Here is a 56493-nt window from a genome sequence, read left to right as displayed (position 1 = left end):
CTCCGGCCCCAAGGCTCCGGGGTCGAGCGGCTCGCTGTGCCGGGCGAGCGAGGCGCCCGCGAAGTCCATCGCCACCAGATGCAGATGGCCGATGCCGAGATCGACGCCGACGAAGGTCCCGTAGCCGCCGTTCAGAGCGAGGCGGGTGCCAGGGCGTCCGATGCGCGCCGCCTCCCCTCCGTCCGGGGAGGCCGCCTCTCGCAGCATTCCCGCCTCGATTAGGCCCGCCGCGATGCTGCTCGCGGTGGATCGGGTGAGGCCGAGCTGGCGCGCGAGATCGGCCCGGCTGAGGGCGCCTTCACGCGCCAGCGCGGCCAGCGCGCGCTTCTCGTTGATGTGCCGAACGGCCTTGGGCATCGACATGGGCAAAGTTTCCGGAAGGCGCACCGAGCACCCTTGAGACGGCTTGACAGCTAACCCGCTTCGCTGTTTGTTTTCAATCCAAACAAAGTCGCGCGTCGAAGGGACAAGGCCGGGGAGGGGCCGTCTCGTTCGGCCGCGCACGGCTCAGCCGCCGGCTTGCGCCGGGCCGACGCGGCGCTTGTCTTCGTTTTCCGTTTCGCTTTCCCGTCAGGACCCATTCCATGCCCCAGAAGGAAGACAGGCGTCTTCGCGTCGGCGTTCTCGGCGCCGGCCAGATCGCGCAGGCCGCCCATTTCGAAAGCTGCACCAAGGCCGCGAACGCCGATCTCTTCGCCATCTGCGACGTGGCGGACGACCTGCGCGAGCGCATGGTGGTGACGCACGACGCGGCCAAGTCCTTCGCCGACTACGACGGCATGCTGGCCGACCCGGAGGTGGAGGCCGTCATCATCGCCACCGCCGACGCCTTTCACGTGCCGGCTTCGATCCGCGCGCTGGAAGCGGGCAAGCATGTCCTGTGCGAGAAGCCCGTGGGTCTGACGGTGGAGGAGGCCGAGCATCTGCAGGCCGCTGTCGCCGCGTCCGGCCGCGTGTTTCAGGTCGGCCACATGAAGCGCTACGACGCCGGGCTTCAGGCGGCCAAGCGCTTCATCACCGAGGAGATGGGCGAGCTCGTCGCGCTCAAGGCCTGGTATTGCGACTCGACCCATCGCTATCCCATGACCGACGCCGTGCAGCCGCTGGTGGTCACCAGCGCGCGGGCGCGAAAGCCGGCCGAGAACCCCAAGGCCGATCTGCGGCGCTACTACATGCTCGCGCATGGCTGCCATCTCATCGACACCGCGCGCTATTTCGCCGGCGACATCGTGGCCGTCGAGGCGCGCCTGTCGGAGCGCGGCGGGATGTGGTGCTGGTTCGTGGACGTGGAGTTCGCTAGCGGCACGCTCGGCCATCTCGATCTCACCGTCGCGGTGCGGATGGACTGGCACGAGGGCTTCCAGATCTACGGCCGGAACGGCAGCGTCGTCGGCAAGACCTTCAACCCCTGGTACTACAAGTCGAGCGAGGTCGACATCTTTCGCGAGGCGGACGGCGCGACGCACCGGGTGCTTGGCGCCGACGGGCATTTCTATCGCCGTCAGTTGGAAGGATTCGCGCGCACCGTTCTGGACGGCGCCGAGATGACCGGCGCCAGCGTGGCGGACGGGCTGGCCTCGGTGCGCGGCATGGTGGCGATCGCCCGGTCGGTCGAGAGCGGCGGGCGGCGCGTGGCGCTGGCCGACGTGTCGGGAGGCGTGTGATGCGCCTCGGCATCTTCGCCAAGACCTTTTCCGGCACCGATCCGCACGCGGTTCTGGCCAGCGTGCGGGAAGCCGGCTTCTCGGCCGCGCAATACAACATGGCCTGTTCCGGCCTGCCCGCCATGCCGGACGCCGTTTCCCCGGCTGAGGCGGAGCGGGTGGCGAGGGCCGCGCGGGCCTCAGGCGTCGGGCTCGTGGCGCTGTCGGGCACCTACAACATGATCCATCCCGACCCCGCCCGGCGCGAGGAAGGGCATCGTCGCCTGGAGGCGCTGGCCGCCGCCGCGCCCGCCCTCGGCACGCGGCTCGTCACGCTCTGCACGGGCACGCGCGACCCCGACGACCAGTGGCGCGGCCACGCCGACAACGGCTCGCCCGAGGCCTGGCGCGATCTTCTGCGCTCCATGGAAACGGCGCTCGCCATCGCGGAGCGTCACGAGATCGACCTGGGCATCGAGCCCGAACTCGCCAATGTCGTGGACGGCGCGGCCAAGGCGCGCCGGCTGATCGACGAGCTGGGCAGCCCGCGCCTTCGCATCGTTCTCGATCCCGCCAATCTCTTCGAGATCGCGAGCGGGGAGGGGCAGCGCCGCCTCGTGTCCGAAGCCGTCGATCTCCTGGGCGACCGGATCGCGATGGGCCACGCCAAGGACCGCGCGCCGGACGGCGCCTTCGTCGCGGCCGGAAAGGGCGTGCTCGACTACCCGCATTATCTCCGCTGCCTCGGCGCGATCGGTTTTCGCGGCGCTCTGGTGACGCATGGGCTGGAGGCGGCGGAGGCGCCCGCTGTGGCGCGTTTCCTGCGCGCGCAACTCGCTGACGCCGGACTGGTGGAGCAGAACGCGTGACGGTGGAAAGCTTCCAGACGGCGGACGGCGTTCGGCTGCATCTCGACGATGCCGGCGGGGCCGGCGCGCCGGTCTTCTTCCAGCACGGGCTCTGCGGCGATGCCGGGCAGACGCGCGAGGGGTTTCCGCCGGAGGCCGGGCTGCGCCGGCTGACGCTGGAAATGCGCGGCCATGGGCGCTCGGAGCCCGGCGCCCTGTCGCGCCTGTCGATCGCGACCTTCACCGACGATCTGATCGCGGCGATCGAGCGGCTGGGCGCCGGCCCGGTCGCGCTCGGCGGCATTTCCATGGGCGCGGCCATCGCGCTGCGCCTTGCCGTGCTGCGGCCCGATCTCGTGCGCGGTCTGGCGCTGGTGCGCCCCGCCTGGGTGCTGGAGCGCGCGCCGCGCAACATGCGGCCCAATGCCGAGGTCGGCGAGCTCATCGCTGCCCATAGTGGCGAGGAGGCGCGCGGATTGTTCGAGGCGGGCGGCACCGCCCGGCGGCTGGCGCTGGAGGCGCCGGACAATCTCGCTTCCTTGCGCGGCTTCTTCGCGCGCGAGCCGCTTTCCGTCACATCCGCCCTGTTGCGCGCGATCTCGGTGGACGGGCCCGGCGTCGCGGCCGAGGCGGTCGCCCGGCTGCGTGTCCCGACACTCGTCGTCGGCCATGAGCGGGACGTGGTTCATCCGCTGGCCCATGCCAAGGCCCTCGCGGCGCTCGTTCCCGGCGCCGCAATGGTCGAGATCACGCCCAAGGCGGTGGATCGCGCGCGCTATGTCGCCGATCTTCACGCCGCCCTTTCCCGCTTTCTTCTGGAGTTGCCCCGATGAGCTCGAACCTTCGCGACGGCGGCTGGATCGACCAGCTGCCCACCGACCGCCTGATCGCGGAATATTCCGTCTGGTCGGCCGATCTCGTGCGCCTCGCCGACGAGATGGCCCGCATCGATCCGCATGCCGACATTCTGCATGTCGACGTCGCGGATGGGCATTTCGCGCCGGCGCTCCTGTTCTTTCCCGATCTCGTGGCGGCGCTTCGCAAAGCATCGCAAAAGCCGATCCATGTGCATCTCATGGTGGCCGATGCCGTGGTCCTGTCGCAGATCGAGCAGTTTGCCGAGGCGGGCGCCGATCTCGTCAGCCTGCATGTCGAGAACGCCGCGATGGCCGATGCGGCGCTGGACCGGCTTGAGGCGCTGGGCCTTGCCGCCGGCATGGTGCTGCGGGTGGAAACGCCGGTCGGCGATGTCGCTCGCTTTCTGCCGCGCCTGCGCTTCCTGACGCTGCTCGGCACCGCGATCGGCGTGAAGGGCCAGAGCCTGAACGAGGCGGCGGGCGAGCGGCTGCGCGAAGCCAAGGCACTGATCGACGCCACGAATGCGCCGCATCGCATCGTGCTCGCCGCCGATGGCGGCATTCGCGAAAACACCGTTCCGCTCCTGCGCGAGGCGGGGGCCGAGACCGTTGTGCTGGGCTCGCTCGCCTTCAACGCGCCGGACCTCGCCGCCCGCACGGCCTGGCTGCATGGGCTCTGACATCGGCCCATCCCCGCGCCTTGCCGTCGGCATCGATCTCGGCGGGACGCAAATTCGCGGCGCGCTGATCGACGAGACGGGCGCCGTGCTGCATCGCGCGGTGATGGCGACGGCGGCCACGGAGGGCGCCGAGGCCGTGGTGGCGCAGATCGCCGATCTGGCAGGGGTGATGTCCCGCGAGGCGCCGAGTCCGGTCCTCGGCATCGGCCTGTCCGCGCCGGGGCCGCTGGACGCTGCCAACGGCATCGCGCTGGCGACGCCGACGATCGCTGGCTTCACCGACTTCCCGCTCGCCCGCGCCGTGGAAGCGCGGAGCGGCCTGCCGGTCCTTCTGGAAAACGACGGCATTGCCGCCGCGATCGGCGAATGGCGCTTCGGCGCCGGGCAGGGCGCCGATCACATGGTCTACGCCACGGTCAGCACGGGCATCGGCGGCGGCATCGTCTCCGACGGGCGGGTCCTGCGCGGGCGCATGGGCATGGCCGGCCATATCGGCCACATGACGATCGTCCGGGACGGCGCGCTTTGCGCCTGCGGCCATCGCGGCTGCTTCGAGGCCCATGCCTCCGGCACGGCCTTCCTGCGCCGGGCGCGCGAGGCGGCGGCGGGCGATCCACCCTCCCGCCTCCAGGCGAGCGAGGGCGCGCTGTCGGCGGCGTCGGTCTTCGAGGCGGCAGAGGCCGGCGACGCGCTGGCCGGGCGACTGGTCGAGGAGGAGGCGGAGCTTCTCGGCCTCGGCTTCGCCAGCCTTCTCCATCTCTACAGCCCGCAGATCCTGGTCATGGGCGGGGGCATGTCGCGGCAGTTCGCGCGTCTCGGCCCGCTGGTGGAAGCGGCCATGCGCCGTGCGGCGCTCGCGCCCTTTCGCGCCGTGCCGCTGGTGGCCGCTCGCCTCGGCGACAATGCAGGCTTGGTCGGCGCGGCGAGCCTCCTGTTCGAGGCGGATCGTTTCTCACGCGGGGCGTGACGGGCGACGAGCCGCCGGCGCCTCAAGATTTCGAAAGGCCCAAGCGTCGCGCAGGCCGCCAGCGGCAGCCTGCGCGATCGATGCGATCCGAGGTTCAGGCCTCAGGCCCTCAAGCGGCGCTCCACGGCCACGCCCTGCATGACGCCGCGAATTTCGGCGAGACCGCGCAGGCGACCGATCAGGGAATAACCGGGGTTGATGCGGTCCTTGGCGAGATCGTCGGCCATGAGATGGCCGTGGTCCGGGCGGAACGGGATCTGCCAGTCGGCCCGCCCTTCCGCCTCCCGCCGCGCCTGCTCCTCCAGGAGCGCCACGATCACCGCCGGCATGTCGGCCGTGCCGCCGAGATGGTCGGACTCGTGGAAGGAGCCGTCCGGCTCCAGCGTCACGTTGCGAAGATGGGCGAAGTGGATGCGCGGCCCGAACTCGCGCACCATGGCGGGCAGGTCGTTGTCGGCGCGCGTGCCGTAGGAGCCCGTGCAGAAGGTGAGCCCGTTCGCCGGGCTGTCGGCCGCCGCTAGGATGCGCCGGGCGTCGTCCGAGGTCGAGACGATCCGCTGCAGGCCGAAGAGCGGGAAGGCGGGATCGTCGGGATGGATGCAGAGACGCAAGCCCAGCTCCTCCGCCACCGGAACGATGGCGCGCAGGAAATAGGCGAGATTGTCGTGCAGCTCGTCGCGGCCGAGGCCGGCATAGTCGCCGAGCGCCTGGAGGAACAGCTTGCGGTCGTATTGCCGCTCGCTGGCGGGCAGGCCGGCGATCAGATTGTGCTCGATGAGGGCGGCCTTCTCCTCGCTCATCTCGGCCTTGCGGGCCTTGGCAAGCGCGATCGTCTGCTCGCTGTAGTCGCCCTCGGCATGGGGCCGCTGGATGACGAAAAGGTCGTAGGCCGCGAAATCCACCGCGTCGAAGCGCAGGGCCAGCGCGCCGGAGGGCATGGGGTGGCGAAGTTCGGTGCGCGTCCAGTCGAGAACGGGCATGAAATTGTAGCAGATCGTCTGGATGCCGCAGGCCGCCAGCGCCTTCAGCGTGTCCTTGTACCAGCCGATATAGCGGTCGCGCTCGCCCGAGCCGAGCTTGATGGAATTGTGGACCGGGATGCTCTCGACCACCGCCCATTCCAGCCCGCCGGCCTCGATCAGGCTTTTGCGCTCGCGGATGGCCTGTTCGGGCCAGGCCGTGCCGTCGTAGATCTGATGCAGCGCCGTGACGATGCCGGTGGCGCCCGCCTGGCGGATGTGGGCGAGCGGAACCGGATCGTTCGGCCCGTACCAGCGGAAGCATTCCTTCATCGGGTTCATGGGCAGGCACCCTTTCGTGCACGTTTTGGTTGGACCAGATGCGTGGAGATTGCCGCCGATCGACTTCGGAATCAATCCATCCGGACTGGAATGATTGAATTTGGTCCAACCAACGGCTAGTCTTCTCCGCATGAAAGAGGTCGCGAATCCGAAAGCACAGACGGAGGCCGGGTCCGGGTCGGTGGTGAACCGGCTGGTGGACGAGATCCGCGAGCTGTTGGCGGTGCGCGGCCTTCGCGCGGGCGATCCGTTCCCCACCGAGCGCGAACTCTGCGAGATCCTGGGCGCCTCGCGCAACACGGTTCGCGAGGCGCTGGTAATCCTTCGCGCCTTCGGCCTGATCGAGACCCGGCCCAAAAGCGGCGCGATCGTCTCCGATGGGCACGCGGCGGCGGTAGAGCGGCTGTTCTCCTTCCACCAAGGCGTCTCGGCCGAAGGGTTTCGCGACGTTCAGGGCTTTCGCCGCATTCTGGAGACCGGCGTCGGCGACCACATCATCCTCCACGCTTCGGAGGCCGATCTCGACCATCTCCAGGCCGTGAACGACCAAATCCTCGGCGCTGGCGGCGTCGCGGAACTGGCGCGGGCGGACTACGAGTTCCACGAGGCGCTGATCGCGCTGTCGGGCAACGGCACCGCACGCGCCACGTTTCGAATGCTGAGGCCGGCGATCGAAAACCTCATGCGCGTCGGCAAGGAGGCGCGCATCGTGGAGGTCGACACGCATGCGGCGCATCTCGAAATCGTGGCGGCCCTGCGCGAGCGCGACCGGGTCGCCTATGCCTATCTGATCGGGCGCCATCTCAGCTACGGCTTGCGCTTCATCGCCGCGAGCGAGCAGACGCAAACGCAAACGAACTGAACGAGGACAGTCATGGATTTCGCCGGCAAGGTCGCGCTCGTCACGGGAAGCTCGGGCATCGGAGCGGCAGCGGCGGTGAGGCTCGCCTCGGGCGGGGCGAGCGTCCTCGTCTGCGGCATCGACCCCGCCGCCAACGCGGCGCTCGACCGGCTGGCGAGCGAGCGGGGGCTCGCGCTGCGCACCCGCCTGACCGACGTGTCGGACGAGGCGGAGGTCGAGGCGGCAGTGGCCGAATGCGCCGAGCTTGGGGGTGGAATCGACATCGTCGTGAACTCCGCCGCCGTCCATCCCTATGGCACGGTGGTGACGACGGCGGCCGCCGACTGGGCGCGCTGCATGGCGGTGAATGTCGGCTCGATCTATCTCACCGGGCGCTTCGCCATTCCGCACATGATCCGGCGCGGCGGCGGCGCGATCGTCAACGTCTCCTCCGTGCAGGGCCACAACTGCCAGCCCAACGTCGCGGCCTATGTCGCGACCAAGGGCGCGATCCACGCGTTGACGCGGGCCATGGCGCTGGACCATGCGGGCGATAAGGTGCGCGTCAATTCGGTCTCGCCCGGCTCGGTGCGCACGCCGATCCTCTCGCTCGCCGCCCGCACCTATGGCGGCGAGGGCGTTTCGGAAGAGGAGGCCTTCGCCCGCTTCGGCGCGGCCCATCCGCTGGGACGCATCGGCGAGCCGGAGGAGGTCGCCGAGATGATCGCCTATCTCGCCTCCGACAAGGCGGGCTTCGTCACGGGCGCCGACTTCCTGATCGATGGCGGGCTGCACGCCGGGCTGGCGGTTCGCTAGGGGGAGGTCACGGCCGCATGTCCTGAAGGGCAGCCGCGACCGCCGTGTCGAGCGGCGTGTGCGGCTCCTCGCCGAGCAGCGTCACGAGGCGGGCGTTGTCGAGCCGGACGGGATGGCGCCAGAAGCCGCTGACCTCCACCACCTCGCGCGGGAAGCCGCCGAACGGCGCGAGAAGCCGCATCAGCCACCAGGGAAACCGCTTGACGGGAAGGTCCGGTCGACCCGCCGCGCGGCGGATCGCCGAGATCATCCCGCTGCCGTCGCCATCCCAGACGCCGCCGAACTGCACGCGCTCGGCCGGGGCCAGCGCCCCCGCCGGCAGGTCCATCAGCCGCACCATCGCCTCCGCCAGATCGGGCAGATAGGCCCAGCCATGGCCGACGCCGGCGCGGCCGGGCGAGACGATGCGCTCCAGCGGGGGCTTGGCTAGGGCCTGGGCGAACCACGTCTGCTGGGCGCCGGGGCCGAAGAAGTCGCCCGCCCGCACGACGAGGCTCGGCACGTCGGGCGCGGCATCGGCGAGGCGCCGTTCCATCTCGGTGCGGATGCGCCCCTTTCGCCCTTTGGACTGCTGCGGCGTCCGCTCGTCCACGATGGGCGTCGAGGCCGCGTCGTAATTGTAGATCGTGCCGGGAAGCACGATGCGGGCGCCGCCCGCCGCCCGGGCGGCGGCGATCGTGTTGTCGATCATCGGCAGCACCAGCTGCGACCAGTTCCGGTAGCCCGGCGGGTTCACGGCGTGGACGATCGCCGCGACGCCGCCGGCCGCGCCGACGACATCCGCGCGCACCATCGCGTCGCCCCGAACCCACTCGGGGGCGGGCGAGCCTTGCCAGTCGCGCGCGGCCTTGGCGGGATCGCGCACCAGCGCGCGCACCGTCCAGCCGCGCGTCAAGGCTTCGCGCGCCAGAGCACCGCCGATGCCGCCCGTCGCGCCGAGAACGAGAATTGTCTTGCTCATGGGTCCGTCTCCTGTTGCTGAAACGAAATTTAAGGCCGCAGGAGCCAGTGAGGAATTGACGAGAAGCGACAGGCCGTTCATCGAAAAGCGATGAGCCAATCCGAACCCGGCTGGGACGACCAGCGCGCCTTTCTCGCCGTGGTGGACACGGGCAGCCTTTCGGCGGCAGCCCGCGCGCTGGGTCTCACCCAGCCGACGGTTCGGCGGCGCGTGGAAGATCTCGAACGATCGATCGGCCAGCCGCTCTTCGCGCGGGGCGTGAACGGCCTTGCGCCGACCGAGCACGCGCGGGCGCTGGCCGAGCATGTCCGGCGCATGGGTTTCGCCTCGCAAGCCTTCGGCCGGGCCGCGTCGGAGAAGGCGGGGTCGGTTGCCGGGTCGGTGCGCCTCAGCGTTCCAGACTTCGTCGGCGTCGAAGTGCTGCCGCCCATGCTGGGCGCGCTGAGCAAGCGCCATCCCGATCTCGACGTCGAGCTGGTTCTGAGCAACGCCTCGGCCGACCTCCTGCATCAGGAAGCCGATATCGCTGTGCGCATGCATCCGCCCCGGCAGGATGCGCTGGTGATGCGCCATGTCGGGCGCATTCCGGTCGGGTTCTTCGCCGCGCCGGCCTATGTCGAGGCGCGGGGCCTGCCGCAGAGCATGAAGGATCTGGAGGGGCATCGGCTGATCGGCCCCGATCGCTCGCCGGCTGAACTCGCGGTGGTGGACGCCCTTTTGACCCGTGAGGGCGTGGCGGCCCGCTTCGCGCTTCGAACCGACAACCACCCCGCGCAACTCGCCGCCGTCCGCGCCGGCCTCGGCATCGGCGTCGCCCAGGTTCCGATCGGCCAGCGCGATCTCGTCCGAGTGCTGCCGGATGTCGTGGTCTACGAGCTCGACACCTGGATCGTGGCGCACGAGGACCTCAGGCGAAGCGCCCGCATCGACGCCGTGTTCACCCATCTCGTTGCGGCCTTTGGCGCCTATTGTGCGGGATCAAGGGTGTAAGCGCCTGCCGTCTCAGCCCCTGCGAAGGCGCGTCGCGGCTGCTGACTTCACCCTTTCGCGAGAACGTGAAGCGGATTAGTTTGCGTGCCTGACGATCCCCGCCGACCGACCCTGTCGCCGGCCCGGGTCCTGTTCTCCCGCGCCTCTCCCCGCGCCCCGTCGATCGGTTGACCCTGCATGAATGCCGACTCCACCCTCCGCCGCCGGCCCCTGATCCTGGCGGCCGTGATGGCCTCCATGGCCATGATCGCGATCGAGGCGACCATCGTCTCCACCGCCATGCCCCAGATCGCTGGCCAGCTCGGCGATCTCCAGCTCTATGCCTGGGTCTTCTCCTCTTTTCTCCTGACGCAAACCGCCACGACGGTGGTCTTCGGCAAGCTGGCCGACACGTTCGGCCGCAAGCCGGTGCTGCTTTTCGGCATCGTGGTGTTTCTGGTCGGCTCCATCCTCTGCGGTTTCGCCTGGTCGATGACGAGCCTGATCGCCTTCCGCTTCGTTCAGGGGCTGGGCGCGGGCGCCATCCAACCCGTTGGCCTCACCGTGATCGGCGATCTCTACACGATGGAGGAGCGCGCCAAGATCCAGGGCTTTCTCGCCAGCGTCTGGGGCGTGTCCTCCGTGGTCGGCCCCTTCGCCGGCGGGGTGATCGTGGAGCATCTCAGCTGGGCCTGGGTGTTCTGGATCAACCTGCCGATCGGCCTTCTCGCCTTCGCCGGCTTCACGATGTTCCTGAAGGAGGACGTGGCGCGCGAGCGCCGGACGGTGGACGGCCTGGGAGCCGGGCTCTTCGCCGTCGCCGTCGCCGCGCTCATGGTCGCCCTGACCGAGGCGGGCACGCGGGACTGGTCGGTGGCGGGGGGCGCCTGCCTCGTCTTCGCGCTTTCCTCCGTGCTCTTCTTCGCGCAGGAACGGCGCGCCGCCGACCCGATGATGGACATGGCGCTCTGGTCGCGCCGCTCGATCCTGACCGTCAACGCCGCGACGCTGTTCAGCGGCATGTCGGTGATCGGCCTCACCACCTTTCTGCCCATGTATGTGCAGGGCGTGCTCGGCCAGTCCGCCCTGGTAGCGGGCTTCACGCTGACGGCCATGGTGCTGGGCTGGCCGATCGGCGCGACGCTGGCGGCGCGCAACTTCACGCGCTTCGGCCTGCGGCCGACGCTGCTCTTCGGCGCCGTTCTCCTGCCCATCGGCGCTTTGCCATTCCTGATCCTGCAGCCCGGCATGTCGCCCGCCGTGCCGGCGCTGGGCTCGGTGGTGATGGGGCTTGGCATGGGCTTTCTCAACACGGCGGCGATCGTGATGATCCAGGGCAGCGTCGGCTGGAGCGAGCGGGGCGCGGCCACCGCCTCCAACGTCTTCGCCCGCAATCTCGGCTCGACGCTGGGCGCCAGCGCGCTGGGCGCCGTGTTCAGCCTGTCGCTGCTGGGCGGGACGGGGCCTGCCGGCGGCTTCGAGGAAATCCGGCGCCTGCTCGGCGAGACCGGGGCTCTCGCCGCCGACGGGGCCGCGCGTCTGGCGCTCGGCGCCTCGCTGCATCTCACCTTCTGGGGCGTGTTCCTGATCGCCGCCGCGACGCTCGCCCTGGCGCTTCTCGTGCCCCGGCCGGTCGCGGCCGAGGCGCGGGTGGCGGTGGAAGCCTGAGGCGCCGGCGCGGTCCGTCCGTCGTCCGCGCTGCGCAATCACCTGATAGATCCTTAAACCGGCGCTTGTGGGGAGAACAGCTCTTCCTCTAGATTCCGGCGCAGGGGACAGGCGGGGGAGATGGCGATGGCACGGCGCGAAAACCGATTCGCGGGTCTTTTGCTCGCGGGGCTTATGGCTCTCGCGCCGGGAGCCTTCTCCCTAACGGGCGCAGCGCTGGCGCAGGAGGGCGAACGGACGATCGTCCCCGCGCCCGACGCCGACTATTACGGGCACGACTACGACATCCTGAAGGATGCCGACCAGAATCTCTGCGAGACGGCCTGCCTCGCCGACAATCAATGCCGCGCCTTCACCTTCAACACCGCCAAGGGCTGGTGCTTTCTGAAGGCCGAGGTGGGCGAGCTGCGCGCGGCCTCCGGCGTCGTGTCGGGCCGCATCGGCACCGCCAGCGCCAGCGCGGCCAAGGCCAGCGGCGACGAAGCGCTGCGCGAGCGAATGGCGGAGCTTGTCTTCCTGCCCAAGACCCGCCTCGACGAGGCCCGCCAGTTTCGCCTTGGCCTTGCCGAAGAGGAGCGCGACGCCGCCGTTCCGGCGGGCGAGGCCCTGTGGAAGGCGGCGGACGCGGCGCTGGCGCAGCGGGATTTCGGCGCGGCGATCCCGCTGTATCGCGAGGCGCTGAGGCGCGACCCCGAGTCCGGCCGCGCCTGGCTCGGCCTCGCCCTGTCCGCCTTGTCCTTCACCTCCGACGATGCGCAGGCGCTGGACGAAAACACCGCCCTGCGCGCCCCGGCCGCGATCAACGCCTATCTCTCGGCCAAGGACATCAGGTCCAAGGCAGCGGCGCTGGACTTCCTGGCCCAATCCATGGCGGCGGCCGAGGAATGGAAGGACGCCATCCGCACCTGGCGCGCGAGCCTGGCGATCGAGGAGCGGCCCGACGCGCGCAAGCGGCTGGACGCTGCCGTCGCCGAACACGGATTCCGCATCGTCGACAACAGCGTCGACAACAACGCGGCGCGCCCGCGCATCTGCCTGAACTTCTCCGAGCCGCTGAGCCCCGCCGTCACCGCGTCCGAAACCGCCGGCGACTTCCTGTCGGTGGAGGGCGGCGACACGCTTCCCGCCAGCGCCAGCGGATCTCAGATCTGCGTCGACGGCGTGCGCCATGGCGCGCGCTACCGGCTGGTGGTGCGCAAGGGCGTTCCGGCCGCGAGTGGCGAGACGCTGGCGAAATCGGCCGATGTCTCGGTCTATGTGCGGGACCGCGATCCCTCGGTGCGCCTGTCCGGCAATGCCTATGTCCTGCCGGCGGGCGGCGATGCCACCATGCCCGTTACCACCGTCAACACCGACGTCGTGGAGGCGCGCCTGCTTCGCATCGGCGACCGGTCGCTGGCGCGCACGATGGGCGACAGTCGCTTTCTCGGCCAGATGGGTTCCTACGAGTTCGACGCCGTGACGCAGAGCGACGGCGAGGCTTTGTGGAAGGGCTTCGTGGACGTGAAGCGCGTGGCGAATGAGGAGGTCGTGACGGCCATTCCGGTCGCCGCTCTCCTGAAGGAGCGCCGGCCCGGCGTCTATGTTCTGGCGGCCAAGGCGGCCAACGCCCGCAGCGACGAGGAAACGCTGGCGACGCAATGGTTCGTCGTCACCGATATCGGCCTCACCAGCTTTGCCGGCGAGGACGGGTTCCACGTCTTCGCCCGCTCGCTGGCCACCGCCGAGCCCCTTCCCGGCGCCAAGCTCGAACTGGTGGCGGTCAACAACGAGATTCTAGGCACGGCGGAGACGGACCCCAGCGGCCATGCCCGCTTCGCGCCGGGCCTCCTTAAAGGCGCGGGTGGAGACCGGCCCGCCGTGCTGATGGCCGCCAAGCCGGGCGATGATCCGCAAGGCGGCGACTTCTCCTTCCTCGACATGACGGCGGCCCCGTTCGACCTCACCGATCGCGGCGTCGAGGGGCGCGAGCCCGCGCGCGCGATGGACGTGTTCCTGACCACCGAGCGCGGCATCTACCGCGCCGGGGACATTGTGCATCTGACGGCCCTGGTGCGCGACGCCGGGGGAGAGGCGGTGGACGATCTCGACCTCACCGGCATTCTCACCCGGCCGGACGGGGTGGAGGATCGGCGCCTGGCCCTCAAGGCCAATCAGGCCGGCGGTCTCGCCGCCGATCTCGCGCTTCCCGCCGGCGCCATGCGCGGGCTTTGGACGGTCGCCCTCTTCACCGACCCCAAGCAGCCCGCGCTCGCCCGCACCAGCCTTCGCGTCGAGGATTTCGAGCCGGAAAAGATCGACTTCGACCTCGCGCTGCCCGAAGGGCCGATCGACCCCGCCGCGCCGCCGCCGATCGATCTGGCCGTGCGCTACCTCTTCGGCGCGCCGGCGGCGGGCTTGGGCGTTTCCGGCGAAACGGTGCTGAGCGCCGTCGACGGGCTCGATCGCTATCCCGGCGTGCAGTTCGGCCTTGCGGACGACAAGCCCACCGCCGTTCGCCTGCCCTTCGAGGCCGAGCCGACCGGCGAGGACGGCGCCGCTAAGGTCTCGCTGGAGCCGTTCGAGGCGCCGGCCACCACCAAGCCGATGAGCGCCACGGTGCAGGTGCGCGTCACCGACGCCGGCGGGCGCCCTGTGGAGCGCACGGCGACCCGGCCCCTGGCAGGCACGAAGCCGCGCATCGGCCTGCGCCCGCTCTTCGAAGGCGCGCTCGGTCAGGGCGGCGAGGGCGGGTTCGAGGTTGTCGCGGTCGGCCCCGACGGCGCGCGGGTCGATCTCAAGGCCGCGCAATGGGTGCTGAACCACATCTCGACGGACTACACGTGGTATTCCTCCAACGGGCGCTGGAACTACGAGCCGGTGCGCCGTGTCGCGCGGGTCAGTAGCGGTGCGCTCGACCTGACGGCCGATGCGCCGGCCAAGCTTTCGCTCCCCGTCGACTGGGGCAGCTACGAGCTGGTGCTGACCGATCCCGCCGGGGCGGCGTTGCCCGCGAGCATCGCCTTTTCCGCCGGCTGGAGTGTCTCCGCGCGCGCGTTGGAAACGCCGGACATCCTGAAAATTGCACTCGACAAGCCGCGCTACAGCGTCGGCGACAAGGCCGTGGTGCATATCGAGCCGCGCTTTGCCGGCAAGGCGCAGGTGCTGGTGATGGACGAGCGCGTCGTCGCCGTGACCACCGCCGACATTCCGCTGGGCGGCGGCGACGTGACGTTGGAGGTGACGCGCGACTGGGGGCCGGGGGCCTATGTCGCGGCGGTGCTCTACCGGCCGATGGACATCGCCGCCAAGCAGATGCCCGGTCGCGCGCTGGGTCTTGCCCATGCGAGCGTGGAGCCGGGCGAGCGGGCGCTCCAAGTGGCGATCGAAGCGCCGGAGCGCATCGCGCCGCGCGGCCCGGTGGGGATCGATCTCCAGCTTGCCGGCGTGAAGCCGGGGGAGAGCGCCTTCGTCACGCTCGCGGCCGTCGATGCCGGCATTCTCAACGTTACCGGCTTCGCGCCGCCTTCGCCCAAGACCCATTATTTCGGCCAGCGCCGGCTCGGCGTCGAGATCCGCGATCTCTACAGCCGGTTGATCGACCGGATGCAGGGCGCACCGGGCTCGGTGCGTTCGGGCGGCGACGCGGGGGCGAGCGGCGTTTCCCTGCCGCCGATGGACCAGCTCGTGGCGCTGTTTTCCGGCGTCGTTCCCGTGGGGGCGGACGGGCGGGCCCATGTCACGCTGGATGTGCCCGACTTCAACGGCACGCTGAAGCTGATGGCGATCGCCTGGTCGAAGACCGGCGTCGGCGAGGACTCGACCGATCTCCTGGTCCGCGATCCCATCGTGGCGCAGGTCAGCCGGCCGCTGTTCCTCAGCCCCGGCGACAGTTCGCGCATCGCGATCGACCTCAACCATGTCGAAGGGCCGGCGGGCCGGGTGCATCTGGCGCTCGCCGGCGGCGAGGGCGCCTTGCGCATCGCGGCCAACGCCTCGGCCGATCTCGACCTCACCGAGGGCGGCCGCGCGCGGCTGCTCGTGCCGGTGGAGGCAATCGGGCCGGGCGAGGGCGCGCTCGAACTCGCCCTGACGACCCCGGACGGGACGGTGCTGCACAAGAGCTTCGCGCTGCCCGTGCGATCGATCCAGCCGCGCACCGTGCGCAAGAGCCGCTTCGAGATCGCCGCCGGGGGCCAGCTCTCGCTCGGCTCCGATCTCTTGACGGAGTTCCGGCCCGGCACGGCGCGCGCGACGCTGGCCGTCACGCCGCTTGGCGGGTTCGATCTGGCGGGCGTCGTCGCCGCGCTCGATACCTATCCCTATGGCTGCACGGAACAGCTCACCAGCCGCGCCCTGCCGCTCCTCTATCTCGACGAGACGGTGCTGGCCGCCGGGCTCGCCGCGCGGCCGGATGAAGCGCGCGCTGGCGAGACGAAGACGGTGCGCGAGCGCGTGGACGGCGCGATCAAGAGCGTTCTCGCCAACCAGGATTCCAGCGGCGCCTTCGGCCTCTGGGCACCGGGCAGCGGCGATCTCTGGCTCGACGCCTATGTCACGGACTTCCTCACCCGCGCGCGGGAGGCGGGCTACGACGTGCCGGCGGAGGGCTTCACGCTGGCGCTCGACAATCTGCGCAACCAGCTCGCCTACCTGCCGGACCAGCCGGACTGGAGCAAGGCGGCCTATGCCTATTACGTGCTGGCGCGCAACGGCCGCGCCGCGATCGGCGACCTGCGCTACACCGCCGACAACGAGGCGGCGGGCTTCAAGACGCCGCTCTCGCAGGCGCAGCTGGCCGGCGCGCTCGCCCTTTATGGCGACCGGGTGCGCGCCGAGGCGCTGTTCCGAACGGCGGTGACGCAGGCCGCGGGCGGCGCGGGCGATGCGCCGAGCCGGAGCGACTACGGCACCGCGCTGCGCGACGGCGCGGCCGTCACGACGCTGGCGCTCGAAACCGGGGTCGACGGGCTCGATCTCGCGCCGCTGGCGCGCAAGGTCGGGCAGGAGCGCGCGGCCAAGCGCTACACCTCGACGCAGGAAGACGTCTGGTCGCTGCTCGCCGCCCACGCCGCGCTGACCGCCGCACCGCCCAAGCTGACCGTTGACGGGACGCCGCGCGACGGCGTGCTCGCCCGCACGCTGGACGAGGCGGCGCTGACCCCCGGTCTCGTGATCGGCAACCGGGGCGCGGCGCCGGTCGCCGCCTCGCTGACCATGGCCGGCGTGCCGAGCGTGCCGCTGCCGCCGATGAGCTCAGGCTACGAGATCACCCGAAGCTACTACACGCTGGAAGGCGAGGAGGCCGACCCGGCCAACATCGCGCAAGGCTCGCGTCTGGTGGCGGTGGTCGACGTCTTGCCGGTCGATACCGCTCCGGCGCGGCTGATGATCGACGATCCGCTGCCGGCGGGCTTCGCCATCGACAATCCCGCCATCCTGCGCGGCGGGGACGTGGCGGCGCTGGACTTCCTCGAACTCTCCGGCGAGGCCACCCACACCGAGTTTCGTGCCGAGCGCTTTCTCGCGGCGGTGGACAAGCCGGCCAACGATCTGAAAAGGCTGCGCTTTGCCTATATCGTCCGGGCGCTGTCGCCCGGCGAGTTCGTGCACCCCGCCGCCACGGTGGAGGACATGTACCGGCCGGAGCGGCGCGGCCAGACGGCCGAGGCGCATGTCTCGGTGATCGGCCCGCTGCGGTGAAACCGCCGCGCGCCCTGGCGGGGCGGCGCCGCGCGCTGGCCGCCCTGGCGGCGATGGGGCTGGTTATGGTCGCTGCCATTGCCGGCCATGCCGCCTTGGAGCGCGCGGTGGAGGCCCGCGTCGCGGCGCTGCGCGAGCCCGAAACGAGCCGGGTGGTGGAGGCGCGCGACGGCGAGATCCTGCGCGCCTTCGCGGCGAGCGACGGGCGCTGGCGGCTGGAGGCGGAGGTCGGCGATGTCGATCCGCGCTTTCTCGCCATGCTCTCCGCCTGGGAGGACAAGCGCTTCGAGACCCATGGCGGCATCGACGCGCAAGCGCTCGCCCGCGCGCTTTTGCAATCGGTGTGGCACGGGCGGGCCGTGTCCGGCGGATCGACGCTGACCATGCAGGTGGCGCGGCTTCTCCAGCGCCTGCCGACCCGCAGCGTGGCCGCCAAGGGCGAGCAGTTCCTGGGCGCGCTGGCGCTGGAGCGGGCGCGCACCAAGCCGGAAATCCTGTCGCTTTATCTGCGCCTCGCGCCCTATGGCGGCAATATCGAGGGCGTGCGCGCGGCGAGCCTCGTCTGGTTCGGCCACGAGCCCCGGCGCCTGTCCGCGGGCGAGGCCGCGCTGCTCGTCGCCCTGCCGCAGGCACCCGAGCGGCTGCGGCCGGACCTGCACCCAGAGCGTGCGCGCGCCGCGCGGGACCGCGTTCTCGCCCGCATGGCCGAGCTCGGCCTTCTCGACGCGGCGGAGGCCGAGCGCGCCCGGCGCGAGCCGACTCCTACCCGCCGCCTCGACATGCCCCTTCTGGCCGCGCACGCGGCAAGCGAGGCCCGCGCGCGGGCGATCAAGCCCGGCGGGGCGCGGGGGCGCCTGCGGCTCACCATCGACGCCGCGCTGCAAAGACGCATCGAGGCCTATGCGCGTGACAAGATGGCGAGCAGCCCCAAGCCGCAGAGCCTCGCCATTCTCGTCGCCGACCACACGACCGGCGAGATCCTCGCCTCGCTCGGCTCGCCCGATCTCTTCGACGAAGGCCGGCAGGGATATGTCGATCTCACCAAGGCGCTGCGCTCGCCGGGCTCGACGCTGAAGCCGCTGATCTACGGGCTCGCCTTCGAGCGCGGCGTCGCTCATCCCGAAAGCCTGATCGACGACCGGCCGACGGCGTTTGCCGGCTACACCCCGCAGAATTTCGACAGCGAGTTCACCGGCGTTCTCACCGTGCGCCGCGCCTTGCAGCTTTCGCGCAACCTGCCGGCGGTGGAGCTTCTGGCGGCCGTCGGCCCCTCGCGGCTGGTGGAGCGGATGCGCCGCGCCGGGGCGGAGCCCGAACTCGGCAGCCGCACCCTGCCGGGCCTCGCCATCGGCCTCGGCGGGCTCGGCATCTCGCTGGAAGACCTCGTGCGGATCTATGCCGGCCTCGCCAATGGCGGCGTTGCGCGCCCGCTGCGCATCGAGGCGGACGCGCCGCCGGGCGGTCCGGCCGCCGCCGGCCGCCGCATCCTGAGCGAGCAGGCGGCGTGGTACGTCACGTCGATCCTCGCCGGCGCGCCGACCACGGCCAAGGGGCCGCCGGGCACGATCGCCTACAAGACCGGCACCTCCTTCGGTTACCGCGACGCCTGGACCGTCGGCTATGACGGGCGCCATGTCGTGGGCGTCTGGCTCGGGCGACCGGACGGGGCGCCGGTGGCGGGCCTCGTGGGCCAGGATTCGGCCGCGCCCGTGATGCGCGACGTGTTTGCGCGTATCGGCCCGCCGGTTCGCCTGCCCGGGCCGCCGCCGGGCATTCTCTCCGCCGCCGGCTCGCGCGCCTTGCCGCCGGCCATGCGGCGGCTTCGCGCCGGCGGCCCGACGGCGCTCGCCGATGCGCCCGAGATCGTCTTCCCGCCGAGGGACGCGCGGGTGGAACTGGGGCTCGGGCCGGACGCCCCGGCCAGCGGAGAGAGCGATCTCAGCCTCAAGGTGCGCAACGGCAAGCCGCCCTTCGCCTGGTATGTCGACGGGCATCTGGCGCTGCGCGGTCTTTACGAGCGCCAAGCGGCCTGGCGCCCGAGCGAACCGGGCTTCGTGGAGATTTCGGTGGTCGATTCCACCGGCGCCGCCGCCTCGACGCGGGTGTTTCTCCAGTGAGAATTGGGTATGTCCATACCCGCCATCGTTGCGGCAAATTGTCCGCTCGGGCGAATCACGGTGTTGAAGAGAGTTCGACCAGGAGGTCACGCATGCGTCATCACTTCATGGGTCCGGCGATCGCTCTGGGTCTGTCGACCGCGCTCGTCGCGCCGGCCTTCGCGCTGGATGGGGCCACGCAACCCGCTCCGGCCGAGGCCGGCACCACCGTGAGCGCCGCGCGGCTGAAGTCTTCGCTCGCCGCCCTCCTGACCAACCTGCCGTTCGACAAGCGCATCCTGCGCGTCGAGCCCGATCCGAACGGGCAGCGGATCACGATCGACCCTGCCGCCGCCCTGTCGGAGATGCAGGGCGTGAAGATCACCTTCGCGCCCCTGTCGTTCATCGTCAGCGAGCGGCCGGACGGCACCTGGAACGTCTTCGGCGCCGATCCCGTCGCCTTCTCGACCACCTACGATGTGGGGGGCCAAGCGGAGAGCTTCGCCTATCGGCAGGAGTCGCAGCTCATCAAGGGCATCTACTCGCCGGAGCTTGCCACCTTCCTGTCGGCCGAGGGGCAGGCGGGGGCGACCACGACCCATCAGTCCGACGCCGTCAACACGACCAGCGACACCAAGATCGCGCAGACGCGGATCAAGATCGACGGTGCGCCCGCCGGAAACGGCGCGGCCGACATCGCGTTCACGCAGGTCTACGACACCGTCACCCAGGCGACGAGCTTCACCATTCCCGCCGGAGAAGACGGCGAGCCCCTGTCGCTCACAATGGATATGGGCGCGAAGGAGATCGAGACGCGCGGCGCGGCCAAGGCCGCCCGAACCCGTCCGCTGCTCGATCTCTACACGCTGGTCATCGCCAATGTGGAGGCGCTGGACCACGACGCGAAGGCGACGCTCGCCGGCCCGTTCGGAACCGAGCTCAAGGACAAGCTCCGCGCCATCCTGCCGCTTTGGGCCAGCCTCGAAGGCGGCGCCACCGCCAAGGACGTGTCCCTCGCCATGTCCCAGGGCAAGTTCCGCGCCGAGGAGGCCAGCCAGTCTCTGCGCCTCAGCGGCGTGGCGACGGACTCGACCATGGACATGGAGTTGGCGCTGCGCGGCATCGCGATCGAGACGCCGTTCATGCCGCCCTGGGGCGCCTCGCTCTCGCCCGACCTGATCGAGATCGGCGTTGCCGTATCGGGCGCCGATCTCGCGACCCCGGTGGCCATCGCTCTCGACGAGGCGGATTTCACGCAGGACCCGCCGCTGTCGCCGGAAGCCCAGGCGAAGGCCGCCGCCGCTTTCGCGCCCGAGCGCATTCAGGCGCGGATCAAGCCGAGCCGCATCCATTCGCGCGATCTCGACATCGCCTTCAGCGGCGACATGTCGTTCGCGTCCGGCGCCCCCGACGCGAAGCTGGCCATCGACGCGGCCGGTCTCGACACGGTGATCGGCACGCTCCAGGGCGCGGCGGCGGACGATCCCAGCCTCCATCAGGCCGTGGGCATGCTGCAATTCGCCAAGGGCCTGTCGAAGCCCAAGGATGGCGGGCGCCTGGAATGGCTGATCGAGGCCGCCGCCGATGGCTCGATCAAGATCAACGGCACGATGATCAAGGGCCCGGACGAGGCGACCGATCCCGAAGGGCTGGAAGAGGACGCGCCGTTGGACGAGACGACGGGCGACGAGCCGCCCGCCAAGGACGCGCTCTGAATTCGGCCTATATCGGAGGCGAGACCCGGGCGATCGGTCGCGCCGGGTTTCGCTGTTTCGAGTGGGGAGCGAGCCGCCCTTGACCTCGGCGCGCGGGATCGAAGGGCTGCCGCGTGGCGGTAGAGGTGATGTCCCGCCCCAGAGTGGCCGATGGCGGGTGCGTCTCCGCCTTTCTCATGTCGTGGACGCTCAGTCCCTGCGAAGTTCTATTCCGCGCATCCGTCTCCTCGGCCTGATCGCCGCAAGTGTCTTGCTGTTCTGCGTCGCGGCTATGCCGGGTGTCGCGGCCGAGCGGAAGGCGGTGACATCGCACCCCTACGCTCAGGACAAGCGAGACTCGCCGTATCGAACGGAGCGGGCCAAACTTTCTCTGGCCTTTCCCGGCGCCCTGCCGGCCCATGGCGTCCTCGTCGCTCGGGGAAACATCCTCTCGCCGCTGGCGAACTGGCTCATCGTCGATTTGGATTCGGGCACGATGCGCCGGGCGGTGACGCGGCTCCGGGCCGGGACGAGCGACGATCCCACGGCGAGCGTCATCGAGCAGGAGGCGAGCGGCACCCTCACCGACGCCGATCTCGGCGCCGTCATTCTTGCGGCCAACCGGGTCTGGGCGGACGAGGGCCGGAGCCCGCCCGCACCGCCGGACCGGACGGATGCGCTGTGCAGCGTGGTGCTGCTCGACGCGGACGAGGCGCGCCACGCCTTCGGCTCCGCCTGCCCCAGCCCGCAACTGGTGGAACTGTTGGACGCGCTCGCCGAAGCGAGCGGCATTTCCGCCCGATCCGGCGAGCGCTGACCGGCGCGATGTCCGGCGGGTGCCGCGTCAGCCTCGCTCCTCCTCCTTTTCCGCCATGCCCGACACGAGAAGGTCGAGGAACTCCGCGATCTCCCGCGCGAGGTCGCCGCCGGACACGCCGACGAAGCGCCCGGCCAGCGAAGAGGCGACGATGCCGTGGATGGCGCCGAAGAAGGTTCGCGCCCTCAAGGTGAGGGCAGCGTCCGTCAGGCTCGGCTGGAGCGGCCGGAGCGCGGCCGAGATATAGGCGAGCAGTTCGGTCTGCTCCGCGAGGTGCCAGTCGGGGATCGACTTGCCCGGCGCATAGCGATGCTCGAACAGCGCCGACCAGAGCCGGGGATTGTCCTGCGCGAAGCCGAGATAGGCGAGCGCCAGCACCTTCAGCGCCGCGCGCGGATCGCCGTTGCCGGCGATCGCCGCCTGCAACACCACCTTCAACCGCGCCAGGGTCTGCGAATTGACGCGCAGGACGAGGTCGTCCAGATCCTCGAAGGCGTTGTAGAGCCCGCCCAGCGCCGCGCCGACATCGCTCATCACATCGCGCGCCCGCAGCGTCTGCACGCCGTCCGCCGCGATGCGCGCTTCGGCGGCCTCGATGATGCGAGTGCGCAGATCCTGCCGCTTGTCGTCTCTCGTCGCCATAGTCCCTCCAAAAATTTTTGAACGACGTTCATTTTTAGCTTGAACAACGTTCAGAGCTATGCGACGTTCGGCTATGAACAACGTTCATAGAGAGGTCGAGGGCATGTGGAAACAGTTTTCGGCGCTGACCCGGGGTCGCGCCTTCGAGCGGGCGGAGGCGATCACCGATCGTCACGCGCTGACGATCCTCCGGCAGCAGATCCGCGACTGCGCCGGATCGCTTCAGGTGGCGCGACGCGACATCGCCGTGGCGACGATCCGCAACCGGGAGGAAGAGCAGCGTCTGGCCGAACTCGGCGCCCGCATCGCGGATCTGGAAACCCGCACGATCGCGGCGCTCGACCAGGACAAGGGCGATCTCGCCCGCGAGGCGGCCAGCGCCATCGCCGGCCTGGAGGAGGAGCGGGACCGCTCGCAAGGCGCGCTGGCCCGCCTGCAGGGCGAGGTCGACAAGCTGCAGCGCTTCGCCGTGCAGGCCGAGCAGCGTCTGCGCCAGCTTCGCCTCGAACTGCGCCTTCTGGAAGCGGGCGAAAGCGTGCAGCGCCTTCGCTCCACCGCCCCGGGCGACCTCAGAGCCACGCTCAGCGAAGCCGAGCACACGCTGGACCGGCTGCGCGGCCGTCAGCGCGAAGGCGAGGCGGCCGAGGACCTTCTCGACACGATGGGCCAGGCGAACGACCCCGCCACGATCCTCGCCAAGCTGGCCGAAGCCGGCTGCGGCGAGCCACCGGCGGGCGGAGCGGATGCCGTGCTGCGCCGCCTCGCTGAGCGCCGCGCCGCCCGCGCGTCCTGACCCTTTCCAAACTGATCCGACTCTTTTTTCGAACAACCCGAACCCAACCGGAGAAAACCCATGAACGAGCTTCAGACCCCCAAGCACACCTCCGCCTGGAAGACCTTCAGCATCGCCAGCTTCCTTATCGCAGCCGGCATGATGGCGGCGGGCATCTGGTCGCTGGAGGCGAGCTTCGCCGCCAAGGGCTTCTACGCCATGGCCTCGATCATGCTCGTCCACACCTCGATCACGGTCACCAAGACGCTGCGCGACATCGAGGAATCCTCGCGCTTCATCAACCGGCTGGAAGACGCCCGAACCGAGAAGCTGCTGATGGACGTCGATCGCGGCGCCCGGGTCTGACGCCGCTCCGCGCCCGCCCGGCCTTCAGGCCCGGCGGGCGCCTGCCCGGCTCGCGGCCGGGGCCGGCGGCGCGGCGGTCGATTTGCCGCCGCGCGGTCATTGTGAGCCCGCTGCGGGAAGCGTAAGCAGGGGGCGACTTTGCCAGCCGGGAGGACCTTCATGAAGACCCTAGCGATCTCGTCGCGCACGATCTGCGGTATCGAGGAATTGCCCGCCCATAGCGAGACGGGGGTGACGCATGTCCTGTCGATCATCGACCCCGGCCATCCCGACATCCACCATTTCGAGGCCTTTTCCAAGCATCTGCGCACGACGCTTCGGTTCCACGACATCATCGACCCGCTGCCGGGGCAGATCATGCCGGCCAAGGAGCATGTCGGCGCCATTCTCGCCTTCGGCGACCAGCTCGACAAGGGCGCGGTGGAAGGCACGGCCGGGCATCTTCTCGTCCATTGCCACATGGGAATCTCGCGCTCCACGGCGGCCATGGTGACGCTGATGGCGCAGGGCGACCCGACTGCCGGCGAGGAGGAGCTGTTCGAGCGCCTTCGTCAGATCCGCAGCAAGGCCTGGCCGAACTCGGTGATGATCGCCTATGCCGACGAGAAGCTCGGCCGGGGCGGACGGCTGGTCGAGGCCCTTCGCCGCCACTACGGCCACCAGCTGAAGCACAAGCCGGAATACGGCCAGTGGATGCGCGAGCTGAAGCGCGGCCGCGAAGTCGAAATGGCGCTGCCCGCCTGAGAAGCCCGGACGCGGCGAGGCCGGAAGCACCGGCTTCGCCGCGCCCTGGAAGGCGGCTTGGACGCAGCCTTCCCTAGCGAATGACGGCTCGAACGTAATCCGCCTTGATCGCGACCGAAGGCTTCGCACCGGCGGTGTTGGGGAGCGCGCTGTCCACCAGGGCCGCCGCGGCCTGCACGTCGTAGCTGATGCGCGTGCCGGCGGTGAAGCCGAGCGCGGTGTCGAGGGCGCGGGCCGCGATGGCGATCGTCTCGTTCTCCTCGGTTCGATCAAAGTTGAGGCGGGAGCGGAGCGCGTCCGAGGTCAGCCGGACCGTCTCCGCATGCCCTTCCAAGGTAAAATCCGCCGCCTTGGTTTCGAGCGAGACGGTCGAGAATTCCCCGGCCAGCCTGACCTGCGAGGCGGCCTGGCGGATGTCGACCGAGACCCCCTTGCGGGTCGTCACATCGAGCGTGACCTCGCAGTCCGACGGCTCCAGCCAGGAGGACGGGCCTGCCTCGACGGTCAGCACCGCGTCCTCGATCCGCATGCGGCTTTGCGTTCGGCAGTCGTTGAAGAACCAGCTCGAATACCAGTTCGCGAACCATCCCGTGCGCCGACCGCCCAGCGTCGCGCGCGGCGCATCGCTTTCGCCGGTGGTCACGTGGATCGACGCGGCTTCGCCGATGACGCGAATTGCGGTCACACCGGGAATGTCGAGGGTCTGGCCGGGTTGGGTCCCGTCCTCCGCCGCAGCGAGCGAGGGCAGGGCCGGCAAGAGTATGGCGAGCAGAAGCAGGGCGAGCGGTCGGGCGTTCATCGGGCGGCTCCGTCGAGGGGTTGAGACGGGCGAACCTCGCCAAAAACGCGGGAAGCCGGCGACCTTGATTGCGATCGAGGTCGATCCGGATCGCGATCAAGGGCAAGGATGGGGCGCCCAACCCGCCCGACCCCAACCGTTCGACCCCTTTCCATGATTCTCGTTCCGCTTCCCTTCCTCGTGTCTCTGCTGCTCGTCACCATCCTGTTCCAGGCTCTTCGGCGGGATGGGGACGGGTTTCGCGCCAACCCTCTCTTCACGGCCCTGATCGCGGCCTATGCCCTGCAATCCATCCTCGTCGGCCTGCGTTGGGGCTATGATCTGCGCGCCGTTCTGCCGGTCATGTCGCCGCTGGCAGCGCTGATCGCGCCGCTCGCCTGGCTGAGCTTCGACAGTCTGGCGCGGGACGATCCGCCCCTGAGGCTCGCGGCGATCGCGCCGCATCTTCTGCCGTTCGCGCTCGTGGTGGCCCTCATACTGCTTTGGCCAGATCCGGTCGGGGCGGTGATCGCCGCGACCTTCGCGGGCTACGGCGCCGCGCTTCTCTGGCGGGCGCGGCTTGGCCCCGACGGCCTCGTGGCATCGCGCCTCGACGGCGTCCTGCGATCCCACCGCGCCCTGCAGATCACCGGCGTCGCGCTCCTGGCCTCCGCCGCGACGGACATTCTCGTCAGCCTGGATTTCGCGGTCAGCGGCGGCACGCATTCCGGCGCGATGGTCGCGGTCGGAAATGTCGCGACGCTCCTGGTTCTGGGGGCGGCGGCGTCGGTCGCCAGTTCGAGTTCGGTGGAGGCCGAGGCGAACGCCACCGAGCCCGCGCCGGACCGCACGGTCGCCAGCCTGCCGACCAAGGCGGATCTGGAGATCGCCAACGCGATCGAGACGCTGATGCGGGATAAGGAGCTTTATCGCGATGTCGATCTGAACCTGGAGAAGATCGCCCGCAAGCTGGGTCTGCCCGCGCGGGACGTGTCGAACGCCATCAACCGGACGCAGGCGATGAGCGTTTCGCAATATGTGAACACGCACCGCGTCAAACGGGCCTGCCGCCTGTTGCGAGAGACGGGGGAGCCGGTCACGAAGATCATGTTCGATGCCGGGTTCGGCACGAAGTCGAATTTCAACCGCGAATTCCTGCGCGTCACCGCGACGACGCCCAGCGCCTATCGACGCGCCGGGGGCGACTTGGCCGCGACCCCGCCCGTGGAGACGCGACAGCCGGTCGCCTGAAAGCGGGCGAACCCTGGGACAGCCTCCGGCTCGCCCGAGCCCGTCAGCCGTGGAAGCGGGCGCGGTAGCTGTTGGGGCCGACGCCCATCTGGCGCAGGAAGGCGCGTCGCATGGTCTCGGTGGAGCCGAAGCCGCAGCGCGTCGCCGCGCGCGATACGCTGGCGCCTTCCTCCAGATGCCGCCGCGCGCTCTCGACGCGGATCATCTCGACCCCCTCGGCGGGCGTGCGGCCGGTTCCCTCGCGGTAGCGGCGGCAGAAGGTGCGAAGGCTCATGCCGGCCTGGTCGGCCAATGCCGCGAGCGAAAGGTCGCGGTCGATATGGGCGGCGATCCAGCCATGCAGGGTTTCGAACCGCGCGTCGCTCGCCTGGAGCGCCAGCGGCGCGCTGAACTGCGACTGGCCGCCCGGGCGCTTCAGGAAGACGACGAGCTGGCGCGCCACGGCGAGGGCCAGCGCGCGGCCCCCGTCCGCCTCCACCATGGCGAGCGCGAGATCGATCCCCGCCGTGACGCCGGCGGAGGTCCAGATCGATCCATCGCGAACGAAGATGGGATCGGGTTCGAGGCGCACGGCGGGATAGCGGGAGGCGAACTCGGCGCAGCGCTGCCAATGGGTCACGGCCCGGCGCCCGTCGAGCAGCCCGGCCTCGGCCAGAAGAAGCGCGCCGCTGCACACCGAGGCCGTGCGCCTGGCGCGGGGCGCGCGCCGCTTGATCCAGCCGATTAACGCATCGTCCTCGCGCGCGGCGTCCACGCCGTATCCGCCCGAGACGATCAGCGTGCCGGGGTCGCGCTCGCAGCTTTCCGCCCGCTCGGCCTGGAGGACGAGACCGGAACTCGTCGCAATCTCTGGTCCCAGCGCCACCAAGGCGATCTCGTAGGGCTTCTCGGCTCCGCTCGGCGTCAGGTCGTTGGCCGTGGCGAAGACCTGCGCCGGCCCCGTAATGTCCAGGATCTGGGCACCGGCAAAGCCGAGGATCTCGACGCGGTGGGGAGGGGCGGGGGCGATTGGCATGATCCGAGCGATGATTGGCGCAATGGCCAAGTCGTCGCGCGATAGATTTGCCGCGTCAAGACAGGAGCGACCCATGAGCCTTCGATTCGGCATCCTCTGCTTTCCCGGCGTTCAGCAGCTCGACCTGACCGGACCTTACGAGGTCTTCGCCTCGGCGACGGGGGCGAGCGTCCATCTCGTCTGGAAGGACCTCCAGCCGATCCGCTCGGCGACCGGGCTGGTGCTGCAGCCCGACACGCTGATGTCCGACGCGCCCGATTTCGACGTGCTCTGCGTGCCCGGCGGCAGCGGGGTCAACGCGCTGCTGCGCGACGAGGAGGTCTTGGCCTTTCTCCGGGACAAGGCGTCGCGCGCCCGCTTCCTCACCTCCGTCTGCACGGGGTCGCTGGTTCTGGGGCAGGCCGGGCTTCTGGAGGGCCGGCGCGCGACGACGCATTGGAACGCGCTGGACTTCCTGCCCCGGTTCGGCGCGATCCCGGCGGAGCGACGCGTCGTGCAGGACGGCTCGCTCATCACCGCGGGCGGCGTCACATCCGGCATCGACTTCGGTCTGGCGGTGGTGGCCGAACTTCTCGGCCGCGAGGAGGCGGAGACGATCCAGCTGTCGCTGGAATACGCCCCGGCTCCGCCCTTCGACGCCGGGCGCCCCGACACCGCTCCGGCGGCGGTCGTCGCGGCCGCGAAGGCCCGCATGGCAGGGTCGAGGCGAGAGCGGGAAGCGCTTCTCCGGGCTTGAGAGCCCGTCCGCCTAACGGGCGGTAGCCTAGATTTAGGAAAGAGGGACCATGCGTCTTATCCTCGAGAACACGGCTTTGATCGTCATCGACGTGCAGCAGGCCTTCGACGAGATGGAGCGGGCCGGCGCGAAGCGGAACAATCCCGAGGCGCCGGCGCGCATCGCGGATCTTCTCGCCGCCTTCCGCGCCGCCCGGGCGCCGGTCATCCATATCCGGCACGCCAACACCGACCCTGGCTCGCGCTTCCACCCACAGGCGACGGGATACGCGGTGCGCGAGGACGCGCGCGAACATCCCGGCGAGCCCGTTCTGGTGAAACACGTCAACAGCGCCTTCATCGGAACCGATCTCGACACGCGGCTGAAAGGCATGGGGCTTTCGACCCTGGTGATCGTCGGCGCCACGACGAACCATTGCGTGGAGACCACGACGCGCATGGCGGGCAATCTCGGCTACGACGCGATCCTCGTCGCGGACGCCACCTGGACCTTCGACCGCGCGGGCCCGGATGGTCGCCTCCATGCGGCCGAGGACATCCACGCCATGAGCCTCGCCAATCTCGACGGCGAGTTCTGCCGGGTGTTTCAGGCGCGGGATGTGATCGAAGCCCTGGCAAGGAGCGGCGACGCGCTTTGACGGGCGGGGTGCTGCCGGGCTGTAGACGCCGAGCGCCGGGCCGAGCGGCCGGTCGTTTCGGGCTTGCCGATCGCCGGCTGAGGGGACAGGGATGAGCCTCGGCATTTTACATGCGCAAGTCATGGTAGACGGCTGAATATAAAACCTAGAGTTATTATGCTGCTTGCGCTACGTCACTTGGCGGACGGTGGAGGAAAAGCACCGTCCGATGCCGCATTCGCACCTGGGAAGAAACAGTTGTAGAGGCGGGACTGGCGAGTTCCTCGCCGTAGTGCCGGAAGCGTTCAACCCGACGAAGTCCCGCCCTAGCGGGGTCAAAGCAAGTCAGAACTTCCGTTCAAGATCGCCCCGCACTTGAGCCTGATTGGGCTTGGACGAACTCTCCGATTGGGTTGAGAGGCACGGAACGACCCTTATTGAACCCTATCGTCATGGACCTCGGAAACAGCCCGACGATGATCGGAGGACATAACCAAAGATAGTGGGTCCATTAACGGGATTCGAACGTCCGCGACCCATAGTCCCGGAGAGAATGCCACGACCCAGTTTCCCCCGATATCGGCATCAACGGTAGCTCCGATGCTCAAGCGTTTCCTGTTCGACCGTCGGGGGAACTTCGCCGTCATGGCGGCGGGCGTCCTGATCATGCTCGCCATCGCCATCGGCGGCGCGGTGGATGTCAGCATGCTGTCGCGCGATGCAAGCGCGGCGCAGGCGGCGGCGGACGCGGCGGCCTTGGCGGGCGCCAAGCGAATGGAAACCGGCACCGCCAGCGACGCCACCGCGATGATCAATTCGGTGGCGACCGCCAACCTGCCCGACGATCTGAAGTCCGCCACCATCGCCAGTGCGATCGACACGGCGAACGGGCTCGTCTCCGTCACCATCTCGGGAAGCTACAAGACAGCGTTTCTCTCGCTGGCTCACACCGACGCGCTGACCTATTCGCGCCAGTCGCAGTCCACGATCAAGCGCAACGGCTATATGGACTTCTACTTCCTGCTGGATGTCTCGGAATCCATGAACATCGCGGCGGACGCGACGGAGCGGGCCAAGCTGCAGGCCACCACCAAGGCCGCCAACAATCGCCCCTGCGCCTTCGCCTGCCACGAGGTGGAGCCCTATTGGAGCCCCAAATCGGTCTACCAGATGAATCAGGAGGCCGGCGCCAACAAGGCCAAGCTGCGCATCGACGTTCTTCAGGACGCGTTCGACACGACGGTGGACAATCTTCTCGCTGTGAACGCCAAGAGCGACAACCTGACCATCCGCATCTCGACCGCTGGCTTCAGTTCGGCCTTCGAAAAAGGCCTGACCGCCAGCACGAACGCGGTGGAGCTCAAGAAGTCCATCCGCAACTTCACGGTCGCCAACGGACACACGACCTACACGCTGGCGCTTCAAGGCTTGAGCGACATGATGGGCGGCCAAGCCGACGGCTCGGCCCAGACCAAACCAGAGAAGGTGGCGGTGATCATCACCGACGGCGTCAAGGACGAGCCGTCCTGGACGTTCGGAACGATCAACCAGGGCTATTGCACGGCGCTGAAGGACAAGGGCTTCAAGGTCGCCGTCCTGGAGATCAAGTACATCTACGACCTCGACTATCAGGGCTATTTCCTCAGCCGCGTCGCGCCGTTCTACACCTCGATCACGCCGCAGCTCGACGCCTGCGCCTCGCCCGGCCTGCACTATCTCGCCACCGACTCCAAGCAGGCCAGCGAGAAACTCTCCAGCCTCGCCAACGACCTCGTGCGTCAGAATCTGCGGGTCGAAAAATAGCTCCAGCTTTTGCCTGCGAGCGGCAGCGAAACTCGGCTCGTGAACAAGTGGTGCGTTATTCTATCGCGTGCTGGCGGGGCGTTCGCGGGACGGAAGATTGACCTTTTCCGCATTACCAGCCGCAGGCGCGCCTGAAGGACCGCGCGCCGGTGGGCGCCGTGGCGTTGATCCGCTGCCAGCATCCCCAGCACGGCTGCTCCTGCCGGGCGCGTTCCTGCGCTCCGTCAACGGCAGCCACGACGAGCAGGCGGTGGGCGACTGGGTCATCCCGGCCGCCTGCCGATGGGCCGTCGCCTGGTGCGCGCTCGGCTTTTCCCATCTCCGCATGGGGGTGAACGTCTGCGGCTCCCGGCTTCCGTCACGGCCTGACTCGCGGACCTGAAGGCGGCCCGCCCAATGTTGGCCGTAAGACCTGAGTTCCCTAACAAATCAATTAAAAAGTATGGGAACATAACCCCAGCGTTTGCCGTCACTGACGATAAGGTCGAAAGGCGCGGCTTACCGTCGCGGAAGCCTAGCGCCTTCTGGGGGCACCGAATGGTTACACATCTCGACATAGCCGTGGGCATCGCGGACGCGATTTCCGACGCCTCGAACGAAGGCGCGCCGTTGCGGATCGAGGATACGGCTCGATCCTTGTTGGAGGACGGGATGCCAGCTCCGCTCACCCTCGATCTCGTCGCCGACGTGCTGCGGGAAGAGGGCGTGAGCGCCGGCGTTGTTCTGTTCTGACATGAGCTTTTCCCCGCCAGCCGACCGTTACACGATCCAGAGAGACGAGGCCGGGACCTGGAATGTCCTGGATCTCGAAACCGAGCTTCCGGCGACCGTCAGAGACCGCATCCTCGTCGCCATGCCGATCGAGGAAGCGCGGGATGCCGCCGCCATGCTCAACATCATCGACAGTTGGCGCCGGGAGTCCTCGCCACCGCTGCGGGAGCCGACGATCCAGAGCGCCATCGCCTCCTATCTCGGCGATCGCCCCTGACAGCCGTTGGACTTTGCCCCTTATGACTTGGTGATCGAGCCCCGCCGCCAGAGCGGGGCTCGATCGTGTCAGGACCCGGCCCAGGTGGCGGATGTGCCAGCCTCGCCCTCGGCTTCCGCTTCCTTGTATTCGGGCGCGACGCCGCCGCTCGCGAGCTTGTTTTCCTCGATGGCGACCTTTTCGGTCTCGGTCAGTTCGCGGCCTTCCGTCTGGGCCTGCTCGCCGGACCGAACCGCTTCTGAGGCTTTCGCATCGGGCGCCGTCACGGGGCGGTCGGGCGAGGCGAGGGGCGTGGTGATCTTCGACATGGCGTTTCCTTTCAGGACATATGGGAAAGGAAGGTTCCACCCGGACAGACGTTCCGGCATCCCGCGCCATCCTGTCCCGATCGCGGGCGAACAGGCCGCGAGGTCGGCTCTGTCCCCATGCGCCACTCGCATACGGGGCGTGCGAGCGGGAGATAGCGATAAGGCGCAGGGCTCCCCTTCGACCTTTGCGCTCCTCAATGTTGGGGGCGAGGCGTAGGGTTCCCTTATTGAGAGAACAGGAAACCACCGGCCACCACCGACGAGAGGCCGGACAGACAAGGAAGACACGATGTCCCTCGCTCGCTACTTCGAAGATCGCCGCCAGTTCCGCCGCGTGGCTCGCGAACTGAACAGCATGACCGCCCGCGAACTCAACGATCTCGGCCTCTCGCGCGCCGACATCCCGGCGGTCGCCCGCCAGTCGGTCCGCTGACCCTTCCCCCCTTTCGCTTCGGCTGGTCCTCCCCCATCTGAAGCGCTTGAACCGAGCGGTTCCTCCCACCCTCGGTTTGCCTCCGCGCCCTTGCCGGTCCTCCCCCGGCAAGGGCGTTTTCGTTTGCGCGCGGCGCGTCTCGGCGCGATTTCTTTCGTCCCGTGTTGGACAAGGCGCGTGCCGAGAGGTCACTTGCCTCGCGATAGGGAAGCCGGTTCATTGGCTCGTCCCACCCGAATCGAGGTTGAGCGTCTTGCCGAACTTTCCGATCATCGACGCACATGTGCATCTCTACGATCCCGCCCGGATCGACTATCCCTGGCTCGCGTCCGCTCCCGCCATTGCCGGTGCCTTCCTGCCCGGAGATTTCGATCGAGCGCGCGGCGAGGTCGAGGTGGACGGCATCGTCTTCATGGAGGTGGACGCGGCGCCCGGCCGGGAGGAGGACGAAGCTCATTTCGTAGCCGAACTCGCCGCCGAAGACCCCCGCATCACCGGCATCGTCGCCAGCGCGCCGGTGGAACTGGGAGCCGGCGTCGCCGAGCATCTCGGGCGCCTGCGTGAGGTTGGGCTGGTGCGCGGCGTGCGACGCCTGATCCAGGACCATGCCGACCCCGATTATTGCCTGTCGGGGAACTTCTTAGAGGGCGTGCGCGAGGTCGGCCGGGCCGGGATGAGCTTCGACATCTGCATTCGGCACTGGCAGTTCGCCCAGGCCGTCGAACTCGTGCGCCGCTGCCCCGACGTCGCCTTCGTGCTGGATCACATCGCCAAGCCCCCGATCGTGGAGGGCACGATGGAGCCATGGGCCAGCACGATGCGGGCGATGGCCGAGCTGCCCAACGTCGTGGTGAAGATCAGCGGCGTTGTGACCGAAGCCGACCATGCCGAGTGGCGGCCAGAGGACGTCCGGCCCTTCATCGACCACACGGTCGAATGCTTCGGCTTCGAGCGCTGTCTCTTCGGCAGCGACTGGCCGGTCGTCAATCTCGCCGCGAACTACGAGGCCTGGGTCGCGCTTCTCGATGACGCCTTCGCCGGCGTGTCGGAAGAGGACCTGCGCCGCTTCTATCGCGACAACACTGCGCGGACCTACGGCCTGACCGCAGCCTGACCGGCGCGGCGATTGCAATTGGAATGGGCGAAGGGAGCGGGCGCCGCCCCCTTCGCCTCGAATGCCTCGACCTTTTCCCTCAGCCGAAGCGGCGTTTCATCGCTGCGAGCACGCCCTGATCGGCGATCTCGGCGACGGCTTCTCTCAGCTCCGAGACGAAGCGCGGATGCTGCGGCAGGTCCCGTCCGAAGACAGGCTCGAAGCTAAGAAACGCCTCGGTCTCGGCGGAAGGAGGGAGCGGCGCCGATGGCCGGCCCGCCCATGCGCTGAGCGCCGGGTCCTTGATCTCGAACGGAACGCCCGCGTCGCTGACGCCCGCGCAGGAGCGCAGCCAAGCCGCGACGGCGAAGACGAGGGCGTCGACGCTTTCGCCGCGCTCCAGCCGCTCGCGCAGCGGGGCAAGCAAGCGCTGGGGCACCTTGAGCGAGGCGTCGGTGGCGATCTGCGACGTGCGATGGGGCAGGTCGGGATTGGAAAAGCGCGGCAAAAGCGCGTCGCGGTAGGCCCGGCTCACCACCGGCTCGATTGACAGGGTCGGTTCCGTCTCGTCCCAATAGCGGTTCAGGAAGCGGCCGACGGACGGGTCGGCGACGGCCTTGGGAACCGTGGCAAAGCCCGCGAGCAGGCCGATGGCGGCGATGGCGGTGTGCGCGCCGTTCAGGAGCCGCAGCTTCATGTGCTCGTAGGGTTCGACATCGGCCACGAAGCGCACGCCGCTCGCCTCGAAAGGCGGGCGCGGGCCGGCGAAGCGATCCTCGATGATCCAGTCGAAGGCGGGTTCGGCCAGGATGGGCCAAGCGTCGCGAACGCCCAGCATGGCCTCGATCGTCGCCCGGTCCGCCTCCGTGCTGGCCGGCACGATCCGGTCCACCATGGAGGAGGGGAAGGCGATTTCGTCACTGACATAGCGGCCGAGCGCTTCGCTCTTCAGCGAGGCGAACTCCGCGAGCACGGTGCGCAGGATCTCGCCGTTCTTGGAAAGGTTGTCGCAGGAGATCACCGTCAGCGGCGGCGCGCCGGCGAGGCGGCGCCGGTCGATGCCCGCGGCCAGGAAGCCCAGCGCGGTGCGTGGCACGGCGCCCGCGGCAAGGTCGGCCTGGATGGCGGGATCGCTCCTGTCCAGCCCACCGGTCGCCCGGTCGATCCCGTAGCCCTTTTCAGTCACGGTGAGCGTCACGAGCTTGATTGCGGGATCGGCGATCGCCGCGATCAGCGCCTCAGGGTCTTCGGGCGCCACGATGAGGGCGAGGATGGAGCCGATCACCCGCGCCTCGATCGACCCGCGATCGCGCAACGCGAACGTGTAGAGACCGTCCTGCGGCGCCAGCGCGTCGCGCGTGTCGGGCGAGCGGAGCGAGGCCGCGACGATGCCCCAGCCCGCCTCGCCCCGCGCCAGCGCATCGTCCGCGAACACGGCCTGATGCCCGCGATGGAAGGCGCCGACCCCCAGATGCACGATGCCCGCGCGGGCGGTGGACCGGTCGTAGCCCGGCCGCGCGATGGCGGGCGGCAGGCGATCGAGCGTGGCGGCGCTGAGGCGGGGAGGCTGGGACATGCTGGGAACCCGGTTGGCGAGAAGAGGGTGGAAAGGGCGGGCGGTCAGCCGAACTGCAGGCCGCCGTTCATGTCGATCACCTCGCCGGTGATGAAGCCGGCGAGCGGCGAGGCGAGGAACGACACGGCATGGGCCACTTCCTCGGGCTCGCAGAGACGGCCGACCGGAATGGCGCTTCGCTGGCGCTCCAGATCGGCGGGGCTCAGCTGATCGAGGATCATCGGCGAGACGACATAGGCGGGCGCGATGGCGTTGGCGGTGATGCCCGTGCCGGCCAGTTCCCGCGCCGAGGAGAAGGTAAGCCCGACCAGCGCCGCCTTGGACACGGCATAGGCCGTCCCGGCGGTGAGGCCGCCCGACTTCCAGGCATAGGAGGAGATGTTGACGAGCCGGCCCCAGCCGCCGTCCTTCATGCCGGGCACGAAGGCCTGCGTCAGCAGAAAGGCGGCGTCGAGATTGACGGCCATCAGCGCGCGCCAATCCTCGAGCTTGGTCGCGGCCAGCTTGTCGGGCGAGAGAATGCCGGCATTGTTGACGAGAATGTCGGCCCGGCCGAAGCGGCCGAGAATGGCGTCCGCGCCCGCGCGCACGGCCTCGGCATCGGCAAGATCGATCGCGAAACCGGCGCAGTCCGTTTCCAGCGTGCCGCAAAGCTCGTTCAGCGCGGCCTCGTTCCGGTCGATCAGCGCCAGCCGCGCCCCCTTGGCCGCCAGCGCCTGCACCACGGCGCGCCCGATGCCGCCGCAGGCGCCGGTCACCACGGCCGTCTTGTCCTTGAATTCCATGTCGCGTCGTCCTCGTGAATCGTAATTCTCTTGGGGCGTAAGTCTTGGGGCGTAAGTCTTGGGGCGTAAGTCTCGGGGGGTCAGGGCTCGAAATGCCGGCGCTCTTCGGCGGGCATGCCCTCGAACAGGATGAAGATCTTGTCGAGATGGACGACCAGCGCGGTCTCGGCCGCATCGGCGTCCGCGCGATCGAGCGCGTCCATGATGGCCCTGTGCTCCTCGACCACGACCGGAAGGCGCTCCGAATTGCCGGAAAAGCGGATGAAGCGCGTCAGCTGCATCTTGGCGGCCATGACGCTCGGCCAGACACCCTCGTGCCCGGCCTGGATGGCGATCAGCTGGTGAAAGCGCTCGTCGTCCCGGTGAAAGGCATCGACGTCGCCGCGCGCGATGTCGGTCGACTGTGCCTCCAGGGTCTCCGCGAGCCGGCGCCCGGCCTCCGGCGTCCAGCGCAGGGCCGCCTCGCGGACCAGCGCGATCTCCAGCGTGCGGCGAACGAAATGACTGTCGTGGATGCCGCCAATCTTGATGCGCGAGACGAAGCTGCCCTGCTGGGGGAAGACGTCCACCAGCCCTTCTTCCGACAGGCGCTGGATGGCGGCGCGAACGGGCGTGCGTGACACGGAGAACTGCCGGCAGATCGAGTTCTCGCTGATCGCCGCGCCGGGCGGAAGATCCACCGCCAGAATGGCTTCGCGAAGCGCGGCGTGAACCTGATCTGCGACCGAGAGGCGCCGGTCGAGCTTGAGAACGAGCCCGCCGAGACCGCGCTCCTCCGGGGCGTTTGAGGGCTGGTCCGCGCCGAGACTGCTGGCTGGTGGGGGCATTGGAGAAATTCCCGTTGCGGCTTGGATACAAGTATACTAGCCTTGATGGACGATGCGCAAGTCAGCTTGGCCGAAACCCCGCAGCTTTCAAAACGGGGAAGACGGTCCACTCGGCATCGACGGTCAGGGAGGATCACCATGCGCCATTTCACTCGCTGCCTCATGGGGGCGGCTCTTCTCGTTTCGGTCGGAAGCAGCGCCCATGCCGCCGACGACACGCGGGTCGGCCTCGTCCCCGGCGGGCCCCATCCCTATTTCGCGGCCTGGGATCAGGCGGCCAAGGACGCGGTCCGCGACTTCGGGCTGGCCGGCGCCGACTACAAGGTCCCGCAGAAGTGGGAGCTGACGCAGCAGAACCAGCTTCTGGAGAGCATGCTCAGCCAGGGCTATAACGGCTTCCTCATCTTCCCCGGCGACAGCGTCGGCACGGTTTCCACCGTGTCCGAGATCGTGGGCAACGGCGCGCCGGTCGTCACCGGCGCCGGCTGCCTCAAGGACCCCTCGGAAGCGGCCTTCTGCCTTGGCACCGACACGGGCAATTCGGCCTATCTCGGCACCAAGGAGCTCTTGAAGGTCCTCGGCCAGGGCAAGCGCATCGCCCATTTCACCGGCTTCCTGGTCGATCCCAACACGCAGCTGCGCATCGACGCGGTGGAGCGGGCGGCCAAGGAAGGCGGAGCGACGGTGGTGCAGGTCATCGCCGATATCGACGCGCCCGAGCCCGCCGAAGAGAAGATCAACGCCTATCTCGCCGCCCATGCCGGCGAGATCGACGGCATCGTCACCACCGCCTGGGTGCCTGCCGTCGTGTCCGCCAACGCGCTGCGCAAGATCGGCGACAAGCGCATCAAGATGGTCGGCATCGACCATGACGAGGTGGTGCTGAAGGCGATCAAGGACGGGTTCGTGTCCGGCACCATGCTGCAGAACCCCTATGGGCAGGGCTATGTCGGCGCCTTCGCGCTCGACAAGCTGCGCAAGGGCTGCACCGTGAAGGCCGACGCGCCGTTCAAGTCCAACGCGCTGACCGCCAAGTTCATCGATTCCGGCACGATCTTCGTCGGAAGCGACAAGGTGGACACCTATGTCGACGCGATGCGCGACGAAACCAAGAAGCTGCTCGCCGGCTTCGACACCACCTATCTGACCTGCCCCTGAACAACGCGGGCCGGCGCGCGGTGGCGCGCCGGCCGACCCGCCCGAAATCCGACCCATCAGGAGCGCGTCATGGCCCTTGACGAAGCGCCCGCCAGCTCGAGCCCTCGAAGGGCGGCCCCCAGCGCCGGTCTCCTTCTGACCAACGAGTTCGGCCTCATCGTTCTCATCCTCCTCTTCGGTGCCGGTTTCGCGGCGCTTGCGGGCGGATTCCTGTCGCCCTTCAACCTCTTCACGCTGGGGCGCACGGTGGCGGTCAGCATCGTCATTGGCTTGTCGATGATGGCGGTGATCGCGACGGGAGGCTTGAACCTCGCGGTCGGCGCCATCGGCGTCTGCGCGGCCATGGCTTGCGGTTACGCCATCGAGGTGCTGGGCATGCCCTGGCCGCTCGGCGTCGTCGCCGGGCTCGCCGTCGGCGCGGCGCTCGGCTGGGTCAACGGCTGGATGGTGGTTCGCACGGGCCTGCACAGCTTCATCATCACGCTCGCGACGATGAGCATCTTCTTCGGCGCGATGATCTTTCTGACGCGCGCCGAATCCTACCGCGCGCTGCCCGCCGCCTTCACCACGATCGGCCGGGCCAAGATCGGCGGCGTCGTCTCGCCGCTGCTTCTCGTCACGCTCGTCGTCATGCTGGCGCTCGTCTATCTCTATCGCTTCACCGCGCTCGGCCGCGAAATGCTGGCCGCCGGCGCGCGGCCCGAGGCAGCCGAGCTTTCCGGCATCCGGGTCGATCGCATCTTTATCCTCTGCCACGTCCTGTCCGGCTTTCTGGCGGCGGTGGCGGCGGTCATGATGGTGGCGCGCAACGGCGCGGCCATTCCCTCCATGGCCGGGCAGCTCGGCCAGGATTGGCTCCTGCCGGCCTTTCTCGGCCCCGTGCTCGGCGGCACGCTTCTGAACGGCGGCAAGGTCTCGGTGCTCGGCACGGCGCTCGGCGCGCTGCTCGTCGCCCTTCTGACCAACGGTCTCCTGCTGCTGCAGCTCGGCGAGTTCTGGATCCAGTCCTTTCTCGGCCTGCTCCTGCTTCTGGCGGTGCTGATCGACAAGTCGCGCCGGTCGTTCCTGGCCCGGAGGAATCTCGCATGAGCCTCACCACACGAGCGCCCGCCGCCTCCGACAGCCTGACGACGCGCCTTCTGCGAAACGACTGGTTCGGCCCCTTCTCGGTCACTGTCGTCGCCATGACGGTCGCCGGAATCCTGTCGCCCTCGTTCCTTTCGCCGCTGAATCTCGAGGTTCTGGCGCTGGCGATCGCGGTCAACACGCTGATCGCCTTCTCGCAGATGATCATCATCGCGATCGGCCAGATGAACCTTTCGGTCGGCGCCATCGGCGGCCTGGCCGCCATCACCTTCGCCGGATTGATGCAGGGCTTCGGCCTGCCCGCTCCGGTGGCCGCCGTGGCAGCGCTCGCGCTGGGCGTCGCCTGCGGCATGCTGAACGGGCTCTTCATCGTCTGGACGGGCATTTCGGCCTTCGTCATCACGCTGGCCAGCCTTTCGATCTTCAAGGGCATCAATCTCGGCATCACCCGCGCCGAACCCTTCTACGGCATCGCCGACAGCGTGAAGGCCTTCGGGCAGGCGCAGGTTCTGGGGCCGCTGCCCTGGCTCGCGGTGCCGACGATCCTCGTCGCCATCGGCCTTTGGTACATGCTCTCGCGCATGCCGATCGGCCGCTTCATCCTGGCGGTCGGCGGCAATTCCCATGCGGCCGAACTGTCCGGCGTCTCGGTCGGCATGACGGTGGTCTTCGCCCACGCCCTGTCGGGGTTCCTGGCGAGTCTCGCCGGCATCCTTCTCGTGGCGCGGCTTCAGATCGGTCAGCCGACGATCGGCGACGACTGGCTGATCCTCTCCTTCGCCGCCCCGGTGATCGGCGGCGCGGTTCTGGCCGGCGGGCATGTCAGCGTCGCCGCGACCCTCTTCGGCGTCGCCGTGGTCGCCATCATCACGCAGCTTCTGGTGCTGTTCAACATCGATCCCTTCCTGGTGCAGATCGTGCTCGGCACGATGATCCTGGCGGCGGTCGGGCTCAACCGCCTGCGCGAGGCCCGTCTCGCGGCGGGCCGAAACGGAGCATGACGATGACCGCCATTTTCGAAGCGCGCGGCGTCGAGAAGTCCTTTCCCGGCGTGAAGGCCCTGAAGGGCGTCTCCCTGACGCTGGAGAGCCATTCCATCCACGCCCTTCTCGGCGAGAACGGCGCGGGCAAGTCGACGCTCATCAAGATCGTGACCGGCGTCCACCGTCCGGACGCGGGCACGCTCGCCCTCGAAGGCAAGCCGGTCTCGTTCAGCAATCCGCGCGAGGCGATCGCGCATCGGATCGGTGTGGTGCATCAGGAGCGCAACCTGATCCCGCGCTTTTCCGTGGCCGAGAACATTCATCTCGAACAGATCGCGGGATTTCTGGTGAAGCCGGTTGACTATGCCGCGCTGAACGAGCAGGCCGCGCGCTGGCTGGAAATGCTGGGCCTCGACATCGACCCCCGGACGCCGGTCTCGCGCCTCAGCGTCGCGCAGATGCAGATGGTCGAGATCGCGAAAGCGCTGTCGCTGCGCTCCAAGGTCCTGCTGCTGGACGAGCCGACGGCCTCGCTCACCTCCAACGAGACCGACCGGCTCTTCACCTTCCTCAAGCGCCTGCGCGATCAGGGCGCGAGCCTCCTCTTCGTCAGCCACAAGCTGGAGGAGGTGCAGGAGATCTGCGACCGCGTCACGGTTCTGCGCGACGGCGAGAACGCATCGCAAAGCCGCTCGATGGAAGGGCTCGGCCGCCAGGACCTCGTTCGCATGATGATCGGCCGGGCCGAAAGCGGCGCGTCGCGCGGCTTCGCGGCGCCCGTCGAGACGTCCCAGCCGCCGGCCCTTCGCCTTTCCGGCGTCGCGACGGCGCTGGGGCATCGCGACATCGACCTTGATGTTCGGGCGGGCGAGATCGTCGGCCTCTATGGCCTCGTCGGCGCGGGCCGCACGGAGCTGGCCCGCTGCATCATGGGCCAGTCCACCATCACGGCCGGAACGGTGGAAGTCGCCGGCGAAGCCGTGACGATCCGCAATGTTGCCGAGGCGATCCACCGCCACCGGATCGGCTATGTCAGCGAGGACCGCAAGGGCAACGGCCTCGTTCTCGCCCATTCCGTTCTCGACAACGCGGGCATCGCCGTGTGGCGCCCGCTCTCGGGGCTCTTCGGCTTCCTGACGGACGGGCGCGTGCGCCGCGCCGTCCAGCCCTTCATCTCCAAGCTGGAGGTGAAGACGCCGAGCCTGTCGCAGACGGTCGGCAACCTGTCCGGCGGCAATCAGCAGAAGATCAGCGTCGCCAAGTGGTTGGCGGCGGGGGTGAAGATCCTGATCGTGGACGAGCCTTCCGTCGGTATCGACATCAAGACCAAGGCCTATCTCCACGATCTTCTTCGCGAATTGGCCGATGCGGGCACGGCGGTGATCGTGATCACCAGCGACATGCCGGAGATGATCTCGCTCGCCGACCGCATCCTCGTCATGGACGGCTACCGGCTGCGCGGCGAAATCCGCAACGACGGCGTCTACGAGCACATGAGCGAGGCGATCATGGGCTTCATCCATCGCGCCGAGGCCGATGGCACGCACCATGGCGTGGCGGCGGAATAGGCGGGGATTGCCAGCGGAGGAGGAGAGCCGCGTCGCTGCAAGCATTGTGGGGTGTGTTGGCCGGTTCTCGGCGTATTTTCAGTCTTTCGAAACGCCGCAAGTTTTTGGAGGGCAGCGCTTGATGAGCGTGTCGTCTGAACGCCTTCCAGAAGACCTGCCCGCCCGCTGCTGACTTCGTGGACGCGCTTCACCGCCCCGCCGGACAACAGTCTTGGTCGGTGTCCCGCGTTTGAAGAACAACCGTTTGCAACACTCCGAAGGCCGCGTGGTTCGGGAGCAGGCAGGCTCGCAAGCGTCTCTCCACAAACCCCATCCCATCAGCCGGCTGCCTGCGTTCTCAGCGCTGAAGCCGCTCCCCAAACCCCGCCTCACGGCTTGAACTCCGAACCTTCCGTCCAGAATTGACAGGAGACAGATCGTCGTGACAAATGTCAAAAGTCGGTGACGGCGCTGGCTGGATGACGGGAGGGAGACCCGCTCCGGCCGCACAGGCGGTCCGCATCGGCCATGGGGAGGGTGCGACATGGGTTCCGGTGTCGATCGGCAGGGACTGGCGCTGGCCGGCTTGAACGTCGCCGTGCTGGCGGCGGGCGCGGTGCTGGCCGGGGCCAATTTCACCGACAGCTACAATCTCCAGTCCATGGCCGCGCAGGTTCCCGAACTCGGCCTTCTCGCGCTCGGCGTCATGCTGGCCATGAGCTCGGGCAATGGCGGCATCGACCTTTCGGGCATCGCGCTCGCCAATCTCGCCGGCATCACCGCCTTTCTCCTGGCCGGCGGGCTCGTCTCGGCCGAGGAGGCGCCGCTTCTCTTTTCCTTCGTCTTCGCCGCCTTCGCGCTCGTCGTCGGCTTGATCGGCGGGCTCGCCAACGGGCTGCTGATCGCCCACGCCAAGCTGACGCCGCTGATCGCGACGCTCGGCACCCAGCTTCTCTTCACCGGCTGCGCGGTGTTCCTGACCAATGGCTCGGCCATCAGCCTCGGTTACATCCCGCCGCTCGACGATTTCGGCAATTCGCCGGTGCTCGGCGTGCCGCTCTGCTTCGCGCTGTTCCTCCTGGTGGCGGGCGTTCTCGGCTTCGTCCTCCGGTTCACGCCCTTCGGCCTGAAGCTCATGCTGCTCGGCAGCAACGCCAAGGCCGCGCGCTACGGCGGCATCGCCGAGAACCGCATGATCACGCTGACCTACACGATCAGCGGCGTTCTTTCGGCGATTGCCGGCATCGTCATCGCCTCGCGCAACGCCTCGGTGAAATGGGACTATGGCGGCTCCTACGTCCTGATCGCGGTGCTGATCGCCGTGATGGGCGGGGTGAAGCCGGAAGGCGGCTACGGCAAGGTGAGCTGCGTGCTTCTCGCGGCGACGGCGCTGCAGATCCTGTCCAGCCTTTTCAACTTCATGGACATTTCGAACTTCTTCCGCGACCTCGCCTGGGGGGTGCTGCTTCTGGCGCTCCTGGCCTCGGCGCGGCTCGATTTCGGCCTTTGGCTGCGGCCCAGGGCCTGACGACACTCCGCGCGCCGGCTCGGGAGGAGCGGGCGACGCGGTGCGACGACTTCGACCATCTTGAGGGAGGATTTCATGAGCGCGATCTCGAAACTCTGCACATGCGCGGCCCTTGCCGCGACGCTCGCCGCCGGCACGGCGCTGGCAGCGGACAAGCCGACCATCACGACGGTGGTGAAGGTCACCGGCGAAAACTGGTTCATCCGCATGAACGAGGGCGTGAAGGCCTACGGGGCCGACCATCCCGGCGTGGCCGCCAGCCAGATCGGCCCGGCCAAGGCGGACGCCGCCCAGCAGTCCCGCATCATCGAGGACCTCGTCGCCAAGAACGTCTCGGCTATCGCCGTGGTGCCGATGGACCCGACGGCATTGGAGGGCGTCCTTCGCCGCGCCGGCCAGCGCGGCATCAAGGTCATCACCCACGAGGGCGACAGCCTGGTCAACACGGCGGTCGATATCGAGGCCTTCGACAACAAGGCCTTCGGCGCGCGGATCAACGAAAAGCTCGCCGCCTGCATGGGCCAGAGCGGCAAGTGGACGAGCTTCGTCGGTTCGCTCGGCAGCCTGACGCACAATCAGTGGGTCGATGCCGGCGCGGAGAACGCCAAGAAATATCCCGGCATGGAGCTGGTGGCGGCGAAGAACGAATCCTTCAACGACGCCAACCGCGCCTATGAGAAAGCCAAGGAAATTCTGCGCCGTTACCCCGACATCAAGGGCTTCCAGGGCTCCTCGGCCATCGACGTGATCGGCATCGGCCGCGCGGTGGAGGAAGCCGGGCTGCAGGACAAGACCTGCGTCTACGGCCTCGGCCTGCCCAAGGACACCGGCCCCTATCTCGAAAGCGGCGCGGTGGACGAGATCTTCTTCTGGGATCCGAAGGACGCCGGCTATGTCATGAACGTCGTCGCCAACATGGTGCTCGACGGCAAGGAGATCACCGACGGCATGGATCTCGGCGTGCCTGGCTACGACAAGGTCTCCGTCACCAAGGGCGCAGGTAAGGGCGTGATCGTGCAGGGCCAGGCCTGGGTGGACGTCGACAAGTCGAGCTACAAGAACTACCCGTTCTGATACCGGCTCTGAAGCGCTTTGGGCAGGCTCTTCGCCTGCCCGGCGCCATCGCGAGCTTGGCCCGCGCCCTCCAGGGGCGCCGGCCTTTTCGGCCTGCGAGCCGAACGCTTCCGGGCCGAACGCGGTCAAGGCCCAGCCCAATTCCCTCAGGAATGTCACCACGATGCAGGTCGATGCGTCCTTGCCGCCCCGCGCGGCGCCGCTTCTCGAAATCCGAAAGGTGCGAAAGTCCTTCGGCGGCGTCCATGCTTTGAAGGAGGTCGATCTCACGATCGAGGCCGGGCGCGTCTACCACCTCATGGGCGAGAACGGCTGCGGCAAGAGCACGCTGATCAAGATCATCTCCGGCGCGCAGACCGCCGATAGCGGCCAGATCCTGATCGACGGCGAGCCGACCGGCGAGCGCGCGGGCGATCTCGGCACGATCGGCGCGCTGAAGGCCGGGATCGAAACCGTCTATCAGGACCTCTCCCTCTTGCCCAATCTCTCCGTTGCCGAGAATGTCGCGCTGACCGGCCAGCTCGTCGCCGCCTCCGGCCGTCTGGCGCGCCGGCTCGACGTTGCCGCTCTTCACGAGACGGCCCGCCGGGCGTTGGAAAAGGTGCATCTCCCGACGACCCGCGCCTTCCTGACCCGGCGCACCGACACGCTGCCGCTCGCCACGCGCCAGCTCGTCGCCATCGCGCGCGGCATCGCGGCCGAGGCGCGCCTCGTCATCATGGACGAGCCGACCACCTCGCTGACGCGCCAGGAGGTCGAGAACCTTCTGGCCGTCGTGGAGCGGCTGCGGGCGGGGGGCGTCGCCGTTCTCTTCGTCACCCACAAGCTCGACGAGTGCAAGGCGATCGGCGGGCGGGCCATCATCCTGCGCGACGGGCTGAAGGTCGGCGAGCTCGATGTGGCCCAAACCACCAAGTCCGAATTCGCGGCATTGATGACGGGCCGGGAGATCAGCGAGGCGCGCTATCGCACCGATCCCAAGCTCGGCGCGCCGCTGCTCGAGGTCGAGGGTCTCGGCGCGGCGGGCTTTCGCGATCTCTCCTTCGGCATCCGGCGCGGCGAAATCCTCGGTTTTACCGGCCTGATGGACTCCGGGCGCAACGAGCTGGCGCTGGCGCTGGCCGGCGTCGCGCCCGCCACGCAAGGCTCGATCCGGCTGGACGGCCAGCCGATCCACCCGCGAACGCCTTCGGAGGCGATCGCTGCCGGCATCGGCTACGTGCCGGAGGACCGCCTGACCGAGGGCCTGTTTCTGGAAAAGCCGATCCAGGACAATATCGTGCTGCCCGTGCTGGACCGGCTGCGCGGCGCCTTCGGCATGGTCAGCGCCCGGCGCGCGCGGCGGCTGGCGGAGGCGAGCGTCGCCGATCTTCAGGTGGCGACGCCTGACGTTTCGCGCCGCGTCCAGTCGCTGTCGGGCGGCAACCAGCAGCGGGTGCTGATCGGGCGCTGGCTCACCATCGAGCCGCGTCTTCTCATCCTGCACGGGCCGACCGTGGGCGTCGATGTCGGCTCCAAGGACACGATCTTCCGCATCATCCAGCGCCTCGCCGACGGCGGCATGGCCGTGCTCATCATCAGCGACGACCTGCCCGAGCTCCTGCAGAACTGCGACCGGATCATGGTCATGCGCCAGGGCGCGATCGTCGCCGAGCGGGCCGCCGAGGCGTTCAGCGAAGACGCGATCTACCAGGCGATGGCCGGCACCGGGAAAGGCCCTTCTCTATGACCGACACGCTGTCCGCCCCCACCGCCGCGCGCTCCGGGCTCGGCGCGCGCCTGCGCGACCAGATGATCCGGCGGCCGGAGCTCTTCACGCTGGCGCTCGTCGTCCTCACCTGCCTCGTCGTGGTCGCCGCCAATCCCGACTTCCTGCAGATGAACAATCTCTTCGACATCCTGCGCGCCTCGGTGGTGCGCGGCCTCTTCGCCATGGGGGTGCTGGTGGTCCTGGCGGCAGGCGGCATCGACGTGTCGTTTACCGCCATCGCCGCCTTCGTCATGTATGCGCTGACCATGCTGGTGGTGGATGTCGTGCCGGGCATGCCCATGCCCGTCATCCTCGTTCTGGCCGCGCTCGGCGGGGCGGCGTTCGGCGCCGTGAACGGCGTTCTCGTCCACAAGCTGCAGGCGCCCTCGCTGATCGTGACGATCGGCACGCAATACATCATCCGCAGCTTCCTGCTGACCTTCGTCGGGACGGCGCTGTTCATGAACATTCCGACGGCGATGGACGCATTCGGCAAGGCGCCGCTCTATACCCATGTCGGGGCGAACGGCGCGGTTTCGATCCTGCCGGCGACCGTCTTGGTTCTCGTCGGCGCGGCTATCCTCACCTGGTTCATCCTGGAGCGCACCTTGATCGGGCGCGCGGTCTTCGCGGTGGGCGGCAATCCCGCGATCGCCGAACGGCTCGGCTTCAATCTCTTCCGCGTGCGCCTCTTCGTCTTCGCCTATGCCGGGCTGCTGGCGGGGGTCGCCGGCGTCGTCCACGTGTCCAGCAACCGGCTCGCCAATCCGTTCGATCTCGCCGGCATGGAGCTGGAGGTGATCGCCGCCGTGGTGCTGGGCGGGGCGCGCATCACCGGCGGGTCCGGCAGCGTCGTCGGCACCCTGCTCGGCGTCCTCCTCATCACGCTGGTGAGCAACGTCCTGATCTTCGTCGGCATTCCCAGCACGCTGCAACTCGCCATCGTCGGCGCCTTCATCCTCATCGCCGGCACGATCTTCACCCTCGGCCAGCGCGGCTGAGCGCACTGAGACTTCCCTCCACCCTTGCTTGGACCCACGTTTTCATGACCCACGACGCCTCGGTGATCGGCCTCTACATTCTCGACGTGCTCGGCCGACCGGTCGACGCCATCCCGCCCGGCGGGCAGGTGGACTTCATCGAGGAAATCCGCCTCACCGTCGCGGGAACGGCGGGCGGAACCGTGGTGGATCTGGCCAAGCTCGGGCTGAACTGCCTCGCCGTCGGGGCCGTGGGGGAGGACGAGAAGGCCGACTTCGTGCTGGCGATGCTGCAACGCTTCGGCGTCGATACCGCTGAGATGCAGCGCCTATCTGGCGTGCCGACCTCGGCCACCATCCTCAACATCCGCCGCGACGGCTCACGCCCTGCGCTGCATGCGCGCGGCGCCTCCGACCATTTCGAGGTCGCCGACGCGGCGCTCGACGCCGTGCTGGCGCCGCCCATCGTCCATCTCGGCGGCACGGGCCTCCTGGGCAAGCTCGACGGCGAGCCGAGCCGCCGCCTGCTGGCGGAGGCCAAGCGGCGCGGGCGCACCGTGACCTTCGATCTCCTCGGCGCCAACGAGGGCACGCTCGCGCTGATCGAGCCGCTTCTGCCGCATATCGACTATTTCATGCCCTCGATCGAAGAGGCGCAGGCGATCTCGGGCGTGTCCGACACTCGCGGCGCGGGCCGCTTCTTCTTGGATCGCGGCGTGAAGCACTGCGTCTTCACGCTGGGCGGGGAGGGGGTCTCGTTCATGGCGGCCTCCGGCGAGGCGGTGACCCGCCCGGCCTTCGCGATCGATGTCGTGGACACGACCGGTTGCGGCGACGCGTTCGACGCGGGCTTCATCGCCGCCCTGCATCACCGGATGGACTTGGCCACCGCGCTCGACTTCGCCCAGGCCTCCGCCGCCCTGGTAGCGACGGGCCTTGGCTCGGACGCCGGCATCCGCTCTTTTGCGGAGACGCTTGCCTTCATGAACGAGACGCCTCGGCATGCCGTCGCCTGATGCTGCGAGGTGAGGGCGTAAAGGTGCGGCTCGTTCAGCGTACCGCCCAGTCCTCCCGCTGAGCGAGAACGGTCGCCGCTTTTAGCGATGGCAAGCAGCCTCGGCTCGGACGCGAGCATTGCCTTCGACAGGCGGTGCGCCAAGCCACGAGACCTTTCAGTGAGGAGGGCGCCTGAAACCCGTCGGACCATGACGGCGTTCGCCAAGCCCCGACCGATGCCACCCCTCAGCGGAGACGCGCCACCAAGATCAGTGCCGCCAGCCCCAGCCTTCCGCCAGATCGAGGCAGGCGCGCCAGGATTCGACGCCGCCCGTCGTGCCGACATCGCGCAGCGAGGCTGCCGCGGAAGCGTGCGCAAGGCTAAGGGACTCGGACACCGGCCAGCTCTCGTGCAAGCCGTAGACGAAGCCGGCGGCAAAGGCGTCGCCCGCGCCGTTGGCGCCCATCACCGCCGCCTGCGGCACGCTGACGGAGGGCCGGTGCGTCACCGTTCCGTCCCGCTCGAAGGCGAGGGCGCCGAGCGGAAAGTGGATGGCGAGCACCTGCATGGACCCTTGTTCCATCACGCGCGCCCCGGCCCGCTGGCAGGCCTCCACATCCGTCGCCCCATTGCACGTCGTCGCCGTGCCGGTGATCGCGCCGACCTCGAAATCGTTGATGACGAGGAGGTCGAGCGCCCTGAGGCAGGGCTCCACGATGGCGCGCAGGCGCGCTGGCGCGATCTGCAGAAGCTCCAGATTGGTCTGGAGCCCGGCCCGGCGCGCCGCTTTCAGGACATGCAGCCAGCCGTTGGCCTCGCCGCCCCAGGGCCCATCCATCTTCTCGTGAATGCCGGGCAGGCCGAGATGGAGGATGCGCGCCGAGGAGCCGGCGAAGTCGAAATGCTCTGGCGAGAGCAGCGCGCTCGTGCCCTGGTGGAAGAGATGCGTGCGCCGCCCGCTGGAGCGCACGCTGTAGGCGTCGGTGAAGTTGGTGCGCCCGCCCGGCACGACATGGAGCCCGGCGACGCCGATGCCCGCCGCCTCGGCCTGCGCCCGCAGGACGGCGCCGTCCGCGTCGTCCCCCACCACGCCGATCGTGTCCACCGGCATGGCGGGGTCGAGCCGGCGGATGTCGATCCCGAAATTGCAGGCCGAGCCGCCGCCTTCCACACCCTCGGACAGGATCTCGACGACCATGTCCTCCTCCGGCCAGCGCTCCACCAGCTTGTTGTGGTCCGCGCACCAGGTTCCGGCCGTCAGGAACCCCCGTCTTGCCGTCTCCATTCCGCCTCAGGCTCCCATCTTGAGCGAGGGGTCGGTGATCTCGAGGTCCTCTTCCAGAGACTTCTTGGAGCGAATGCCCTTCTTGCCGAGGATGTCGTGATAGCGCTTTGTCGCCTCCTCGGACGAGACGTCCTCCTCGATCACCAGGCGCATGTGCCGGACGATCTCCTCGCAATCCTCCGCGAAGAAGATCTTGCGGCCGAAGAGCGCGACGCGCGCGCCGTATTTCTCGGCCTGCTTCACCATCTCCAGCGTGTCGCGCGTGGTGGACGAGGCCCCGCCCAGGATGCCGACGATGAGATGGCCGGGGTCGTAGGAGGCGAGTTCTTCCGTCGCGCGCGGCCCGTTGTAGACGACCTTCAGGAACTCCGGCCGATCCAGCGAGGACACGCCGGCGAGGCACCTTGCGATCGCGTCGTTGTTGTAGGTGGCGAAGTCCGAGCCCGCCGTCTTCACCTCGAACTGCGGATTGAAGACTTCGAGGAAGTGCCTGACGCCCGCCGCCGTCGCCTCGTCGCGAAACGCAGCATAGGCGTCCAGCGAGCGCCGGTCCTGGTCGAGATCGTTGAAGAAGGTGAGGGCGTAGAGGCCGAGATCGGACACCGGCTTCACGCGGTCGAGCCGCGCGGTGCGGAAGGGCACGGTCGGCAGGTGCTTGTAGTTGGCGCCGCGCCAATGCCAGATGTCGCTGCCGTCGTTGAGCCGCACCGCCGGGGTCACGTCCGATCCGTCGTAGACGCCCTTCTTCGTCAGCACCTCGGCCGAGGAGAGCGAGGTCAGCATGATGTCGATGAGGCCGGAGGCCACCATGCGCTCCATGCCGTCGCGGTACACCTGAAGCGGGCGCATGCGCCCGGTCGGCTTGCCGTCCGCGCCGAAGTCCGGCCCGGCCGTCCCGGTGCCCAGCGCCATGTCGCCGTCCTTGGCGTCGGCGATGATGAAATCTTTCGGGGAATACTGGCCCGAGCGGATGCGGGCGAGCTTGTGGTCCATGCGCTTGGCGGCGAACATTGCGTGCCTTTCTGATCGAGAAGGGGAAGCCGGCCGTCAGGCGGCGAGGGCTTCCGGGGGAGGAACCGCCGCGCCCGTCATGAAGGCGACGACGTCGGACATGGTGAAGTCGCGCGGCCGGATCACCGCGAGCCGGCGGCCGAGCCGGTGGATGTGGATGCGATCCGCCACCTCGAAAATGTGCGGCATGTTGTGGGACACGAGAACCACCGGCAGGCCGCGCCGCTTCACGTCGAGGATGAGGTCGAGCACGCGCCGGCTTTCCTTGACGCCGAGCGCGGCGGTCGGCTCGTCCATGATCACGACGCGCCCGCCGAAGGCGCAGGCCCGCGCCACGGCGACCCCCTGCCGCTGGCCGCCCGACAGGGTCTCCACCTTCTGGTGGATGTCCTGAACCGTGGTGAGGCCGAGCCCGGCGAGCTGGCGCCGCGCTTCCGCTTCCATATGGGCGAGATCGAGATGGCCGAAGAGCCGGCCCGCCAGACCCTTCTGGCGCACCTCGCGGCCGAGAAACAGGTTCTCGGCTATCGACAGGGCGGGCGAAAGCGCAAGGTTCTGGAACACGCTTTCGATGCCCGCGCGCCGCGCGTCCATGGGCGTGCGGAAGGACACGGGCTCGCCGTCGATCAGAATGCGCCCGGTGTCCGGCCGAACCGCACCGGCGAGGGCTCGGATCATGGTGGACTTGCCGGCGCCGTTGTCGCCGATCACCGCCAGGATCTCGTCCCGCTTCAGGTCGAAATCCACCCCGTCCATCGCGACCACGCGGCCATAGCGTTTGCGAAGCCCCTCGGCCTGGAGAACGAAGGCGCTCATGCCGACACCCGCCGGATCCACTGGTCGAGGCCGACCGCGACGATGATGAGAAGACCGACGGTGAATTCCTGCCAGAGCGCATCGAGCCCGGCGAGTGCCAGCCCGTTGCGGAAGACGCCGACGATCAAGGCCCCGACCAGGGTTCCGACGATCGAGCCGCGCCCGCCGAAGAGCGAGGTTCCGCCGATCACCACGGCGGTGATGGAGTCGAGATTGGCCGAACCGCCCGAGGTCGGGCTGATGGCCCCGATGCGCCCGATCAGCACCCAGGCGGCGATGGCGCAGATGAGGCCCGACAGCGCGTAGACGGACAGAAGCGTGCGCTTGGCGTCGATGCCGGAGAGCCGCGCCGCCTCCGCGTCGTCGCCCACGGCATAGACATGGCGGCCGAAGGCGGTGCGGTTCAGCATGTACCAGACGGCCGCCGCGACCAGAAGCATGACGAGCGTTCCGGCGGTGAAGCGCGCCCCGCCGAGCGAGGTCGCCGCGCCCATCCATTGCAGAAGCGGCGCCTCGGCGGCCACGACCTGCGAGCGGATGGTCTGGCTGCCGGAATAATAGAGGAACAGGGCGCCGAAGACGCTCCATGTGCCGAGCGTGACGATGAAGGGCGGCAGTCTGAGATAGGTGACGAGCACGCCGTTGATCGCGCCGCAGCCGAGGCCCACCAGCAGCGCCGCCGCGAAGGCCGCCTCCTGCGGCAGCCCCGCCGAGACGGCGAGATGCCCCATGACGATGGTGCACAGGATCATGATCGCGCCGACCGACAGATCGATGCCGGCGGTGAGGATCACCAGCGTCTGCGCCACGCCCAGAACCGCGATGATCGTCACCTGCTGGAGGATCAGCGACAGGTTGAAGGGCTGGAAGAAGCGCGCGCCGACGATGAGGCTGAACACCGCGAGGCCCAGGGCCAGAACCACGAAGGGCACGATCGTGGGGTAGCGGTGGAGCAAATGCTGCAGCCGGCGGAGCGGCGAGCGCCGCCCCTCCTCGAACTGCGCGAACCCGTCGCCGGAGGCGCCGGCGACGGAAGAACCCTCGGAAGCGGTCATCGCTGGGGTCTCCTGGAACGGGGGAAAGGAGCCGGGCGGCCGTCGAGGGGGCCGCCCGGCCGCCGGTCTGCGCCTTGGTCGCTGGGAGCCGGGCAAGGCGCGCCGGCAGGGCGAAGGCGGCGGGATGCTGATGGACGTGCGATATCCGATGGATCGCGCGGGAGCGGAGACGCCAGACGGCTCAGCTCGGATTCAGAGCGTGAAGGTCTGGCCCCCGCGCTGGAGCAGCGACCGGGGTCCGCGTTCGCGGCCCCGACGGGGCGCCCCCGGTCAGCCCGCCAAATTCGGGCCTCTCGGGCGAACGCTTCAGTCCGATGGTCGGGAGCGGCGCCGGGCGCTCCTTGGCGGGAGCGTGGTGCCCGGCGCGCTCAGGCCGATCTCAGCCCCAGCACTTCTTCAGCGCTTCGGCGGAGGTGATGGACTCGATCCCCGACACCGGCTTGTCGGTGACGAGCGTCACGCCCGTGTTGAAGAAGTCGAGACCCGGCGTCGGCTCGGGTTTCTTGCCCGACTTCTTGAACTCGACGATCGCCTCGACGCCCTTGGAGGCCATGAGGAGGGGGTACTGCATGGAGGTAGCGCCGATCACGCCGGCCTTCACGTTCTCGACGCCGGGGCATCCGCCGTCCACGGAGGTGATGAGAACGCCGCTTTCCTTGCCGGCCGCCTTCAGCGCCTCGTAGGCGCCCGCCGCCGTCGGCTCGTTGATGGTGTAGACGACCGAGAGGTCGGGCTCCTTCTGGAGCAGGGTTTCCATGCCCGTGCGCCCGCCCTCTTCCGAACCGTTGCCCCAGAAATGGCCAACGATGCGCTTGTCGTCCTCGTCGAGGTAGCGGCTGGGGTCCTTCACGTCGATGCCGAAGCCCTTCATGAAGCCCTGGTCGCGCGCGACGTCCACGGTCGGCTGGCTTTCGATCGCGTCGAGAAAGGCGACCTTGGCTGTGCTTGGGTCCTTCACCGTCTTGGCGGCCCATTGGCCGATCAGCTCGCCCGCCTTCACGTTGTCGGTGGCGAAGGTCGCGTCGGCGGCGTTGGCGGGGTCGAGCGGTGTGTCGAGCGCGATCACCAGGATGCCGGCTTGGCGCGCCTGTTCCACCACGGGTGTGATCGCCTTGGTGTCGCTGGCGGCGAGCAGGATGCCGCTGACGCCCGACGAAATGAGGTTCTCGATCGCGGTGACCTGCGTGTCGTTGTCGCCGTCGAACTTGCCGGCGAAGCTCTGCAGCTCGACGCCGAGTTCCTTGGCCTTGGCCTCCGCGCCTTCCTTCATCTTGGCGAAGAACGGGTTGGCGTCGGTCTTGGTGACGATGCCGATCTTGATCGGGTCCGCCGCGCTGGCGCCTGCTGTCAGGCCGAGCCCGATCAGCGCCGCGCCGGCCAGGAGCGCGCCCAGGCGACGCGTGGAGAATGCGTTGGAAGATTGCGCGTTCGAAGAATGCACCGAGTTTCCCTCCCAGGAAGCGGAGGCCGCACGAGGCCGCGGGGCCGGATGCGACGCCCTGACCTGCCCTTGTCCGGCGGGCAGACTGCCGACTGCTCATAGTGCGGGATCGCCCGCCGCTCGCGGGCGCCGCTGTATCGTTTCCCCGGCGGCGATGGATCTCGCCGCTCATGGCCGGGCCGTTCTGGAAGGCCGGGCTCGTTGTGCCGGCGTTGGTTCGCCGGCTGGTATGACGAGATCGTAGGGCCGTGCGGCCCGATCTGGCAAGCGCCTTTTGTCTAAAAAAAGACAAAAGCATGGTGCGGCGCACGCGGGCTGGTGGAACGCAGGCGAGCCGTGCCTATTTCTCCGGTTCGGCGGAATGGTTCGCCGGCCCCGTCTCGCGAGTCGATCCCTGAGCCTTGCCCTTCCCCCAGCCGAGCCTGCTCTTTCCGCGCTGATGGCGGCGGCGTCCGTGCTCGCGCAGATCGTTGCCTCGGGCGAGGGCGTGTCGCGCGCGGCGCTGGGTCAGGCGACCAACCTGTCGCGCATGACGCTGGCGCAGCGGCTTCTGGCGCTCCAGACCGCCGGCCTCGTGCGCGAGGGGGACAGCGCGGTGCCGAGCGGCGGGCGGCCGACGCGTCTTCTGGCGCTCGACCCCACCGGCGCCGTGCTGCTGACGGCGGACATGGGCGAAACGCATATGCGCCTCGCCGTCACCGACCTTGCCCCTGCCGTACTGCGGCAGGAACTCGTGCCCTTTCGCATCGCGGACGGGCCGGAAGCCGCGATGGAGCGGCTGGCCATGGGCTTCGGGCGGCTCCTGTCGGATCTCGGCGGGCGCCGCTTCGTGGCCGCGCTCGGGCTCAGCCTGCCAGCACCAGTGGACCACCGGCTCGGCCGCGTCTACGGCCCCTCGATCCTGGAAGGCTGGGACGATTTTCCCTTGGGGGACTGGCTCCGCGCACGTTATGGCGCGCCCGTGGCCGTGGAGAACGACGTCAATCTCATGGCGATCTTCGAGCATCGCCGCCTTGCACCGCGCCCGGACGATTTCCTGTTCGTGAAGATGGGGACCGGCATCGGCTCGGGCATCGTCGCCAACGGGCGGCTGCAGCGCGGGGCGCGCGGCGCCTCGGGCGATATCGGCCATATGCAGTTTCTGGAGCCGGGCGCGCCGCTTTGCCGCTGCGGCAAGCGCGGCTGCTTCGAGGCGCGGGCGGCAGGCTGGGCCCTGGCGCGCGACCTGTCAAACCAGGGCCTGCCGGCACGCAACGCGCGTGACGTGATCGCCCTGTTCGAGGCCGGCCAGCCGGAGGCGCAGGCGCTGATCCTGGCCGCCGGGCGGGCGGCGGGCGAGGCGCTCGGCCATGCCGTGGCGTTGCTCAACCCGGAGCGGATCGTGATCGGAGGTACGCTCGCCCATGCCGGCGAGGCGCTGGTCGCGCCGATCCGCGAGGTGCTGCGCCTGCGCTGCCTGCCCTTGGCGACGGCCGACCTCGCCGTCTCGGCCGCCCCGCCGGTGGACGAGGCCTGCCTGATCGGCGCGGCCCATTGCGCGCGCGAACTCGCCTTCGGCCCGGAGGGCACGGAGGCGTTTCTCCTGCGCTACCGCGTTTGGTTGGAGGCGGCCTGAGGGCCGAGCCGCCCTCCAGCCGGTCCGCTGGCGGCGGAGCGATGCCGGCAGGCGTGCCCCTGAGGTCAGCCTTCGAGGAACAGCGTCTCCAGCGAGGGGTAGAGCTCCGGCGAGGCGGCGATCAGCACATTGCCGTTCCACAGCCCGTCGCCGGCCAGGAAGTCGCTCGAGCGCCCGCCGGCCGCCTCGATCACCGCCAGCGCGCCGAGGCAGTCCCAGGCGTTGATATGCGGCTCGACATAGCCGACCAGCCGACCCGCCGCGAGATAGGCCAACGACAAAGCGCCCGACCCGTCGCGGTAGAACATGCCGCCGGCCTTCAGCAGCCGCTCGAAGGCGGGAAGAAAGCGCTCCGGCGGCAGGCGGGTGGAATAGCCGGCGGCCACCAGCCCTTCCCTGACGGACGCGGCGCTCTTTACCCGGATCGGGCGCCCGTTGAGCGTCGCCGGATGCCCGTCACCGCCGGTGAACAGCTCCTCGCGCGCCGGCGCATAGACGAAGCCCATGCGGTTGCGCCCGCCTTGCACGAAGGCGATCGAGACGCACCAGCTCGACATTCCGCTGACGAAGGGCTGCGTGCCGTCGATGGGATCGACCACCCAGATGCCCTGTTCGCCGCCGAACTCGGTGCGCCCGGTTTCCTCACCGAGAAACGCGTCCTCCGGAAAGGCCTGCGCGATGCGCTCGCGGATCATGGTCTCGACGTCGAGATCGGCCTCGCTCGCCATGTCCTGCAGGCCCTTGGAGCGCACGGTCAGGCTGTCGAGCCGGCGGAAATAGGTCAGCGCGAGCGCGCCGGCCTCGCGCACCAGCGCTTCGGCGAAGCGGAAACGCGCGTCGAGTTCGGAAGGCGTCATGAAAGATCCAAGTCCGTTTGCGGGAGAAGGGAGGGGAAGGCTCAACCGTCCTTCCAGAGCCAGGCGGCGCCGCGCACGCCGCTGGAATCGCCGTGCCGCGACTTCACGATCGGCGTATGGAAGACGGTGGAGAACGTGTAGCGCGCGATCAGCGGGGAGAGATCGTCGTAGAGTTCGGGCACGTTGGACATGCCCCCGCCCATCACGAAGATGTCGGGGTCGAGCGCGTTGACCACGACCGACAGGCCGCGCGCCACGCGGTCGACATAGCGGCTCCAGAGAAGGCCCGCGAGCCTGTCGCCGCCGCGCTTCATCTCCATGATCTCGGCGGCTTTGCGCTCCGTGCCGGTGTGAAGGGCGAACTCCGCCTCGAAGGCGCGGCCCGAGACCCAGGTTTCCAGGCAGCCATGCTTGCCGCAATAGCAGGGACGGCCGGTCAGCTCCGACTGGTTGGGAAAGGGCAGGGGATTGTGACCCCACTCGCCGCCCGAATTGTTGGGCCCGTGATGGGCGCGCCCGCCCACGGCGATGCCCGCGCCCGCGCCGCTGCCGAGGATCACCGCGAAGACGACATTGTGCCCCGCGCCGGCCCCGTCCACCGCTTCCGACGCGGCGAGACAGTCGGCGTCGTTCTCGACGCGCACCTCGCGGCCCAGCCGCTCCACGAGGTCGGTTTCCACCGGGCGGCCGAGAAGCCAGGTGGAACTCGCGCCCTTGCCGAGGCGGGACTTGGGCTC

The 56493-nt window shown here is 69.0% G+C and carries 51 protein-coding genes (2 of these 51 cut by a window edge); 34 read left to right on the top strand and 17 right to left on the bottom strand.

Annotated features, from left to right (window positions below; genetic code table 11):
• Window positions 1–363 carry the 5' end (the start) of an ROK family transcriptional regulator gene (locus tag M673_RS21810; RefSeq protein ID WP_061978834.1) on the bottom strand. It extends 831 nt beyond the left edge of the window, so 363 of the gene's 1194 nt are visible here — the first part of the coding sequence; the start codon lies at window positions 361–363; the stop codon falls past the left edge of the window.
• 221 nt (window positions 364–584) lie between these two features.
• On the opposite strand from M673_RS21810, the gene M673_RS21805 reads away from it, so the two are divergent.
• The 5 genes from M673_RS21805 to M673_RS21785 are packed head-to-tail and all read left to right on the top strand — an operon-like array spanning window position 585 to window position 4995.
• On the top strand, window positions 585–1664 hold the full coding sequence (locus M673_RS21805; protein WP_061978833.1) for a Gfo/Idh/MocA family protein: 1080 nt from the start codon (window positions 585–587) through the stop codon (window positions 1662–1664).
• Window positions 1664–2512 (top strand): sugar phosphate isomerase/epimerase family protein, encoded by an 849-nt coding sequence (locus tag M673_RS21800; protein ID WP_061978832.1) that lies wholly within the window; start codon window positions 1664–1666, stop codon window positions 2510–2512. Before M673_RS21805 ends, M673_RS21800 begins: the two co-directional genes overlap by 1 nt.
• Entirely contained in the window at window positions 2509–3324 is an 816-nt protein-coding gene (locus tag M673_RS21795) for an alpha/beta fold hydrolase (RefSeq protein WP_061978831.1), read from the top strand. Before M673_RS21800 ends, M673_RS21795 begins: the two co-directional genes overlap by 4 nt.
• Entirely contained in the window at window positions 3321–4028 is a 708-nt protein-coding gene (locus tag M673_RS21790) for a ribulose-phosphate 3-epimerase (protein WP_061978830.1), read from the top strand. The genes M673_RS21795 and M673_RS21790 overlap by 4 nt, the downstream gene beginning before the upstream one ends.
• Window positions 4018–4995 (top strand): ROK family protein, encoded by a 978-nt coding sequence (locus tag M673_RS21785; RefSeq protein ID WP_061978829.1) that lies wholly within the window; start codon window positions 4018–4020, stop codon window positions 4993–4995. Before M673_RS21790 ends, M673_RS21785 begins: the two co-directional genes overlap by 11 nt.
• Window positions 4996–5096: 101 nt before the next feature.
• Here M673_RS21785 and uxuA read toward each other — a convergent pair whose 3' ends face one another.
• The gene (uxuA, locus tag M673_RS21780) at window positions 5097–6287 is read right to left on the bottom strand and encodes a mannonate dehydratase (RefSeq protein ID WP_061978970.1); all 1191 of its coding nucleotides are present in this window, start codon (window positions 6285–6287) and stop codon (window positions 5097–5099) included.
• Between the two features lie 139 nt (window positions 6288–6426).
• Here uxuA and M673_RS21775 point away from each other — a divergent pair, with 139 nt between their 5' ends.
• Complete coding sequence (locus M673_RS21775) at window positions 6427–7158, top strand: FadR/GntR family transcriptional regulator (RefSeq protein ID WP_061978828.1); 732 nt, start codon at window positions 6427–6429, stop codon at window positions 7156–7158.
• A 12-nt stretch (window positions 7159–7170) separates the two neighbouring features.
• The gene (locus M673_RS21770) at window positions 7171–7953 is read left to right on the top strand and encodes an SDR family NAD(P)-dependent oxidoreductase (protein ID WP_061978827.1); all 783 of its coding nucleotides are present in this window, start codon (window positions 7171–7173) and stop codon (window positions 7951–7953) included.
• Between the two features lie 7 nt (window positions 7954–7960).
• Here M673_RS21770 and M673_RS21765 read toward each other — a convergent pair whose 3' ends face one another.
• Complete coding sequence (locus M673_RS21765; RefSeq protein WP_061978826.1) at window positions 7961–8914, bottom strand: NAD(P)H-binding protein; 954 nt, start codon at window positions 8912–8914, stop codon at window positions 7961–7963.
• A gap of 90 nt (window positions 8915–9004) precedes the next feature.
• Between M673_RS21765 and M673_RS21760 the strand changes: the two genes are divergently transcribed.
• The 6 genes from M673_RS21760 (at window position 9005) to M673_RS21735 (ending at window position 21840) form a co-directional block, all read left to right on the top strand.
• The gene (locus M673_RS21760) at window positions 9005–9904 is read left to right on the top strand and encodes a LysR family transcriptional regulator (RefSeq protein ID WP_082640005.1); all 900 of its coding nucleotides are present in this window, start codon (window positions 9005–9007) and stop codon (window positions 9902–9904) included.
• A gap of 177 nt (window positions 9905–10081) precedes the next feature.
• Window positions 10082–11551 (top strand): MDR family MFS transporter, encoded by a 1470-nt coding sequence (locus tag M673_RS21755; RefSeq protein WP_061978825.1) that lies wholly within the window; start codon window positions 10082–10084, stop codon window positions 11549–11551.
• A gap of 126 nt (window positions 11552–11677) precedes the next feature.
• Window positions 11678–17233: an alpha-2-macroglobulin family protein gene (locus tag M673_RS21750; protein WP_244493109.1), complete on the top strand. Its 5556-nt coding sequence runs from the start codon at window positions 11678–11680 to the stop codon at window positions 17231–17233.
• Between the two features lie 53 nt (window positions 17234–17286).
• The gene (gene pbpC / locus M673_RS21745) at window positions 17287–19350 is read left to right on the top strand and encodes a penicillin-binding protein 1C (RefSeq protein ID WP_061978968.1); all 2064 of its coding nucleotides are present in this window, start codon (window positions 17287–17289) and stop codon (window positions 19348–19350) included.
• Between the two features lie 92 nt (window positions 19351–19442).
• Window positions 19443–21044, top strand: a complete 1602-nt coding sequence (locus M673_RS21740) for a hypothetical protein (protein ID WP_061978823.1) — start codon at window positions 19443–19445, stop codon at window positions 21042–21044.
• 301 nt (window positions 21045–21345) lie between these two features.
• On the top strand, window positions 21346–21840 hold the full coding sequence (locus M673_RS21735; protein WP_148640222.1) for a hypothetical protein: 495 nt from the start codon (window positions 21346–21348) through the stop codon (window positions 21838–21840).
• Window positions 21841–21867: 27 nt separating this feature from the next.
• Here the strand turns inward: M673_RS21735 and M673_RS21730 are convergent, their stop codons facing one another.
• Window positions 21868–22482 carry a TetR/AcrR family transcriptional regulator gene (locus M673_RS21730; RefSeq protein WP_061978821.1) on the bottom strand — a complete coding sequence of 205 codons (615 nt, stop codon included), beginning with the start codon at window positions 22480–22482 and terminating at the stop codon, window positions 21868–21870.
• 103 nt (window positions 22483–22585) lie between these two features.
• Between M673_RS21730 and M673_RS21725 the strand changes: the two genes are divergently transcribed.
• The 3 genes from M673_RS21725 (at window position 22586) to M673_RS21715 (ending at window position 24364) form a co-directional block, all read left to right on the top strand.
• A complete protein-coding gene (locus M673_RS21725; protein WP_061978820.1) occupies window positions 22586–23275 on the top strand; it encodes a PspA/IM30 family protein in 690 nt (229 codons plus the stop codon).
• Between the two features lie 60 nt (window positions 23276–23335).
• Window positions 23336–23620, top strand: a complete 285-nt coding sequence (locus M673_RS21720) for a YiaA/YiaB family inner membrane protein (RefSeq protein ID WP_061978819.1) — start codon at window positions 23336–23338, stop codon at window positions 23618–23620.
• Window positions 23621–23779: 159 nt separating this feature from the next.
• Window positions 23780–24364, top strand: a complete 585-nt coding sequence (locus tag M673_RS21715; RefSeq protein WP_061978818.1) for a tyrosine phosphatase family protein — start codon at window positions 23780–23782, stop codon at window positions 24362–24364.
• A gap of 73 nt (window positions 24365–24437) precedes the next feature.
• On the opposite strand, the gene M673_RS21710 is transcribed toward M673_RS21715, so the two are convergent.
• A complete protein-coding gene (locus M673_RS21710) occupies window positions 24438–25163 on the bottom strand; it encodes a hypothetical protein (RefSeq protein ID WP_061978817.1) in 726 nt (241 codons plus the stop codon).
• A 153-nt stretch (window positions 25164–25316) separates the two neighbouring features.
• On the opposite strand from M673_RS21710, the gene M673_RS21705 reads away from it, so the two are divergent.
• The gene (locus tag M673_RS21705) at window positions 25317–26393 is read left to right on the top strand and encodes a helix-turn-helix domain-containing protein (RefSeq protein ID WP_061978816.1); all 1077 of its coding nucleotides are present in this window, start codon (window positions 25317–25319) and stop codon (window positions 26391–26393) included.
• Window positions 26394–26436: 43 nt separating this feature from the next.
• Here M673_RS21705 and M673_RS21700 read toward each other — a convergent pair whose 3' ends face one another.
• Window positions 26437–27408 (bottom strand): GlxA family transcriptional regulator, encoded by a 972-nt coding sequence (locus tag M673_RS21700; protein ID WP_061978967.1) that lies wholly within the window; start codon window positions 27406–27408, stop codon window positions 26437–26439.
• 73 nt (window positions 27409–27481) lie between these two features.
• Here M673_RS21700 and M673_RS21695 point away from each other — a divergent pair, with 73 nt between their 5' ends.
• From M673_RS21695 to M673_RS21675, 5 genes are all read left to right on the top strand, one after another.
• Complete coding sequence (locus M673_RS21695; RefSeq protein ID WP_061978815.1) at window positions 27482–28144, top strand: DJ-1/PfpI family protein; 663 nt, start codon at window positions 27482–27484, stop codon at window positions 28142–28144.
• Between the two features lie 49 nt (window positions 28145–28193).
• Window positions 28194–28781, top strand: a complete 588-nt coding sequence (locus tag M673_RS21690) for a cysteine hydrolase family protein (RefSeq protein ID WP_061978814.1) — start codon at window positions 28194–28196, stop codon at window positions 28779–28781.
• Window positions 28782–29360: 579 nt separating this feature from the next.
• Window positions 29361–30563 (top strand): pilus assembly protein, encoded by a 1203-nt coding sequence (locus M673_RS21685; protein ID WP_061978813.1) that lies wholly within the window; start codon window positions 29361–29363, stop codon window positions 30561–30563.
• Window positions 30564–31100: 537 nt separating this feature from the next.
• Window positions 31101–31295, top strand: coding sequence for a hypothetical protein (locus M673_RS21680; RefSeq protein ID WP_061978812.1), 195 nt, complete (start codon window positions 31101–31103; stop codon window positions 31293–31295).
• Window position 31296: 1 nt separating this feature from the next.
• Window positions 31297–31551, top strand: coding sequence for a hypothetical protein (locus tag M673_RS21675; protein WP_061978811.1), 255 nt, complete (start codon window positions 31297–31299; stop codon window positions 31549–31551).
• A gap of 68 nt (window positions 31552–31619) precedes the next feature.
• On the opposite strand, the gene M673_RS21670 is transcribed toward M673_RS21675, so the two are convergent.
• Window positions 31620–31859, bottom strand: a complete 240-nt coding sequence (locus M673_RS21670; protein WP_061978810.1) for a hypothetical protein — start codon at window positions 31857–31859, stop codon at window positions 31620–31622.
• 289 nt (window positions 31860–32148) lie between these two features.
• Between M673_RS21670 and M673_RS23840 the strand changes: the two genes are divergently transcribed.
• Window positions 32149–32292 carry a DUF1127 domain-containing protein gene (locus tag M673_RS23840; protein ID WP_082639998.1) on the top strand — a complete coding sequence of 48 codons (144 nt, stop codon included), beginning with the start codon at window positions 32149–32151 and terminating at the stop codon, window positions 32290–32292.
• Between the two features lie 253 nt (window positions 32293–32545).
• Window positions 32546–33406: an amidohydrolase family protein gene (locus tag M673_RS21665; protein ID WP_061978809.1), complete on the top strand. Its 861-nt coding sequence runs from the start codon at window positions 32546–32548 to the stop codon at window positions 33404–33406.
• A 79-nt stretch (window positions 33407–33485) separates the two neighbouring features.
• Here M673_RS21665 and M673_RS21660 read toward each other — a convergent pair whose 3' ends face one another.
• The 3 genes from M673_RS21660 to M673_RS21650 all read right to left on the bottom strand — a co-directional run bounded on the left by M673_RS21660 (window position 33486) and on the right by M673_RS21650 (window position 36573).
• On the bottom strand, window positions 33486–34961 hold the full coding sequence (locus M673_RS21660) for a mannitol dehydrogenase family protein (protein WP_061978808.1): 1476 nt from the start codon (window positions 34959–34961) through the stop codon (window positions 33486–33488).
• A 44-nt stretch (window positions 34962–35005) separates the two neighbouring features.
• Window positions 35006–35746 carry an SDR family NAD(P)-dependent oxidoreductase gene (locus tag M673_RS21655; RefSeq protein WP_061978807.1) on the bottom strand — a complete coding sequence of 247 codons (741 nt, stop codon included), beginning with the start codon at window positions 35744–35746 and terminating at the stop codon, window positions 35006–35008.
• Window positions 35747–35826: 80 nt separating this feature from the next.
• Entirely contained in the window at window positions 35827–36573 is a 747-nt protein-coding gene (locus M673_RS21650; RefSeq protein ID WP_061978806.1) for a GntR family transcriptional regulator, read from the bottom strand.
• Between the two features lie 138 nt (window positions 36574–36711).
• Between M673_RS21650 and M673_RS21645 the strand changes: the two genes are divergently transcribed.
• From M673_RS21645 to M673_RS21605, 9 genes are all read left to right on the top strand, one after another.
• Window positions 36712–37731 (top strand): sugar ABC transporter substrate-binding protein, encoded by a 1020-nt coding sequence (locus tag M673_RS21645; RefSeq protein ID WP_061978805.1) that lies wholly within the window; start codon window positions 36712–36714, stop codon window positions 37729–37731.
• 69 nt (window positions 37732–37800) lie between these two features.
• Complete coding sequence (locus tag M673_RS21640; protein WP_061978804.1) at window positions 37801–38820, top strand: ABC transporter permease; 1020 nt, start codon at window positions 37801–37803, stop codon at window positions 38818–38820.
• Complete coding sequence (locus tag M673_RS21635; RefSeq protein ID WP_061978803.1) at window positions 38817–39818, top strand: ABC transporter permease; 1002 nt, start codon at window positions 38817–38819, stop codon at window positions 39816–39818. The genes M673_RS21640 and M673_RS21635 overlap by 4 nt, the downstream gene beginning before the upstream one ends.
• Entirely contained in the window at window positions 39815–41368 is a 1554-nt protein-coding gene (locus M673_RS21630; RefSeq protein ID WP_061978802.1) for a sugar ABC transporter ATP-binding protein, read from the top strand. Before M673_RS21635 ends, M673_RS21630 begins: the two co-directional genes overlap by 4 nt.
• A 523-nt stretch (window positions 41369–41891) precedes the next feature.
• Window positions 41892–42875: an ABC transporter permease gene (locus tag M673_RS21625; protein WP_061978801.1), complete on the top strand. Its 984-nt coding sequence runs from the start codon at window positions 41892–41894 to the stop codon at window positions 42873–42875.
• Window positions 42876–42950: 75 nt separating this feature from the next.
• Window positions 42951–43949: a substrate-binding domain-containing protein gene (locus tag M673_RS21620; RefSeq protein ID WP_061978800.1), complete on the top strand. Its 999-nt coding sequence runs from the start codon at window positions 42951–42953 to the stop codon at window positions 43947–43949.
• A 163-nt stretch (window positions 43950–44112) separates the two neighbouring features.
• Window positions 44113–45678: a sugar ABC transporter ATP-binding protein gene (locus M673_RS21615; protein WP_061978799.1), complete on the top strand. Its 1566-nt coding sequence runs from the start codon at window positions 44113–44115 to the stop codon at window positions 45676–45678.
• The gene (locus M673_RS21610; RefSeq protein WP_061978798.1) at window positions 45675–46700 is read left to right on the top strand and encodes an ABC transporter permease; all 1026 of its coding nucleotides are present in this window, start codon (window positions 45675–45677) and stop codon (window positions 46698–46700) included. Before M673_RS21615 ends, M673_RS21610 begins: the two co-directional genes overlap by 4 nt.
• A gap of 44 nt (window positions 46701–46744) precedes the next feature.
• Entirely contained in the window at window positions 46745–47695 is a 951-nt protein-coding gene (locus M673_RS21605; RefSeq protein ID WP_061978797.1) for a carbohydrate kinase family protein, read from the top strand.
• Window positions 47696–47944: 249 nt separating this feature from the next.
• Here the strand turns inward: M673_RS21605 and M673_RS21600 are convergent, their stop codons facing one another.
• From M673_RS21600 to M673_RS21580, 5 genes are all read right to left on the bottom strand, one after another.
• Entirely contained in the window at window positions 47945–48961 is a 1017-nt protein-coding gene (locus tag M673_RS21600) for a carbohydrate kinase family protein (RefSeq protein ID WP_061978796.1), read from the bottom strand.
• Window positions 48962–48967: 6 nt separating this feature from the next.
• Window positions 48968–49972, bottom strand: a complete 1005-nt coding sequence (locus M673_RS21595; protein WP_061978795.1) for a hypothetical protein — start codon at window positions 49970–49972, stop codon at window positions 48968–48970.
• A gap of 36 nt (window positions 49973–50008) precedes the next feature.
• Entirely contained in the window at window positions 50009–50788 is a 780-nt protein-coding gene (locus M673_RS21590; RefSeq protein WP_061978794.1) for an ATP-binding cassette domain-containing protein, read from the bottom strand.
• Complete coding sequence (locus tag M673_RS21585) at window positions 50785–51843, bottom strand: ABC transporter permease (RefSeq protein ID WP_061978793.1); 1059 nt, start codon at window positions 51841–51843, stop codon at window positions 50785–50787. The genes M673_RS21590 and M673_RS21585 overlap by 4 nt, the downstream gene beginning before the upstream one ends.
• 379 nt (window positions 51844–52222) lie before the next feature.
• On the bottom strand, window positions 52223–53236 hold the full coding sequence (locus tag M673_RS21580; RefSeq protein ID WP_061978966.1) for a sugar ABC transporter substrate-binding protein: 1014 nt from the start codon (window positions 53234–53236) through the stop codon (window positions 52223–52225).
• A 502-nt stretch (window positions 53237–53738) separates the two neighbouring features.
• Between M673_RS21580 and M673_RS21575 the strand changes: the two genes are divergently transcribed.
• Window positions 53739–54899, top strand: coding sequence for an ROK family protein (locus M673_RS21575; protein WP_187301367.1), 1161 nt, complete (start codon window positions 53739–53741; stop codon window positions 54897–54899).
• Between the two features lie 65 nt (window positions 54900–54964).
• Here the strand turns inward: M673_RS21575 and M673_RS21570 are convergent, their stop codons facing one another.
• Window positions 54965–55756 carry an inositol monophosphatase family protein gene (locus M673_RS21570; RefSeq protein WP_082639990.1) on the bottom strand — a complete coding sequence of 264 codons (792 nt, stop codon included), beginning with the start codon at window positions 55754–55756 and terminating at the stop codon, window positions 54965–54967.
• 41 nt (window positions 55757–55797) lie between these two features.
• A protein-coding gene (locus M673_RS21565) for an ROK family protein (RefSeq protein WP_061978791.1) crosses the window boundary here: on the bottom strand, window positions 55798–56493 show its 3' portion. The gene runs 204 nt beyond the window's last position; only the last 696 of its 900 coding nucleotides appear in the window; the start codon falls outside the window, past its right edge; its stop codon occupies window positions 55798–55800.

The organism is Aureimonas sp. AU20 (assembly GCF_001442755.1).
In the GTDB taxonomy this organism is placed as follows: domain Bacteria; phylum Pseudomonadota; class Alphaproteobacteria; order Rhizobiales; family Rhizobiaceae; genus Aureimonas.
Note: the sequence above shows the minus strand (reverse complement) of the source record. Positions and strands in the feature narration are given on the sequence as shown.

Excerpts from the sequence above, each read along its gene's own strand:
- M673_RS21650 (WP_061978806.1), bottom strand. The coding sequence starts at position 36,573 with ATGCCCCCACCAGCCAGCAGTCTCGGCGCGGACCAGCCCTCAAACGCC.
- M673_RS21790 (WP_061978830.1), top strand. The coding sequence starts at position 3,321 with ATGAGCTCGAACCTTCGCGACGGCGGCTGGATCGACCAGCTGCCCACC.
- M673_RS21605 (WP_061978797.1), top strand. The coding sequence starts at position 46,745 with ATGACCCACGACGCCTCGGTGATCGGCCTCTACATTCTCGACGTGCTC.
- M673_RS21585 (WP_061978793.1), bottom strand. The coding sequence starts at position 51,843 with ATGACCGCTTCCGAGGGTTCTTCCGTCGCCGGCGCCTCCGGCGACGGG.
- M673_RS21705 (WP_061978816.1), top strand. The coding sequence starts at position 25,317 with ATGATTCTCGTTCCGCTTCCCTTCCTCGTGTCTCTGCTGCTCGTCACC.
- M673_RS21655 (WP_061978807.1), bottom strand. The coding sequence starts at position 35,746 with ATGGAATTCAAGGACAAGACGGCCGTGGTGACCGGCGCCTGCGGCGGC.
- uxuA (WP_061978970.1), bottom strand. The coding sequence starts at position 6,287 with ATGAAGGAATGCTTCCGCTGGTACGGGCCGAACGATCCGGTTCCGCTC.
- M673_RS21765 (WP_061978826.1), bottom strand. The coding sequence starts at position 8,914 with ATGAGCAAGACAATTCTCGTTCTCGGCGCGACGGGCGGCATCGGCGGT.
- M673_RS21690 (WP_061978814.1), top strand. The coding sequence starts at position 28,194 with ATGCGTCTTATCCTCGAGAACACGGCTTTGATCGTCATCGACGTGCAG.
- M673_RS21760 (WP_082640005.1), top strand. The coding sequence starts at position 9,005 with ATGAGCCAATCCGAACCCGGCTGGGACGACCAGCGCGCCTTTCTCGCC.
- M673_RS21645 (WP_061978805.1), top strand. The coding sequence starts at position 36,712 with ATGCGCCATTTCACTCGCTGCCTCATGGGGGCGGCTCTTCTCGTTTCG.
- M673_RS21720 (WP_061978819.1), top strand. The coding sequence starts at position 23,336 with ATGAACGAGCTTCAGACCCCCAAGCACACCTCCGCCTGGAAGACCTTC.
- M673_RS21590 (WP_061978794.1), bottom strand. The coding sequence starts at position 50,788 with ATGAGCGCCTTCGTTCTCCAGGCCGAGGGGCTTCGCAAACGCTATGGC.
- M673_RS21775 (WP_061978828.1), top strand. The coding sequence starts at position 6,427 with ATGAAAGAGGTCGCGAATCCGAAAGCACAGACGGAGGCCGGGTCCGGG.
- M673_RS21755 (WP_061978825.1), top strand. The coding sequence starts at position 10,082 with ATGAATGCCGACTCCACCCTCCGCCGCCGGCCCCTGATCCTGGCGGCC.
- M673_RS21675 (WP_061978811.1), top strand. The coding sequence starts at position 31,297 with ATGAGCTTTTCCCCGCCAGCCGACCGTTACACGATCCAGAGAGACGAG.
- M673_RS21630 (WP_061978802.1), top strand. The coding sequence starts at position 39,815 with ATGACGATGACCGCCATTTTCGAAGCGCGCGGCGTCGAGAAGTCCTTT.
- M673_RS21635 (WP_061978803.1), top strand. The coding sequence starts at position 38,817 with ATGAGCCTCACCACACGAGCGCCCGCCGCCTCCGACAGCCTGACGACG.
- M673_RS21730 (WP_061978821.1), bottom strand. The coding sequence starts at position 22,482 with ATGGCGACGAGAGACGACAAGCGGCAGGATCTGCGCACTCGCATCATC.
- M673_RS21710 (WP_061978817.1), bottom strand. The coding sequence starts at position 25,163 with ATGAACGCCCGACCGCTCGCCCTGCTTCTGCTCGCCATACTCTTGCCG.
- M673_RS21685 (WP_061978813.1), top strand. The coding sequence starts at position 29,361 with ATGCTCAAGCGTTTCCTGTTCGACCGTCGGGGGAACTTCGCCGTCATG.
- M673_RS21805 (WP_061978833.1), top strand. The coding sequence starts at position 585 with ATGCCCCAGAAGGAAGACAGGCGTCTTCGCGTCGGCGTTCTCGGCGCC.
- M673_RS21770 (WP_061978827.1), top strand. The coding sequence starts at position 7,171 with ATGGATTTCGCCGGCAAGGTCGCGCTCGTCACGGGAAGCTCGGGCATC.
- M673_RS21595 (WP_061978795.1), bottom strand. The coding sequence starts at position 49,972 with ATGTTCGCCGCCAAGCGCATGGACCACAAGCTCGCCCGCATCCGCTCG.
- M673_RS21695 (WP_061978815.1), top strand. The coding sequence starts at position 27,482 with ATGAGCCTTCGATTCGGCATCCTCTGCTTTCCCGGCGTTCAGCAGCTC.
- M673_RS21615 (WP_061978799.1), top strand. The coding sequence starts at position 44,113 with ATGCAGGTCGATGCGTCCTTGCCGCCCCGCGCGGCGCCGCTTCTCGAA.
- M673_RS21620 (WP_061978800.1), top strand. The coding sequence starts at position 42,951 with ATGAGCGCGATCTCGAAACTCTGCACATGCGCGGCCCTTGCCGCGACG.
- M673_RS23840 (WP_082639998.1), top strand. The coding sequence starts at position 32,149 with ATGTCCCTCGCTCGCTACTTCGAAGATCGCCGCCAGTTCCGCCGCGTG.
- M673_RS21715 (WP_061978818.1), top strand. The coding sequence starts at position 23,780 with ATGAAGACCCTAGCGATCTCGTCGCGCACGATCTGCGGTATCGAGGAA.
- M673_RS21610 (WP_061978798.1), top strand. The coding sequence starts at position 45,675 with ATGACCGACACGCTGTCCGCCCCCACCGCCGCGCGCTCCGGGCTCGGC.
- M673_RS21700 (WP_061978967.1), bottom strand. The coding sequence starts at position 27,408 with ATGCCAATCGCCCCCGCCCCTCCCCACCGCGTCGAGATCCTCGGCTTT.
- M673_RS21600 (WP_061978796.1), bottom strand. The coding sequence starts at position 48,961 with ATGGAGACGGCAAGACGGGGGTTCCTGACGGCCGGAACCTGGTGCGCG.
- M673_RS21785 (WP_061978829.1), top strand. The coding sequence starts at position 4,018 with ATGGGCTCTGACATCGGCCCATCCCCGCGCCTTGCCGTCGGCATCGAT.
- M673_RS21800 (WP_061978832.1), top strand. The coding sequence starts at position 1,664 with ATGCGCCTCGGCATCTTCGCCAAGACCTTTTCCGGCACCGATCCGCAC.
- M673_RS21660 (WP_061978808.1), bottom strand. The coding sequence starts at position 34,961 with ATGTCCCAGCCTCCCCGCCTCAGCGCCGCCACGCTCGATCGCCTGCCG.
- M673_RS21570 (WP_082639990.1), bottom strand. The coding sequence starts at position 55,756 with ATGACGCCTTCCGAACTCGACGCGCGTTTCCGCTTCGCCGAAGCGCTG.
- M673_RS21680 (WP_061978812.1), top strand. The coding sequence starts at position 31,101 with ATGGTTACACATCTCGACATAGCCGTGGGCATCGCGGACGCGATTTCC.
- M673_RS21725 (WP_061978820.1), top strand. The coding sequence starts at position 22,586 with ATGTGGAAACAGTTTTCGGCGCTGACCCGGGGTCGCGCCTTCGAGCGG.
- pbpC (WP_061978968.1), top strand. The coding sequence starts at position 17,287 with ATGGGGCTGGTTATGGTCGCTGCCATTGCCGGCCATGCCGCCTTGGAG.
- M673_RS21625 (WP_061978801.1), top strand. The coding sequence starts at position 41,892 with ATGGGTTCCGGTGTCGATCGGCAGGGACTGGCGCTGGCCGGCTTGAAC.
- M673_RS21740 (WP_061978823.1), top strand. The coding sequence starts at position 19,443 with ATGCGTCATCACTTCATGGGTCCGGCGATCGCTCTGGGTCTGTCGACC.
- M673_RS21750 (WP_244493109.1), top strand. The coding sequence starts at position 11,678 with ATGGCACGGCGCGAAAACCGATTCGCGGGTCTTTTGCTCGCGGGGCTT.
- M673_RS21670 (WP_061978810.1), bottom strand. The coding sequence starts at position 31,859 with ATGTCGAAGATCACCACGCCCCTCGCCTCGCCCGACCGCCCCGTGACG.
- M673_RS21640 (WP_061978804.1), top strand. The coding sequence starts at position 37,801 with ATGGCCCTTGACGAAGCGCCCGCCAGCTCGAGCCCTCGAAGGGCGGCC.